Genomic DNA, 56086 nt, shown 5'->3' with positions numbered 1-56086 from the left:
CATCACGGCCTGGCGCGGATCCTCGCCGGCGTCGATGCCGCCCTGCGGCATCTGCCATTCGAGGCCGGGCAGCACGATCTCCGGACCATCGTCCTTGATCCGGTGGCCGATCAGCACGCGTCCGTCGGCGTTGAACAGCGCGATGCCCACATTGGGGCGATAGGGCTTATCTGATGACATCTCGGGGGCTACGTCGCGCGTTGACCCGGCCGGCTACTTGGCTGCCAGACCGGCGAATTCCTTCACGACGCGCTCATAGACCGGACGCTTGAACGGCACAATCAGCTCCGGCAGATTCTTCATCGGCTCCCAGCGCCAGGTGATGAACTCGGCCTTGTGGCCGCCGCCCGGATTGGCGACGTTGATCTCGTTCTCATCGCCGGTGAAGCGCAACGCGAACCACTTTTGCCGCTGTCCGCGATAGCGGCCCTTCCAGGCGCGGCCCGCGACGGTGCGCGGGATATCGTAGATCAACCAGTCCGAGACCTCGCCGAGCTTCTCCACGGACTTGATGCTGGTCTCCTCATAGAGCTCGCGCCGTGCGGCCTGAAACGTATCCTCGCCGGGATCGACGCCGCCTTGCGGCATCTGCCAGACATGCGCGTCGTCGACATGCTCGATGCCGCCCGCACGGCGTCCGATGAAGACCAGCCCTGCTGTATTCAGCAGCATGATGCCGACGCAGGTTCGATAGGGCAGGTCTTCATAACGTGCCATGCTGCCGCTACCTCGCACAGTTCCGGCGCTGCCCGACCCGGCCCCCCGGCAAGGTCTCGAGCAGCACCAACGGATTGATCTTCAGCCCGATTTTGATTTCAGCATCGCCGTTGTCAATGGCACAAGCATAATGCCCTTGGAATCCAGTGTCTTGAGCCAGGCGCCGAGCCGCTCGATCGAGACCGGCAACGCCGAGGCGACGCCCACCGCCGTGCCGCGTTCCTTGGCGATGGTTTCCAGCTTGACCAGCGCGCGGTCGATCTCCGCCGACGTCGGCACCGCGTCGATGGCGAAATCGGCCTTGGCGAACGGCAATGACTGGCCCGCGGAGAGGGTCTGCGCGACGCTGCGCGGCGTGGAACCGTCATCGAAATAGCTCAGGCCGCGCTTGGCTGCTTCGCGGACGATGGGCTGCATCACGGGATCGGCCGCGACGAACCGGCCTCCCATGAAATTGGCGATCCCGGCATAGCCTTGCAGGCGGCTCAGGTGCCAATAGAAGCGGTCGAGGTTCTGCTCGCTGCTCAGCGTGGTCAGCAGGGTTTGCGGCCCCGGATCGTTGTCGGGATAGTCGAACGGCTCCATCGGGATCTGCAGCAGGATCTCGTGGCGTTGGGTCCGGGCGCGTTCCGCAAGCTTGCCCGGATCGGAGCCATAGGGCGTGAAGGCCAGCGTCACCGCCGGCGGCAGCTTCATGATGGCGTCGGTGGTCTTGGCGGCGCCGACGCCGAGGCCGGCGACCACGATGGCGACCACGGGCATCCGGGCGGCCTTGGCGCGGTCGGCCTCGGCTGCGTAGACGGTGGACGGCTTCAGGCCGTCGGCGACAACAGGGATCATGCCATAGCGTGACTTTTCCAGCAGGCGCGGATCGATGCCGGTCATCGCGAGTGGCGGCGTATCGCCATCGGCCTTGTCGGCCGGATCGCCGGCGCCGATCACCACGTCCTGGCGCTTGCCGCTGGAGCCGTCGATGATGGTGACGGTTCTCGCGTCGCTGGCTGCCGCCGGCGCCTTGGCGGCGGATTTGGCCACCGGTTCGGCCGCCGCCTGGCTGGCCGGAGCGTGCTTGTCGTCAGCGGCGGCGGGCGGGGGATTGCGGAGCGTGACACGGGCGATCGGTTCGCCGCCGAGCGGGTTGTCATTGAACAGCGCGATGCCGACAAAGCCGACCAGTACGAGCCCGAGCAGCACGGCGAGCGCCTGCATCGCCGTGAACGGCAGGCGAAACCGGCGCGTCCTGCCCACGGTCTGCTGCCCAAGCGGCGTGCTCAGTTCGTCGGCCGCCTCTGCCATGACCCTCCCCGAATCAACAGCGCGAACGATAGCACGATGCGGTGCATTCCCGCGCGCCGGCCTCCCCGTCAAAGCACGGTTACGGGTGGACACCGAAAGCAGAAAGGGCGGCCCGCGGGCCGCCCTGTTCGCCGAATCGATCGGATGAAATCAGTTCGCGGCCTTGTTGCCCGGCTTGTCGACCGCGGCCTTGTCGCGCGCAGCCTCCGGCGCCGCTGGCGCGCTCGAGGTCGACTTGATGCCGTGCAACAGGTCGTCGGCCATCTTCAGCGCCTTGTCGTCCTTGGCGTCCGGCGGGACGTAGGACTGCGAGCCGGTCTTCTCGTCGCCATCGTTCTTCAGATGGCCGCGCAGCGAAGCTTCGCCCTTGGTGTCGGTGCGCGCCTTCAGCTCCTCCGGCACGTCCTGCAGCACCTCGATGTCGGGCACGATGCCCTTGGCCTGGATCGACTTGCCCGACGGCGTGTAGTAGCGCGCGGTGGTCAGGCGCAGCGCGCCATTGCCCGAGCCGAGCGGGATGATGGTCTGCACCGAGCCCTTGCCGAACGAACGGGTGCCGACCAGCGTCGCCCGCTTGTGGTCCTGCAGCGCGCCGGCGACGATTTCGGAGGCCGAGGCCGAGCCGCCGTTGATCAGCACGATCACCGGCTTGCCCTTGGTGAGGTCGCCCGGATGGGCGGCGCGGCGCTGGGTTTCCTCGGCATTGCGTCCGCGGGTCGAGACGATCTCGCCGCGCTCCAGGAAGGAGTCGGACACCGTGACCGCCTCTTCGAGCAGGCCGCCCGGGTTATTGCGAAGATCGATGACGTAGCCCTTCAGCTTGTCGCCGATCTGGCCCTGCAGATTGGTGATCTCCTTCTTCAGGCCTTCGGTGGTCTGCTCGTTGAAGGTGGTGATGCGGATATAGGCGATGTCATCGGCCTCGACGCGCGCACGCACCGAGCGGACGCGGATGTTGTCGCGCACCAGCGTGACGTCGATCGGATTGTCCTGGCCCTTGCGGATGATCTTCAGCTTGATCTTGGTGTTGACCGGACCACGCATCTTCTCGACGGCCTGGTTCAGGGTCAGGCCCTGCACGGCCTCGTCGTCGAGGGTCGTGATGATGTCGTTGGCCATGATGCCGGCCTTCGAGGCCGGGGTGTCGTCGATCGGCGAGACCACCTTGATCAGGCCGTCTTCCATCGTGACTTCGATGCCGAGGCCGCCGAACTCGCCGCGGGTCTGCACCTGCATGTCGCGGAAGCTCTTGGCGTCCATGTAGCTCGAGTGTGGGTCGAGGCCGGACAGCATGCCGGAGATCGCGGATTCGACCAGCTTGCTGTCATCGGGCTTCTCGACATAGTCGCTGCGCACCCGCTCGAACACGTCGCCGAACAGATTGAGCTGGCGATAGGTGTCCGACGTCGCGGCGCGCGCGCTCGATCCCATCAGCACAGCGCGGGGCTGCGTGACGAAAAGCGTCAGGGCCGCGCCGGTGGCGGCGCTAAGGAGAATTACCGAAGTCTTGCGCATCATCCGCGAACCTTTTCGCCTTCATTTGCGGCCCACCATGGACCTGGATCGATTGGAGTGCCGTCTTTCCGGAACTCGACATAGAGCACTGGCTGGCTCGCATTGGTGGCGAGAATGGATGCAACTTGGGACGTCGACCCCATGGTCGCAACCGGCTCCCCCGTAAGTACAAACTGACCGATGTTTACCGAAATACGCTCCATCCCGGCGATCAGGACATGATACCCGCCCCCGGCATTGAGGATCAAGAGTTGTCCATAGCTGCGGAAAGGACCAGCGTAAACAACCCAGCCGTCACACGGGGTTGTGACCTGCGCGCCCGGCTTGGCTGCCAAAGAAATGCCTTTTTGTACGCCCCCCGCGCCGTCGGAACCGCCAAATTCGCGAATCTTGGTGCCATTCACGGGATAGGAGAACAGGCCTTTGGCCGAGGCGAAAGCGACCGCCGGGCTCATGCGGGCCGGGTCCTTGAGCGCCCCCAGATTCGGCTTGCCGTTAACCGTCGCCGGCGCTCCCTGGAGGCTGGCGGTGGCGGCGGCCTTGGCCGCGCTCTTGAGATCCTGCTCCATCTTGGCGATCAGGCTCTGCAGATTGTCGGCCTGTTTCGACAGCGCGATGGCACGGGCGCCTTCGGCCTCCATGTCCTTTTCGGCCGCGCTCTGCTGCCGCTGCCGTTCGTCGACCAGCGCCGCCAGGCGGGTCTGGTCTTCCCTCAGCTTGTCGCGGTCGGCCGCCAGCGCGTCGCGCTCGGTCGAGATGGTCTTGCGCAGCGCCACCAGCTCGCCGAGATCGGTCGCAAGCTTCTCGGCGCGGACCCGCAACTCCGGCACCACGGCGCCGAGCAGCATCGCGGTGCGGAGCGATTGCAGCGCGTCCTCGGGCCGCACCAGCAGCGCCGGCGGCGTGCGTCGTCCGGCGCGCTGCAGCGCGGCCAGCACCTCGATCACCTCGGAGCGGCGTGAATCGAGCGAGGCGCGGATGTCGCGCTCACGGCCGTCGAGCGGCTGCAGGCGCGCCTCGGCGTCGGCGATCCGGGTCTCGACGCCGCGCACCTGGCCGGCAATATCGATCAGCTGCTGATTGAGCTTGCTGCGGTCCTGGCCGATCGCGGCGATGTCGGCCTTCAGCTTCTCCTGCAGCTCGGTCGCCTTGCGCTGCTGCTCGCGCGCGGCCTCGAGCTCCTGCTCGCGCTGCTTGATGGCGTCGGGCGATGTCTCTGCGGTTGCGGCCTGCTGCGCCGGCGGCGCAGGCTGTTGTGCGGGTGGTGTCGCTTGCCCATGCGCCGCGGCCAGCGGACAGGCGGCGAACATCGCGATCGACAGCGGCAGCGATGCCGGCAGCCAGCGGCGGCGCGCGGCGCCGGCATGCGAAGCCGAATACGAAGCTGTGTCCCGCTTGTGCTGCATTCGCGTGAGTTCAGCGCTTTCGACTGTCCGTCACCACGCCTTACGCGCGATGATAGGGGTGGCCGGCCAAAATGGTCGCGGCGCGATAAATCTGTTCCAGAAGCATGACGCGGACCATTTGATGCGGCCAGGTCGCGGAGCCGAATGCAATTCGCAACAAAGCCTTGCGCTGCAATTCGGGCGAAAGTCCGTCCGCGCCGCCGATCACGAAGACAGTATGCGCTGTTCCTTCGTCGCGCCAGCGGCCGAGCTGCCGGGCAAAGCTCGCGCTGTCGATGCTCTTGCCGCGTTCGTCGAGCGCGACCAGCGCGTGCTTCTCAGGCAGCAATGCGGAGATCGCCGCAGCCTCTTCGGCAATGCGCGCGGCGGTGTCGCGCGCGCGGCTTTCCGCGATCTCATGGATCTCGAGGCCGCGAAACCCGAGCTTGCGGCCGATGTCCTCGAAGCGCTCGCGGTAACGCTCGGCGAGCTCCCGTTCAGGGCCCTGTTTCAGACGGCCGATGCAGATCACGACAAGGCGCATACACGCGTTTTCCGGCAAACTGGAAACCGGTTTGCCGCAGAAAACGCGTCAAGTCTATGACTCGCGCGCCTTAGGGCGCGCGCACAAGCTATATGCGCCGCAGCCGATTCGCATCGGCTTGATACCCGTTAGACCGCCGCGACCGCCGGGTTCTGAGTCCACAACCGCTCGAGATTGTAGAACTCGCGCACCTCAGGCCTGAACACGTGCACGATCACCTCGCCGGAATCGATCAGCACCCAGTCGCAATTGGGCAAGCCCTCGACATGGATGTTCTTGACCCCGTTCTCCTTGAGGCTCTTCGTCACATTTTCCGCGATCGCGCCAACGTGCCGGTTAACCCGGCCCGTGGTGACGATCATGTAGTCGGAATATGCGGATTTGCCCCGAAGGTCGATGGTGACCGTCTCTTCCGCCTTCACGTCCTCGAGGCGGGAGAGGATCAGGCTCAGCGTCTTGTTGGCATCCGGTTTGTCGGCGTCCGGTTGCGCCTGCAAGGCCGCGGTTTTGGTCGATGTTTTACGCGCAGTCTTTGGAACCTTGGGTAAAACAGACTTTGACAATACAGATGTGGCCAGGGACCATTCCTTTCACTGTATCGCGGGTGCCGAATCCTCGGCCCCACGCACCATACTACGCATGTGGGGTTAATGGTTTCAATATTCCAGTAACCCTTTTGCGCTTCATGCCGTTCTCCAGCTCCCGTCCGGGTTCCGAAGTCCGGTCGAAGACAGATTGGATTTCATTCCTGTCAGGAACACCCAGGCCGGCGCCCGCTGGTCGGCCAGCCGTGTCGCCTGATTTTCGGGCATGCGATAGCGCGCGAGCGCCTGCGCCGCCGGTGCGGCAAGGGCGCGGAAGCTTTGGGGCGGACGGTCGATCACGGCAATCGGCACATCGGACGCGATGCGCCGCCAATCTTTCCAGCGATGAAATTGCGCGAGATTGTCAGCGCCCATGATCCAGACGAAGTGCACGCCGGAGACACGGCGGCGCAAGTGGATGATCGTGTCCACAGTGTAGCTGACGCCAATGACAGCTTCGAGACAGCTGATGTCGATGCGCGGATCATCGGCAACGCGGCGCGCGGCCTCGGCGCGCTCGGCAAGCGCGTGCAGGCCATCATGGTTCTTCAGCGGATTGCCCGGCGTCAGCAGCCACCACACGCGGTCGAGCTGCAGGCGCTTGAGCGCGAACAGGCTGATGGCGCGATGTGCGGCGTGCGGTGGATTGAACGAGCCGCCAAGCAGCCCGATGCGCATGCCGTTGGTATAGAACGGAAGCGCCTGGGCTGCGGATAACGACACGCTCGATGCTTGATGCAATGGCTTACCGTGCGCGTGCGACAATGATCACGGCCGCGTCTGCCCGGTGCCGTGGACGCGGTACTTGAAGCTCGTCAGCTGCTCGGCGCCGACAGGCCCGCGGGCGTGGAATTTGCCGGTGGCAATGCCGATCTCCGCGCCGAAGCCGAACTCGCCGCCGTCGGCGAACTGGGTCGAGGCGTTGTGCAGTACGATCGCCGAATCGACTTCGTTGAGAAATCTTTGCGCGGCAGCGGCATCCTCCGTCACGATCGCATCGGTGTGGTGCGAGCCGTGATTCTGAATGTGCGCAATCGCTTCATCGAGACCGTCGACGACCTTCGCCGAGATGATCGCGTCCTCATATTCGGTGTCCCAGTCCTCGTCGGATGCGGGCTTCACCCTGGCATCGGCGCTTTGCACGACGTCGTCGCCGCGCACCTCGCAACCGGCATCGATCAACAGCTCGACCAGCGGCTTCAGCTGCGTCGCGGCAGCGTTGCGATCGACCAGCAGGGTCTCGACGGCGCCGCAGACGCCGGGACGGCGCATCTTGGCGTTCAGCACGACCGCCTTGGCCATATCGAGCCTGGCGCTGGCATCGACGTAAATGTGGTTGACGCCCTCGAGATGCGCGAACACCGGCACGCGTGCCTCCGCCTCGACGCGCGCGACGAGACTCTTGCCGCCACGCGGCACGATCACATCGATGCCGCCGTTCAATCCCGTCAGCATCAGGCCGACGGCCGCGCGGTCGCGGGTCGGCACCAGGGTAATCGCGGCCTCAGGCAGGCCGGCTTCGCGCAGGCCCTGCACCAGGCAATCATGAATCGCGCGGCAGGAGCGGAAACTGTCCGAGCCGCCGCGCAGGATCACCGCGTTGCCGGACTTCAGGCACAGCACACCGGCGTCGGCGGCGACGTTGGGCCGGCTCTCGAAGATCACGCCGATCACGCCGAGCGGCACGCGGACGCGCTCGATGGTCATGCCGTTCGGCCGCTGCCAGCTTTCGGTGACGGCGCCGACCGGATCAATGATCTCGCGCACGGTGGCGACGCCATCGGCCATGCCGGCGACGCGCGCCTCTGTCAGCGTCAGGCGGTCGACGAAGGCAGAGGTCATGCCGCCCGCGCGCGCCTCGGCGACGTCCTCGGCATTGGCGGCGAGGATGGCCGGCGCATTGGCGCGGATCGCGCGTTCGATCGCGGCGAGCGCCCGGTCCTTCTGCTCCGGCGGCGCCAGCGCGAGCACGCGCGCGGCGGCGCGCGCCTTGGCGGCGAGGTCGGTCATCAGGGCGGTGAGATCGGCGTTGCCGTCGATCGCCTTCAGGGGGGCGCTCATGAAATTACCAGCTTTGGACTAAGGCCATGTTCTAGCATGGCAATTGAAGGGTGGCGAGGCGCGGAACCGGCATGGCAGGTGGGCGGCAGGCCGCCCGCTCGGCCAATGGCCTATCCAATGGCCTACTTGGGCGGGATCGCCCCGGCCGGGCCGATCACGAGGTCGTCGCGATGGATCATCTCGGACCGGCCGCTGATGCCCAGAATGGTCATCACGTCGGGCGAAGAGCGGCCCATGATCTTCTCGGCGTTTTCGGCGTCGTAGGCGACCAGGCCGCGGCCGATCTCATGGGTGTCGGGGCCGCGCACCACCACGGCATCGCCGCGGGCGAACTGGCCGTCGACCCGGATCACGCCGGCCGGCAGCAGGCTCTTGCCGGCGCGCAGCGCCGCCACCGCGCCGGCATCGATGGTCAGCGTGCCCTTCGGTTCGAGCGAGCCCGCGATCCAGCGCTTGCGCGCGGTGACGGGATTGGCCGGGGTCAGGAACCAGGTGCAGCGGCCGCCATCGGCGATCGCAGCAAGCGGATGCTCGATCTTGCCGGACGCGATCAGCATATGGGTGCCGGCCGTGGTCGCGATCTTCGCGGCCTCGATCTTGGTGGTCATGCCGCCGCGCGACAGCTCCGAGCCGGCCGAGCCGGCCATCCCCTCGATCTCCGAGGTGATGCTTTCGACCACCGGGATCAGCCTGGCGTCGGAATCGAGCGCGGGCGGCGCGGTGTAGAGGCCGTCGATATCGGACAGCAGGATCAGCAGATCCGCGCTCGCCATGGTGGCGACGCGGGCGGCGAGGCGATCATTGTCGCCATAGCGGATCTCGGTGGTCGCGACCGTGTCGTTCTCGTTGATCACGGGCACCGCACCCCATTCCAGCAGCTTGGCGATAGTCGAGCGCGCGTTGAGATAGCGGCGGCGCTCCTCGGTGTCCTGCAGCGTCACCAGGATCTGCCCGGCGCCGATGCCGTGATGGCCGAGCACCTCCGACCAGATTCGCGCCAGCGCGATCTGGCCGACGGCCGCGGCCGCCTGGCTCTCCTCGAGCTTCAGCGGGCCGCGCGGCAGCTTCAGGCGGCTGCGGCCGAGCGCGATCGAGCCCGACGACACCACCATGACCTCGCAGCCTCGCTTGTGCAGCTTTGCGATGTCCTCGACCAGCGCGGCAAGCCAGGACGCGCGCACTTCGCCGGCCTGCGAGTCGACCAGCAGCGACGAGCCGACCTTGACGACGATACGGCGAAAGTTCTTGAGCGCGGGGCGTTTCATGGATTCGGTCTGGCAGGAAGGTGGAAGCAATAGACGCCACAATGTGGCTTGGGAAGTCCAGGTGTTGCGCGGCTTGTGCCGTTCAACCCTGCGGCACCGGCGTCGCCCACGGCTCCGCCTGGCCGCCCTTGGCCTTGTTGGACACCGGCGCTTCGCCGATCACCTCGACCAGCGCGCGCAGCGCATCCTGCACGCCTTCGCCGGTCGCGCCTGACAGCAACAGCGGGGTCTTCTTCGCCGCCCGCTTGAGGCGGTCCTTCTGCTTCTTCAGTTCGTCGGGCGCGACGGCGTCGATCTTGTTGAGCGCGACGATCTCGATCTTGTCGGCGAGATGGCCCTCATAGGCTTCGAGCTCGGTGCGCACCGTCTTGTAGGCCTTGCCGGCATGCTCGCAGGTCGCGTCGACCAGATGCAGCAGCACGCGGCAGCGCTCGACGTGACCGAGGAAGCGGTCGCCGAGGCCGGCGCCTTCATGCGCGCCTTCGATCAGGCCGGGGATGTCGGCGAGCACGAATTCGCGGCCGCCGAAATTCACCACGCCAAGCTGCGGATGCAGCGTGGTGAAGGGATAGTCGGCGATCTTCGGCCGTGCCGCGCTGACCACCGACAGGAAGGTCGATTTGCCGGCGTTGGGCAGGCCGACCAGGCCGGCATCGGCGATCAGCTTCAGCCGCAGCCAGATCCAGCGCTCTTCGCCGGGCGCGCCGGGATTGGCGTTGCGCGGCGCGCGGTTGGTGGAGGATTTGAAATGCGCGTTGCCGAAGCCGCCATTGCCGCCTTCAGCCAGCACGAATTTCTCGCCGAGTTCGGTGAAGTCGTGCAGCAGGGTCTCGCGGTCCTCGTCGAACACCTGGGTGCCGACCGGCACCTTCAGCACGATCGGCTTGCCGTTGGCGCCATGGCGGTCCTTGCCCATGCCATTGGTGCCCTTCTGTGCCTTGAAGTGCTGCTGGTAGCGGTAATCGATCAGCGTGTTCAGTCCGTCGACGGACTCGATGATGACGTCACCGCCGCGACCGCCATTGCCGCCGGAGGGACCGCCGAACTCGATGAACTTCTCGCGCCGGAACGCGACGCAGCCGTTGCCGCCGTCGCCCGAGCGAATATAGACCTTGGCTTCATCGAGGAATTTCATGATCCGCTCTAGTTAGGGCAGGGTGGCCTTTGCGGCAACCCGGAAAGGCCCTGACTTCGGCGAAAAGCCTTAATTTTCGGGCCTTTTTGCGGCCCAAGCGGCTAAGCAGGCCGTCTCCGGACCAGGAATTTCTGCATCCCCTCCAGCACCAGCTCGCGGCGCTGGTTGTGCACGGTCGAGCGCAGCGTCACGACGCCGGTGGTCTTGCCCGGCGACAGCTCGATCACCTCCAGCGCGGAGTAGATGGTATCGCCGGCATAGACCGGTTTCAGGAACTTGCTCGATTGCTCGAGGAAGCCGATCAGCGACTCCTCCACGACATAGGGAAACAATCCGGCGCCGGGCGCGGTGTGCACCAGGGTCTGGAAGCCGTGGGCGAGCAGATCAGGCATGCCGCGCGCGCGGCAATATTCGACGTCGTAATGGATCGGATGGGTGTCGCCGCTGGCGGTCTGGAACGCCGCGAACACGGCCGAGGTCTGGGTCCGGCTCGGAATCACGAAGCGCTCGCCGAGCACGAAATCCTCGAACCAGCGCTGCGCGGGGACCATGCGATGCTGGGTGGGGTCGAAGTCGCTCATGCGGCGTTTCCTGCTCTTCTTGTTGCCGGGATCAGCTACCGGTATCGCAGCGACGCAGGTGCGGCAATCCGTTCAATTCGTCATGCCCGGGCTTGTCCCGGGCATCCACGTCTTTAAAACCGGACGACTCGGGAACAATAGCGCAAGTCTGCTCATGAGCCTGTTCGCAAAACTGTCTTCCTACGACGACCGGTCGGCGCGGCTCGCCGGCATCGGCTTGATGCTGCTGTCGATCTTCATGTTCTCGTTCGGCGACGCGATGGGCAAATTCATCGTCGCCACCTATTCGGTCGGGCAATTGCTGTGGCTGCGCGCCTGCGCGGCGCTGCTCGTGCTGCTGCCGATCGTGTGGCAGCGGCGCGCGGATTTCCTGCATCTGGAGCGCCCGTGGCTGCAATTGCTGCGCGTCACGCTGTCGACGGTGGAGGTTGCGGCGTTCTTCCTGGCGACCGTCTATCTGCCGCTCGCCGACGTCATCACCTACTATCTGGCCGGACCGATCTTCGTTACCGCGATGTCGGGCCTCGTGCTCGGCGAGCATATCGGCTGGCGGCGCTGGACCGCGATCCTGGTCGGCTTCTGCGGGGTGTTGATCGCGCTCCGGCCGTCGGCGCAGACGATCAGCTGGCCGGCGATGATCGCGCTTGGCGGCAGCCTGTCGTTTGCGGTGCTGATGCTGATCACGCGCTCGCTGCGCGCGACGCCCGATATCGTGCTGGCGACGTCGCAGTTCGGCGGCACCTTCATCCTCGGCCTCGTGCTCTCGCCGTTCGGCTGGGTGACGCCGTCAGCCGGCAGCCTCGTGCTGTTCTTCACGGCCGGCATCATCTCGGTCGCGGCGCTGCTCTGCGTCAATCGTTCGCTGAAGCTCGCGCCGGCGAGCGTAGTGGTGCCCTACCAGTATTCGATGATCGTCTGGGCGGTGATCTTCGGCTTCGTGGTGTTCGGCGACGTGCCGTCCTGGGCCACCATCATCGGCGCCGCCATCATCATCGCCGCCGGCCTCTACATCTTCGTCCGCGAGCAGCAGCTTGGGCGCCCGGATTCCGCAGTGAATCCGCCGGCGTGATGTTTACCCTCCCCTGGAGGGGGAGGGTCGGATCACATTGAGCGCAGCGAAATGTGAGACGGGGTGGGGTGATCTCTCAACACGGGCAGCATCCGGGTGGAGCGACTGTCACCCCACCCCGCTGCGCATTCCGCTCCGCTGCATGCCCAGCGACCCTCCCCCTCCAGGGCAGGGCAATCGCATGTGGCGTTTGAGGTAATCGGAGTTCCCACAAACTCGTCATGCCCGGGCTTGTCCCGGGCATCCACGTCTTCGTTTCCACGCGAAGAAAAGACGTGGATGGCCGGGACAAGCCCGGCCATGACGGCGCGGAAGAATCGGTTCATTCCATATGCGATTGCCCTGCCCTCCAGGGGAGGGTGAAGACCAGAAGTCTCAGCTCTCCCGCCGGGTCGAGTTGTTCCAGCTCTTCAGCGACGCCCAGACGCCGCGCGACAGGCGGAAGCAGTCGACCGGGCTCGATGAGCCCAGCGCCTCGAAGCGGTGCAGCTCGACGCCGCCCCACTGGAAGCCGCACTTCTCGAGGATGTTGCGCGACGACGGATTGACGACGCGGGCGCCCGAGATCAGCTGGTCGAGATCGAATTCCTCGAAGAAGTAATCGATCACGGCGCGCGCGGCCTCGGTGCCGAAACCCTGGCCCCAATAGTCGACGCCGAGCCAGTAGCCGAGTTCGGCCGATGTCTCCTCGCGCCAGTCGATGCCGACCATGCCGATCGGCGTGTGATTGTTCTCGATCAGGAAAACGGTTTCACGTCCGCCGGCGCCGAGCGCGCGCACGAAGTCGATGGCGTCGTCGTGGGTATAGGGATGCGGCAGGCGGCGGGTGTTCTCCGCGATGCGGCGGTCATTGGCGAGGCGTGCGATTGCTTTTACGTCCGCGAGCGTCGGCTTGCGCAATGTCAGCCGTTCGGTCTCGAGGACGCATGCTCTTGCCTCGCGCAAGGTCGGCGTCGGGATGTCCTGCAACATGTCGAGCTCCTGTGATGCGAAAAATCGATACGCAACGCTTGGAACGTCACGCGCGTTCGAACTCGAACGCGCGCAACAAAAAGGGGAGGCCGGTCATCCCGCCTCCCCTTGGAGCCCTTTGCGACTCCGCCGGTTCAACAGGACCCGGCGGACTCATGTGTGTCCACCGTCTACTCGGCCGCCTCTGCCATCGGAATAACCGATACGAACGTGCGGCCGTTGGCTTTGGCACGGAACTCGACATGACCCTCGACCTTGGCGAAGAGAGTATGATCGGTGCCCATGCCGACATTAAGGCCAGGATGCCAGGTGGTGCCGCGCTGACGCGCGATGATGTTTCCGGGGATCACGCGCTCGCCACCGAACGCCTTGATGCCAAGGCGCTTGCCCTTGGAATCACGTCCGTTGCGCGATGAACCGCCTGCTTTTTTGTGAGCCATGGCTCGTCTCCGACTTCGCTTTGATCTCTAGATCAATTCCTTGACGGAATCATTTCACGTTTTGTCACGCTTCACATCTGAAAGCGCGACGATCACTTCTTCTTAAGCCTTGGCTGCGGCCTTCTTGGCCGGAGCCTTCTTGGCGGCCGGCGCCTTTGCGGGCGCCTTCTTCTTGGCCGCCTTCGGCGCTGCGTCCTCGCCATCGGCGGGCGCTGCGACCTTTTCCTTCTTCGGCCGCGGGCCGACGGTCGGCTTGGCGTTATCGGCGAGGATCTCGGTGATGCGAAGTACCGTGAGCTCGTCGCGATAGCCGCGCTTGCGGCGTGAATTCTTGCGGCGACGCTTCTTGAACGCGATCACCTTGGCGCCGCGCTTGTGCTGCAGCACTTCGGCTGCAACGGACGCGCCTGCCACGGTGGGCGTTCCCAGCACCGGCGTGTCACCGCCGAGCACCAGAACTTCGCCAAGCTGCACGATCGTGCCGACATCGCCGGCGATCTTGCCTATCTCGAGTACATCATTCGGAACGACACGGTACTGCCGGCCGCCGGTTTTGATGACTGCGAACATCGTTTGATTCCTTCGTGTTCGATCCCGGCCTCGGACGGTTCGCCCGGGTCGGCTTTTTGTTCAGTCGCTATGGGTTGCGTGTCACGTGCGAAGGGAATGAATTCCCAAATGGTCCGCACGAAAACAATCGGCGCGAGAAATCCCCGCGCCGGATGGGGGACTTATAGCCGCAAACGACCGAGAGTCAAGGTAAAGCAGGGCAAAAACCGGCCAAAAATGAAGGGTTTGGGATGGTTTTGGCCCGAATCGGCGGCCAAGCCGACGCTTGGTCGCGGCCAGGCTGGCGGTCCGTTTGGCGCCGTATGGTCTGGAGCGGGCTGGCCCAGCGTGACCGCCGCACCCGTGGAGCCGGTCTTGCCGCCAAACCCGTCCATCAAATGGCGCCGGCGCGCGCTGCAAGCAACCAATTGGGTTCCCCGCCGTTAACGACCCGACCTCAAGACGGGCAAGGGCGAATGGCCGACGACGCAGGATTGACCACGGGCATCGCGCACCACGGTGCCGCGCGGCTGCCGTCTGTCGACATCGACAGCTTCAACATCGAGCTGAAGGACGACGAGGGCTTTCTCGGCGATCGCGCCTCCAAGGGCGCCTTCCGCAAGATCCTCGACCGCTGGCGCAAGCCGCTGCGCAAGTCGGACGAGGATCCGTTCGGCGACGAGCCGTCGGACAAGATCAGCAAGAAGAAGCTCGACGAGCTGCTGGTCGGCGACGACACCGAGGCCTCGGCGGTCGTGCATAGCGCGATCGAGGAGTTTGCCCAGGAGCTCGCCTATGTGACGCGGCGTTTCCTCAACACCAAGGCCTGGGCCAAGACGGAGCGCATCGTGGTCGGCGGCGGCTTCCGCGACTCCAGGCTCGGTGAGCTCGCCATCGCGCGCACCGAGATCATCCTGAAGTCGGAGGATTTCAAGGTCGATTTGCTGCCGATCCGCTTTCACCCCGACGATGCCGGGCTGATCGGCACGCTGCATCTCGCGCCATCGTGGATTTTCGAGGCCCATGACGGCGTCCTCGCCGTCGACATCGGCGGCACCAATATCCGCTGCGGCGTTGTCGAGACGCGCTGGAAGAAGGCGCCCGATCTCTCCAAGGCCACGGTCTGGAAATCGGAGCTGTGGCGCCACGCCGATGACGAGCCGACGCGCGAAGGCGCGGTGAAGCGGCTGGTGAAGATGCTGAAGGAGTTGATCGCCGCCGCCGAGAAGGAGAATCTCAAGCTCGCGCCGTTCATCGGCATCGCCTGTCCCGGTGTCATCAATGAGGACGGATCGATCGAAAAGGGAGCGCAGAACCTGCCCGGCAATTGGGAGAGCAGCAAATTCAACTTGCCGGCGAGTCTGGTCGAGGCGATCCCGCAGATCGGCGATCATGACACCGCGATCGTGATGCATAATGACGGCGTGGTGCAGGGGCTGGCCGAGGTCCCGTTCATGCAGGATGTCGCGCGCTGGGGCGTGCTGACGATCGGAACCGGGCTTGGCAATGCCCGCTACACCAATCGCAAGAAAGACAACGGCAAGGACGAGAAGAAGGCCGAGAAGAAAGACAAGGATGACGAGAGCGAAAAGAACGAGAAAAAGGCCAAAAAGGCCAAGAAGGCCGACGCCTGAGCCGCGCTGGCTCGGCGATCGCGCGCGCTTCATCCGTGCTACTGTCTGCCTTCTCCTTCCCCCTGAAAGGGGGAAGGTCGGGATGGGGGGGCAGCCGCAGGCGATGCTGTTTGCGGAGAGAGCAGATCCCCACCCGCTTTGCTCTGGCGAGCAAAGCGACCTCCCCTTTTCAAGGGGAGGTAAGCCTGCGTAGCCCCGGATGCAGCGAAGCGAAATCCGGGGCACCTCCATCCGCAGATCCAGCGGCCCCGGATTACGCGCGGTAAGGTTGATCGGTTAGGTTAAGATCGGGTTCGCGTTGCCGTTTCGACGTCGCTCGCTACCGTGGCCCGTGTCGCTCCCGCCGACCGGCGAAGCCGCACTTCCCGGCCAGCAATATTAAGAAGCGGCACGGGACCGCCAGTTTTTGTCGCGTCCTGGCGGTCCCACCACTTCTACTTCCAATTGATCCGCGCGAAGAAGCCGGCGATCTCGGCGGCCGCGCGGTCGGGGTCCTCGCGATGCGGGAAATGCCCGACATCGAGAAACATCCCAAGGTCCAGATCGGAGAAGGTCTCGCCCAGCCGGTCGGTCCAGGCATAGGGAAACAGCGGGTCGTGCTCGGCCCAGCGAATGCAGGTCGGCACAGTGATCGGCGGCAGCGCCGGGGCCTCGCCCTGCATCATCTTCACGCGCGCGGCATGTGACGCGCGATAATGCGCAAAGCCGCCGGCGAGATTGCCGGGCTTGCAGAAATTGTCGGCGAAATCCTCGATCACGTCGTCGAACGCAGCCTTGCGGTGCGACCAGTTGTGCAGGAAATGACGGATATAGGTGCGGCAGCTGTCTCTGCTGGCACCGACCAGCGCGGGCGCCATCTCCATCTGGTGGAACGACTGGTACCAGATGTGGTTCAGCCGGTCGGGCGCGGCCATCCGCGGCCCGATGCCGGGATAGACGAAATCGAACAAGAACAAGCCGGCGATGCGGTCGGGCGCCTTGCGGGCGAGGGGCTGCATCACGGCGCCGCCGACGTCGTGGCCGACCACGCCGGCCTTGTCGACGCCGAGCGCGTCCAGCAGCGCCAGCATGTCGTCGGTATGCTGATCGGGGCCATAGGCGCCGTGCGGCTTGTCGCTGTCGCCGAAGCCGCGCAGGTCGGGCGCGATCAGGGTGTAGCGGTCGGCGAGGCGGGCCATCACCGGCTTCCAGGTCAGCCAGAATTCCGGCCAGCCGTGCAACAGCAGCAGCGGCCTCCCAGCGCCGGTCCGCGCGACGTGGAACGCCGCACCATTGGCTCGAATCGTCACATGCTCCATGGCCCGCTCCTGCTCCGGCTGGTTCGCTCGCGCGCCGATCGAACCAGAACCGTTCTGCTAGACCTTCGGTTCTGATTGAATCAGAACCGAAGCTCTGGATTCTTGTTCTGACGCGTTTTCTTCACGCGAACCGGTGTCCACTTCGCTCGAAAACGCTCTAGTGCTTTGTTTCCGCGCGCTTTCCTGGCGTATCCCGGTGCTTCGGTGGCGCGAGGCGCCGGTGACGGAAATATTATTGCAGCGCCTTGTCTGTCCCGCCATCCTCGCCTAGAACACGCCCCGACCGCGGGTGGCGCAAATCACCCGGGCCACTGGAGAGGTGGCAGAGTGGTTGAATGCACCGCACTCGAAATGCGGCATAGGTGCAAGCCTATCGGGGGTTCGAATCCCTCCCTCTCCGCCATCTAACCAATCGATCCGACCCCGCCAAAGCATCCGGCTGCGCCGGACCAGGAGGACGCGGCCGGTCGTCGCGACCCGGTCCGCGGCGCGCGATTGTCAGCCAATGACCCAGCGCGCGGGTGCTTCGAGGGGTGCGATCAGTTTCGCCGCCCCGTCATATTAGGGACGTTTTGCAGCTTGTCCGGATTGCGGGTCACATAGATCGCAACGACCTTTTGTTCTTCGATATGCAAGGCTGTCGTTTGAACGAGGTCGTCCTCGATGGTGATGAAGCCCGGCAATCCGTTGATGGTCGCGTAGCGGATCAATCGCGAGGGCTGCACGGCGAAGAGCCGGGCAAGCGCGGCGAAGCGCTCCATGGTTGCTTCAAGCCCGAGCAGAGGTCGGATAGGTGCAGGAACCCGGCCGCCACCATCCGCATAGACCACGACATCTTCGGCGAGCATCGCGCGCAGCGTGGCGAGGTCGCCTGTCCGGGTTGCCGTGAAGAAGGCATTTGCGAGCCGCAGGCCTTCTTCATTGCTGACGACAAACCTCGGCCTGGCAGCGTGGATATGCGCGCGTGCGCGGCTGGCGAGCTTGCGGCAGGTCGCAGCCTCACGCCCGATCGTCTCCGATACGGCATCGAACCCCAAGCCGAACACGTCATGCAGCAGAAAGGCTGCCCGCTCCAATGGCGACAGGCGTTCCAGCGCAATCATCAACGGCAGGATCAGATCGTCCGCCGCTTCCTCTGCTTCGGGGTCGAAGAACGGTTCGGGAAGCCACGGTCCGACATAGGCGGCACGCCGGCGCCGCGCGGATTTCAATTCGTTGAGGGATAATCGGGTGACGATGGTGTGCAAGACTGCCTTGGGATCGCGCATCTGATCGCGATCGGCGCCGAGCCAGCGCACCCAGGCGCTGTGCACGACATCCTCTGCGTCGGCGACCGAGCCCAGCATCCGATAGGCCAGCCGGATCAGGCGCGGACGCAGCTCGGCGAAGATCTCGGCCGCCGATGCGTCTTCAGCCGCGTCGGTCATGACGCAGCCCGAACGGCCGCTGAAGCCGCGTCACGGCCGCGCACAAACTGCAGCGCCGTCTTCGCCACCCGCTGTCCCAGGTGGCGGGCGGTCGCGAGATCGGATTCGGGCGGGGCGGTGTCCACACCCTCGTCGGTGTTCGACTGCGCCCCGGCTCCGAGCCAGAACCCCAGCCTGTTCGGATCGGCTTCCGATCCCGATGCGGAGTTGTTTCCCGGAGGCAGATCGAGATTGACCCAGTGCATGCCATGCTGGGCGGCGAACAACGCAAGCTGGACCAATGTGGACAGCTTGTCGCCGGCGTGTGCCCCCGAATTGGTGAAGCCGGCCGCGAGCTTGTCCTTCCAGCGGTAGCCCTTGGCCATCACCGCCCGCGACGTTGCTTCCTGAAAGGCTTTGAAGGCCGCGGAGGCGGCGCCCATGTAGGTGGGCGTGCCGAAGATCAGCGCTTCCGCATCCATCAGCCGATCCCAGTTCTGTTCCACGTGCTCGACAGGCACCAGAAGCGCCTCCGCGCCATCGATATCCTGGACGCCGGACCTGACGGCCTCCGCTTGACGCCGGGTATGGCCGTAGGCGCTATGATAGACGATTGCGATCAGGGTACGACCGCCTCCGGTTCCGAGTGTGTGCATGGTGTCCTCTGCTGCTGCCATTGCCGAAGCCAAGACAAGGCAGCGCGTCGAAACGTGACATGCCCTGCGAACTTTCGTCCGGAGGATGTTGCTCCAATTGACCGCCGCGCGGGCCGGAGCGGCGGCCGCCGGCTCCTTTGCATGGGGTTGTTTTCGATATTTTGGTGGGAGCCGGCCTTCGGGTCGCCTCGGTAACCTTAATTTTTCGTTTCGATTGTCGATAAAGTTTTATCGATTATCCTCGTGGCCATTGAGCGGTGTGACGAACCGCACGATGAGCGGCAACAGCCGAGTGGCTGGACGACCGCTCTGAAATCGAAGGGTGGGCAGAGCGCAGTGCCAGCCACCTTTCGGGCTGTCCGGCGGCGGCCGGCGGGGCAAATCAATTTTGAAGTGCTTTTGATTGCCAGGTTGCGGCGCATATCGCTCCGCATGAAGCCTTTCAATTGGGATGTTCCAAGATGACGCTCGCGCATGTCCTGATCGCGGCCGGTGGCGGCTTTTTGTTGCTGGCTGGCTTCGTCGCATTTGCCCTTTGGAGAAACGCGCTCCATTCGACGGCGCGGATTTAGCAACAGACCAGATTCAGCTCCGACGGCCTCGCGCTTGGGGACAAGCGAGGCTGGCGGAATGGCCGCACCGTCGCGCGGCCTGACAGCCGGGCACCGCGCCTTACGACCTACCCCAAGGCGACGCGTGCTCGGCTGTTCAATTCCTGACTAATCTTCGTCGTTCGAGCATTGATTGCGTAACGGCAATTTCTCGCTCTCCGCGTCACCTCCACGACGCGAGAATCAGTCTGCGCGTGATCGCGATGGCCTCGAGGAAGGCCTCGTCGTGGCTGACGACCAGCAGCGCGCCGTCATAGGCGCGCAAGCCGGCCTCGACCGCTTCCATGGATTCGATATCCAGGTGATTGGTCGGCTCATCGAGGATCAGGAAAGGCGGAGGCCTCACGCCGCCCAGCACACAGGCGAGACCGGCGCGAAGCAACTGGCCGCCGGAGAGGCTCGCGACGGGCTGCAGCGCGGCATCGGCGCGGAACATGAATCGCGCCAGCGCCGCGCGGCAGGCGTTCTCGCCGGCATCCGGATTGATGCGCCGGAAATTCTCCAGGATCGAGGCCGACGCATCGAGCAGGCTGACTGCCTGATCGAACATCGCGAACCGGGTCATCACCTCGACGGTGCCGCGCGCCGCGGTCAATTCGCCGCTGACGAGCTTGAGCAGCGTCGTCTTGCCGGCGCCGTTGGGGCCAGTGATCGCGACGCGCTCCGGACCTGACATCGAGAAGGTGACGTCACGCAGGATCGGCGCATCCGTGCTGTAGCCGACATCGGCCGCGTCGATCCGCAGCACGATCCTGCTCGCCGGCAGATGCGTCGAGGGCAGCTGCACCGAGAACGGTTGCAGCACCTCGACGCGCTGCCGCGCCGCGCTGGCAAGTTCGAGCGCTTGCGTCCGCCGCCGTTCGGCGAGACGGGCATTCTCGCCGCCGCTGTCTTCGCTGCGGTCCTTACGCAGCCCGGCAGCGATGCGCGGCAGATCACCCTTGGCGCGCTTCCTTGCGCCTGCGCCGTCCTTGCGCGCCTTCCGCTCGTTGGCTTCTCTTGCGTTGCGGTCGATCTCGGCGACGCGCTTTTCGGCATCCGCCAGATTGTGCCGTGCTGCCGACAGCTCGATGGCCTTGCGCGCGCCGTACGCGCTCCAATTGCCGCCGTAGCGCCTGGCTTGCAGCGAGGTCAGTTCGATGATCGCGTCCATGGTCTCCAGCAATTCGCGGTCGTGGCTGACGACGATGGCGCCGTGTCGCCAGTCGGCGAGCAGGTCGATCACCGCCTTGCGTCCCGCACGGTCGAGATTGTTGGTGGGCTCATCCAGCAGCAGAAAGTCGGGCTGCGCGAAGGTCAGGGCCGCGAGGCGCGCCCGGGTGGCCTGTCCGCCGGACAGCGTCGCCAGCGGCGCGTCGAGCGCATCGCTCAGTCCGACGCGCTCGAGCGCGGTCGCGATGCGCGTGTCGAGCGTCCAGTCGAGGTCGGCGATCTCCCCCGTGCTCGCAAGGCCCTGTTCGGCACGACGCAGCGCGACCAGTGCGCGGCGCGCGCCGAACAGGTCGACGACGCGTTCATCCGGCTTCAGTTGAACCGTCTGATGCAGCATCGCGACGCGTCCCTGAACCGAGATGGTGCCGGATTGCGGCGCGCGCACCCTCGCGATCAGGCCGAGCAGCGTCGTCTTGCCGACGCCGTTCCTGCCGACAAGGCCGGTGCGTTCGGGTCCGAAATTCAGATCGATGTTGGAAAGGAGAACCCGGCCGTCAGGCGCGGACAGGGTCAGATGAGAGAGCGCGATCGATGCAGGCATGGATATCCCCGAGGGCAAGGCTGATGGGCGTTGCTGTCAGGGTGAAATCCATGGTCGTCGGCATCCTGTCGGATTGATGATTGAACTGATGTAGTCGCCTGTGAAGGCAGGATCAAGGCGCGAAGCGTATTGTCACGCGGCTTCGGCGAAGGTCCAGCGGTCGGGATCCGGCGTATGGCCGATCAAGGCGAGGCCGTAGGCGATCGATTCGAATTGATCCGCCGAGGTCAGCCGCGCCGCGCCGAAGCGCTCGGCGAACAGCCGCTGCACGGCTGGCACGAACGATGTGCCGCCGGTCAGGAACACCTTCTCGACGTCGCGCGCGGTGATGCCGGACTTCGCCAGCGCCTCATCGACCGTCGCCCCCAGCCGTTCGATGTCGTCGGCGATCCAGGATTCGAAATCGTCACGCGTCACGGTCGCGCCGATATCGATGCCTTCGCGGGCGAAGCGGAACTCGACGCGGTCGCGACTCGACAGCGCGACCTTGGTGTCGGACACGGCGCGATAAAGCGCGAAGCCGAGATCGTGGTCGACGATGGTGATGAAATCGTGCAGCGGCGCCGGATCGAGCGCGGTGCGCGCGAGCTGCTGCAACTCGCGCAAATCGCCATTGCCCCGCATCATCGCCAGCTGATGCCAGCGGGCGAGGCTCGAATAATAGTGATTGGGGATCGGCAGCACCTTGTCGAACGAGCGGTAGCTGGTGCCCTTGCCGAGCCGCGGCGAGACGATATGGTCGACGATCCGGTAGTCGAAGGTGTCGCCGGCGATGCCGATGCCGGCATGTCCCAGCGGCTCGGCGCGCAACACGCCGCCCTTGCGCGAGAACCGCATCACGGAGAAGTCGCTGGTGCCGCCGCCGAAATCGGCGACCAGCACCGTGGCGTCGTGGTCGAGTGTGCGCGCGAAGGAGAACGCCGCCCCCACCGGCTCGTAGACATAGCGCGCATGGCCGGCGCCGAGCCGCTCGAACGCGGCCCGGTAGCGCTGCATCGCGAGCTCGTCATTGGGATTGCCGCCGGCAAAGCGCACCGGCCGGCCGACCATGATGGTCGGCGCGCCGAGATCGAATCCGTCGCCAGCATGGCGCGTCAGCGTGCGCAGGAACGCCGCGAGCAGGTCCTCGAACTTGTAGCGTTGCCGAAAGATCTGGGTGGTGTTGAAGGCCGAGCTTGCCGCGAACGTCTTGAACGACTGGATGAAGCGATGGATCGTGCGTCCCTCGAGGAACTGCTCGATCGCCCACGGGCCGCCCTCGGCGCGCGGATGCAGGCCGGCGCCCGGCCGTTCCTCCCAGAAGCACAGCGCGGACACATAGACGCTATGCGTGCGGCCGCCATGGTCGAAGCGAACAGCCTCGACGCGGCCGTCGCCGTCGGACAGCGCGACCACGGTGTTGCTGGTGCCAAAATCGACGCCAATCGAGACGGCGGGCGGGGCGCTCGACATGTCATGCTCGGATTGTCTGTGAAAGGGGGCGGACCTTTAGCGGCTTTGGCCGGATTTGCCAACCCGTCTGGACGCTATCCTGCTGGGCCAGTTCCACCTCCCCTTGGAAAGGGGAGGTCGCTTTGCTCACCAGAGCAAAGTGGGTGGGGATCCGCTCCCTCCGTAGAGAGCATCGCCTGCGGCTGACCCCCATCCCGACCTTTCCCCTTTCAGGGGGAAGGAGAAGGAAAATGACGGCCCCGATGAAGCGGCTCAATCCTTCAATGCGTAGGCGATGACGTAGTCGCCGCGCTTGGTGCCGAACGAGCCGTGGCCGCCGGCCGCGGTGACGACGTATTGCTTGCCGCCAGCCTCGTAGCTCATCGGCGTCGATTGGGCGCCGGCCGGCAGGCGATCCTCCCAGAGCACCTTGCCGTTGCGCACATCGTAGGCCCGGATCGTGTACTCATAGGTCCCGGTGTAGAACGCAACGCCGGCGGCGGTGGTGATCGGACCGCCCAGCATCGGCACGCCCATCCTGAATGGAAGCGGCAGCGGCGTGGTGTCCCGGATCGTGCCGTTGGGATGTTGCCAGACGATCTTCATCGTCTTCAGGTCGATTGCGGCCATCGAGCCCCATGGCGGCCGGTAGCACGGCACGGAGAAGGGCGAGAGGAAGCTCGAGATACCCACCCCGAACGGCGTGCCATACATCGGCTGCACCCCGACCTCGCTGCCGACCGGCTTCTCGGCGGTCGGCGCCGGAGGATTCTGCGGGCCGCGCGGAATGAGTCTTGAGGCGAACGGCAGCGACATCGGATTGGCGATCGCGATCTGCCTGACCGGATCGACCGCGATGCCGCCCCATTCGAACATGCCGAGATTGCCCGGAAAGACCAGCGTGCCCTGCAACGACGGCGGCGTGAAGGTGCCTTCGTAGCGCAAGCGGTGGAACATGATCCGGCACAGTAGCTGGTCGAAGATCGTGCCGCCCCACATGTCGGCGCCGGTCAGCTTCGCCTCCGGGCGGAAGGTCAGTTCGGAGAACGGCTGGGTCGGTGCCGAGCGGTCGCCGGGCGCCGGCCCTTGCGGCACCGCGCGCTCCGGCGCCGGCACGATCAGCTCGCCGGTCCTGCGGTCGAGCACGAAGATGTTGCCCACCTTGGTCGGCTGGATCAGCGCGGGAACGACGCCCTTGGCCGTCGTCACATCGACCAGGCTCGGTTGCGAGGGAACGTCCATGTCCCAGAGATCGTGATGCACGGTCTGGTACGACCAGGCGCGCTTGCCGGTGTTGACATCAAGCGCGACGATGGCGCTGGAATAGCGCTCGACCAGCGCATCGCGATTGCCGCCCCAGATGTCCGGTCCGTTGTTGCCGGTCGGGATGTAGACCAGATTCAATTTCGGATCGAACGAGGCCGTGATCCAGGAATTCGGCGACCCGTTGGTGTAGTGCCGCGTCGGCGACGGCAATGCGTTCTCGTCCGCCGCGCCGGAATCCCAGGCCCAGACCAGTTTGCCGGTGTAGACATCGAAGCCGCGGATCACGCCCGACGGCACCTCGACCGCATAATTGTCGATCACCGCGGCGGCCACGACCAGGATCTTGTCGCTGACGACCGGCGGCGACGTCGGCTCGAAGAAGCCGGCGGTCTTGATTCCCATCCCCTCCTGCAGGTCGAGGATGCCGTGATCGGCGAAACCCTCGCAGAGCTTGCCGCTGTCGGCATCGAGCGCGATCATGCGGCCGTCATTGACGGGCAGGAAGATCCGCCGCGGGCATTCGGCCGGCGCTGGATTGCCGCTGCTGTCGACGGCGCCCTGCGCGGTTTCATGATAGGAGACCCCGCGGCAGGTCATGTGCTGGAACGTCTTGTTGTGCACGAGCTTGGGGTCGTAGCGCCAGCGCTCCGTGCCGGTCTTGGCGTCGAGCGCGAACAGCACCTGGTGCTGCGAGCAGAGATAGAGCGTATCGCGCACCTTGATCGGGGTGACCTCGAAGGTCGTCTCGCCGGAATCCTCCGGCGTCGCCACGTCGCCGGTGCGGAAGGTCCAGGCGACCTTGAGGTTGCCGACATTGTCAGGCGTGATCTGCTTCAGCGGCGAATAGCGCTGTCCGAATTGCGTGCGTCCATAGGCGCGCCAGTCGCCGTCCGGCTGCGGGTCGGCTTCGCTTTGCGGCGCGGCAGAGCCGGACTCGGCAATCGTGCCGTTGATGTCGTGATAGCTGGACAGCAGCCCGGCGATGAGCACCGCCGCAGCAGCGATGACGCCGATCCAGAGCGGCGCCGTCGCGCGCATGTAAGGCACCGGGCCGCTTCGTGTCAGGGCGCGAACGATCACCGGCGTGAGCAACCAAAGCGCCATGGGGAAGACGACGTCGCCACGCGCCGCGAGCGGCCACCAGTCGAACCGCACCTCATAGACGGCCCACGCCAGCGTGCCGAGCAGCACGATCGCAAACAGCCATAACGCCTGATGGCGTTGCGCCAGCAGCAGCATAGCCGTGGCGAGAACGCCGACGCCGAGGACAATGTAGAAGATGGATCCACCCAATGCGGCGAGCCAAATGCCGCCGCCGGCGAGGACGAGGCCGATCAAGGCGTAGACGGTCGCCGTGATGAAGACTGCCCTGGATCGCTGCATGGTCGCTCCGGTGCGGGGCGGGATCGGGCTTGTCCCGCACAAGCGCGACAGACCGCGTCCGCCATCGCGAACTGTCGTTCAGCCAACCGCAACTTGCAACCTGGAACTGCGCCGTTGACGCAACACAAGCGCGTAAAGGTTGCCATGCGAAACCCGCCGAAGCCAATCATTCAAAATGCGTGCACCTTCAACAGGGGGTAGCGGAGCTGCGCGCTGACGCAAAGGTGAGAGGTCTTCAGCGGATTTTGAATCGACGCGCTCTTCCAGTCCTGTGCAGGCGCTGCTCTATACCGTTCCGCGGATCGCACCGCGGACGGTTGGCACGCAGGAGAAGCAACAATGACACTGAACCCCACTGCCGAGAACTATCGTGTCGCGGTCGCCGCCTACGAGGCGGGCCGACCGAGCTACCCTGCGGAGATCGTCGCCGCGCTGCCGCTTGCGGCCGCGCGCTGTGTCGTCGACCTCGGTGCCGGAACCGGCAAGTTCACCCGCCTGCTGCTGCAGCATTTGCCCGCGACAGCGCACCTCGTCGCGGTCGAGCCCGTCGCCGAGATGTCGGCCAGGCTGGCCAGGGAAGCCGGGGTGGAGGTCATCAACGCGCGCGCCGATGCGATCAACCTCGAAACCGGCAGCGTCGACCTCGTCACCTGCGCCCAGGCGTTTCACTGGTTCGACAACGAGGCGTCGGTCGCCGAGATCGCGCGGCTGCTGCATCCCGGCGGGACGCTTGCGCTGGTCTGGAACAACCGGGATGACCGCACGCCGTGGGTCGAGGCGTTGTCCGTCATGATCGAGGGCTATGCGGGCGACACGCCCCGGCAACGGACCGGACGCTGGCGCTGGATCCTGAAGGACCCGCGCTTCGTGCTCGAGAGGGAAATCGTGCAGGATCATCCGCACCGGATGAGGCGACAGGATGTCTTCGAGCGCATCGCATCGACGAGCTATGTCGCCAATCTCCCCGATGCGGAGAAGGCGATCCTGCGCGACAAGACCGGCAGCATCCTGCGTGAGGCCGGTCTCGGCGACGCCGACGAAGTGGTGTTCCCCTATGTCACGCAGCTCTTCCTGCTGAAGCGGGCCTAGGCGCGCTACTGCGGGGCGCGTCCTTGCTCGACCGCGTGCTTCAGGCGCGGCAGCGTCATGCGCCAGTAGAAGGCAACGTGTTTGGCGCCTGAGTCGGGCCCGATTTCCCAGCCGCTTCCGCGGCGGATCGGCGAAGGCGGCACCTGCTGGGTGACGGTCAGCACCGTTTCGCCGCCGTCAGGCACGAGCGTCATCGTGATCGTCGCATAGGATTGCGGAACATCCGGCAGGCCGGAGACCTGCGACCAATAGGAGTATGCGAGCCGCATCGGCGGCTCGACATGGAGGACGCGGCCCTTGTCGCGATAGCGCCTTGCGCCGATCTCCGCCTCGATCTCGATCGGCGCGCCGATCCGCCAATCGGTCCTGAAATGCGCATTGCGCCATCTCACGCCCGCATTGGGGTCCATGATCGCGTCCCACACATGCTTTGGCTCGGTAGCGATGCGGATCGTTTCGGTGACGGACTGGAAGGCCGGGGGCTCGTGCGTCATCGCATGCTCACTTGTCGCCCACGACTTTCCATCTTCCATCAGCGCCGCGCCGCAGCGAGGGATCGCCGATGCGGATGTGCTGTGCGAGAAAATCGATGAAAGCGCGGACCCGCGCCGGCAGCGGGCCGGCATGGCCGACATAGACCGCATGGATGTCCTCGCGGTCGCCGGGATTGAGGTTTTGCAGCACCGGCACCAGACGCCCGGCCTCGATGTCGGGGCCGATGTGGAACAGCGCCAGCCGGCCCAGTCCGATCCCGCCGAGCGTGAGCTGACGCGCGGCTTCGCCGTCGCTGACGCGGGCGACCGGCGGCGGCAGCGCTTCCTCGATCCGTTCAGCGCGGCGGAACGGCCAGCCGCGAATGCTGCGCGGAAAGGTCCAGCCGATGCCGCGATGGGCGGCGAGGTCGGCCGGCGTCTTCGGTGTGCCGAAGCGGGAGAGGTAGGACGGCGCGGCGACCACCGCCATGCGGCTGGTGCCGAGCTTGCGCGCGATCAGCCGTGAGGCGCCGAGCGGCCCGGCGCGGATCGCGACGTCGGCGCGCTCCTGCATCAGATCGACCAGCGTGTCGGTCAGCACGATGTCGAGCGTGATGTCGGGATGTTCGCGCATGAAGCGCGGCAGCAGCGGCATCACATGCAGCATGCCGAACGGGATGTTGCTGTTCACGGTGAGATGGCCGCGCGGCACGCATGAGGCGGCCTCGCGTTCGGCCTCGTCGATATCGGCGAGGATGCGCTGGGCGCGCTGGTAGAAGGCCTGGCCTTCCTCGGTGAGCTGCAGCTTGCGCGTGGTGCGGTTGACCAGCCGCGTGCCGAGCCGCGTCTCGAGCCGCGAGACCAGCTTGCTGACGCCGGACGGCGTCTGGCGCAGGCTGTTCGCGGCAGCCGTGAAGCCGCCGAGATCGACGACGCGGACGAATACGTCCATCTCGCCGGAGCGGTTGGTGTCTGTGCGGGCCATCTTGAATTCAAGTCACAAATGATTGGATTGCGGCCATTCTAATCCTTCCCGGCCCGGACCGCTATCTCGCTTTGCGGAATCCTTTTGTCCGGAGCGACACATGCCTGCTGCAGTCCTTGCCTTGACCGCCGGTGCCTTTGGCATCGGCACCACCGAATTCCTCATCATGGGACTGCTGCTGCAGGTCGCCGCCGACATGCAGGTATCGGTATCCGCGGCTGGCCTGCTGATCTCCGGCTATGCGCTCGGCGTGTTCGTCGGCGCGCCGATCCTGACGCTGGCAACGCGGCGGATGCCGCGCAAGGCGGTCTTGCTGGCGCTGATGGCGATCTTCACGCTCGGCAATGCGGCGTGTGCGCTGGCGCCGAGCTACGGGCTCTTGATGGCGGCGCGCATTCTCACCTCGCTGGCGCACGGCACCTTCTTCGGCGTCGGATCGGTGGTGGCGACAAGCCTCGTCCCGGAAGACAAGCGCGCCTCGGCAATCGCCACGATGTTTATCGGGCTCACCCTCGCGACCCTGCTCGGCGTGCCCTTCGGCGCCTGGTTCGGCCTGATGCTCGGCTGGCGCGCGGCGTTCTGGGCGGTGGCGGCGATCGGCGTGATCGCGTTCATCGTGCTGGCGGTGCTGGTCCCCGGCCATGTCGGCGCCAACGACAAGCCCGCGCCGCTGCGCGAGGAGCTCGCCGTGCTCGGCCGCCCGCAGGTCCTGCTCGGACTTGCCATGACGGTGTTCGGCTTCGGCGGGCTGTTCGCGGTCTTCACCTATGTGCAGCCGATCCTGACGCGGCTCACCGGCTTCTCCGACGCCGCGGTGTCGCCGATCCTGCTGGTGTTCGGTGCCGGCCTTGCGATCGGCAACGTCGCGGGCGGACGGCTCGCCGACAAGGGACTTGCCCGCGCGCTGCTGGTGTCGCTCGGTGGCCTCGCCGCCGTGCTCGTCACGCTGACGGCGGTCGTCTCGATCAAGGCATTGGCGGTCGTGCTGCTGTTCGTTCTCGGCATCGCCGCGTTCGCGACCGTCGCGCCGCTGCAGCTCCGCGTGCTCGAAGCCGCCGGCGTCGAAGGACGGACGCTGGCCTCCAGCCTGAACATCGCGGCCTTCAATCTCGGCAACGCGCTCGGCGCCTGGGCCGGCGGCGTCACCATCGATCGCGGCCTTGGCCTCGGCGCGCTGCCGCTGGTGGCCGCCGTCATCACTGCAATCGGCCTGGTGCTTGCGCTGTGGAGCCTGCGGCTCGATCGGCCGATCGCGCTCGCCGCGCAGTGCCCGGCGGAATGAATCGGATCAAGGGAGCATGACCATGGAATACCGCAATCTCGGTGCATCCGGCCTGAAAGTCCCCGTGCTCAGTTTCGGCACCGGCACGTTCGGTGGACAGGGACCGCTGTTTTCGGCCTGGGGCCGCAGCGGCGCCAGCGAGGCGCGACGGCTGATCGACATCTGCCTCGAGGCCGGCGTCAATTTGTTCGACACCGCCGACGTCTATTCGAACGGCGCGTCGGAGGAGATCCTCGGCGCCGCGATCAAGGGCCGCCGCGACCAGGTGTTGATCTCGACCAAGACCGGCCTGCCGATGGGCGACAGTCCGCTCGATGCCGGCACGTCGCGATACCGTCTCGTCGCCGCGGTCGACGCTGCGCTGCAGCGGCTCGGCACCGACTATATCGATCTCCTGCAGCTTCATGCCTTCGATGCCTTCACGCCGGTCGACGAGGTGCTGTCGGCGCTCGACGCGCTCGTGCGTGCCGGCAAGCTGCGCTATGTCGGCGCCTCGAATTTTTCCGGCTGGCATCTGATGAAATCGCTCGGTGTCGCAGAGCGGCACGGCTGGCCGCGCTATGTGGCGCACCAGGTCTATTATTCGCTGGTCGGCCGCGACTATGAATCCGAGCTGATGCCGCTCGCGCTCGACCAGGGCGTCGGCGCGCTGGTCTGGAGCCCTCTCGGCTGGGGCCGCCTCACCGGCAAGATCAGGCGCGGCCAGCCGTTGCCGACCAACAGCCGCCTGCACGAGACCGCGCAGTTCGGGCCGCCGGTCGACGACGAGAAGCTCTATGCCATCGTCGATGCGCTGGACGCTGTGGCTGCCGAGACCGGCCGCAGCGTGCCGCAGGTTGCGATTGCCTGGCTGCTGACGCGGCCGAGCGTATCGTCGGTGATCATGGGCGCGCGCGATGAGGCACAGCTTCGCGACAATCTCGGCGCAGTCGGATGGTCGCTCTCGGCGCACCAGATCGCGCGTCTCGACCGCGCGAGCGCGGTGATGCCGGCCTATCCGTACTACCCCTACCGAATCCAGGAAGGTTTTGCGCGCCTCAATCCGCCGCCGGTGTGAGGCCGTCGCTGGCCCAGTCTCACGCCTGGACGGTGTGCTCGCAGACCTGCCGGCGATATTCCGCCGGCGTGACGTTCATGTGCTGCCGGAAGACGCGATTGAGGTGGCTTTGATCGGCGAAACCGGCGAGCAACGCGATCTCCTTCAGCGCGACGCGGTCCTTGCGCAGATGCTGGCACGCATGCTCGACCTTGCGCCGCAGGACATAGGCGTGCGGCCGCATGCCGTAATGCACGCGGAATTTGCGGGCGAACTGGACCGGCGTGCAATTGCAGATGTTCGCGAGCTCCTCCAGCGTGATGTTCCGGAAGATGTTCTGCTCGATATAGTCTTCGATCAGCCGGGCATGCGCCGGGCGAAAGCGTCCTTGCGCGCAGGGCATCTTGAACTCGATCGCCGCATATTTCCGCAGGATGTGCACGCTCGCCTGCAGCGCCAGCGCATCATAGCAGAGCCGGCCACCGGGACCGCCCGCGGCAACTTCCTGGACCATTTGATCGTTGATCCAGGTCAGCATCGGGTCTTCGACCTTGAGCAGGTCGTGAATCTCGATCGTTTCGGCGTCGCGGTCGAAGGCATCGCTCGCGGTCTTCGTCATGAGGGCAGGGGAGATGTAGAAATGGCTGACCTCGATGTCATTCTTCCAGTGCCAGCTTGACGGCTCTGCGCGCGTCATGAGCGACGTGACGCCGCGACCGACGTGATCCTGCTTCCATGCGCCGGTGACACGGCGGTTCATCGACGTCGTGCCGTCGCGATAGAGCACGAGGAGGAAGTTCTCCGATGGCGGGACCCAGATGTCGGACGGCGCATAGCGGAAGATGCGCAGCCGGAAATCGTTCCTCCCGACCGAGGCGCTATCCAGCTTCAGCTCGCCGGGAGCGTAGCGCGGCAGCTCCTCGACCGTGATCAACTGGCCCATCGCGCGAGCCTCCTCCCTAGGATTGGTGGCGCGGTTGACCGCTTGTTCTTGGCCGGATGGCGGAGCGCAGAATAGGCCGCTTTCGCCGTTTGCCAAGGAGACCAATGGCCAGTCGGGCAATTGAACGGCAGCGTTCCAGAGATTGTTGGTTTCATCCAAGCCGTTCGGTCGAGCGGCCCGTAGCCTGCTCTGCGTTTCGGCGACAGCGGCCGAGACCAAATTGACGCAATGCACCATCACCCGGCGACGCCGGCGATTGGAGCGTGTGTGAAGCAGGATACAGGAGGAAACCATGACGGAGACCGTCACGAGATCGAATGGAAGCAATGGTGCGCATGCAACGACCAAGCTCGACGCCGTGGTCGTCGGCGCCGGCGTCGCCGGTCTCTATCAATTGTTCCGCCTGCGCGAGCAGGGGCTGAGTGTGAAGGCGATCGATGCCGGGTCCAGCGTCGGCGGCACCTGGTACTGGAACCGCTATCCCGGGGCACGCTTCGATTCCGAAGGCCACACCTATCAGTACCTGTTCTCCGAGGAGCTCTACAAAGGCTGGAGCTGGAGCGAACGATTCCCGGGTCAGCCGGAAATCGAGCGCTGGCTGAACTACGTCGCCGACCGCCTCGACCTCAGGAAGGACATCAAGTTCGGCACCACGGTGAAGAGCGCGCATTTCAATGAGGCGACGCAACGCTGGCTGGTCGCGACCGATCAGGGCGACGTGATCGATACCCAGTTCCTCGTCACCTGCTGCGGCATGCTCTCGGCCCCGCACGTGTCCTTCCCGGGACAGGAGACGTTCAACGGCAAGCTGTTCCACACCGCGCGCTGGCCCAAGGGGCCGATCGAGCTCGCCGGCAAACGCGTCGGCGTGGTCGGCAACGGCGCGACCGGAATCCAGGTGATCCAGTCGATCGCCGGTGAGGTCGGCCACCTCAAGGTGTTCATCCGCACCCCGCAATACATCATCCCGATGAAGAACCCGAAATGGGATGCGTCGGATGCCGAGGCCTACAAGTCGAAGTTCAAGTTCCTCACCGAGCGGCTGCCCAAGACGTTCACCGGCTTCGAATTCGACTTCGAGCATGCCTGGGCCGACCTGACGCCACAGCAGCGCCGCCAGGTGATCGAGGATTGCTGGAACGACGGATCCCTGAAGCTGTGGGTCTCGTCCTTCGCCGAACTGTTCTTCGACGAAGCCGTCAACGCTGAGATCACCGAATTCGTGCGCGAGAAGATGCGCGAGCGGATCAAGGACCCCAAGCTGTGCGAACTGCTGATTCCCGCCGATTATGGTTTTGGCACGCACCGGGTGCCGCTGGAGAGCAATTTCCTCGAGGCCTTCCACCGGCCCAATGTCGAGATCGTCAGCGTCAAGAACAATCCGATCGCCCGCATCACGCCCGAGGGCATCCAGACCGCCGACGGCACGGTGCATGAGTTCGACGTCATCATCCTGGCGACCGGCTTCGACGCCGGAACGGGGGCGTTGACGCGCATCGACATCCGCGGCCGCGACGGGCGATCGCTGAAGGACGATTGGGGCAGGGATATCCGCACCACGATGGGCCTGCAGGTCCATGGCTACCCGAACCTGTTCACCACTGCGGTGCCGCTCGCGCCCTCGGCCGCACTCTGCAACATGACCACATGCCTGCAGCAGCAAGTGGAGTGGATTGCCGATTGCATCGGATATTTGCGTGGCAAGAACCTGAACGTCATCGAGCCGACCAGGGATACCGAGGATCAGTGGGTGGCGCATCACGACGAGACCGCCAACGCAACACTGATCGCCAAGACCAACTCCTGGTACCTGGGCTCGAATGTCGAGGGCAAGCCGCGCCGGGTGCTGTCCTATTGCGGCGGTGTCGGCACCTACCGCCAGAAATGCGACGAGGTCGCCGCCAGCGGCTATCGCGGCTTCGCCACGCAGTAGGGCTGATTTCGTAGCCCGGATGGAGCGAAGCGCAATCCGGGAACGCCCGAAATCACGATCCCGGATTTCGCTTCGCTTCATCCGGGCTACGCAGGTCAACATTACAAAATGTGGAGGAAGACAATGAGCACGAATTTCAGTGCAGCCGCCGATGCAATCCTTGACGGCGTCGTGACTTCAAGCCCGCGCGTTCCCGGCGTCGTGGCGATGGTGACTGACCGCCATCGCAACATCTATGAAGGTGCTGCCGGCAAGCGCCGCCTCGACCAGCCCGCCGACATGACGGCCGATAGCGTGTTCGCAATCTTCTCGACCACCAAGGCGATCACCGGGACGGCCGTCCTTCAGCTCGTCGAGGAAGGCAAGCTCGATCTCGACGCGCCCGCCAGGACCTACGCGCCCGACATCGGCAAGCTCCAGGTGATCGAAGGCTTTGACGACAAGGGCGAGCCACGGCTGCGTCCACCGAAACGCGACATCACCACCCGCATGCTGATGGTCCACAGCGCGGGTCTGAGCTACGACTTCATCAATCACACCTATAACCGGCTGGCGCAGGAGAAGGGGCAGCCCAGCGTCATCACGGCGTCCAAGGCTTCGCTGATGACGCCGCTGCTGTTCGATCCGGGCGAGCGCTGGGAATACGGCACCAACATGGATTGGTGCGGCCAGATCGTCGAGGCCATCACCGGCAGGCGGCTCGGGGAACTCTTCAAGACACGGATCTTCGAGCCGCTCGGGATCATGGACACGACGTTCGAGCTCACCGATGCGATGCGCCGCAAGCTTGCCGGCATCCACGCCCGCAACGCCGACGGTTCGCTCACGCCGATGGATTTCGAATTGCCGGCCAAGCCCGAAATCCACATGGGCGGCCACGGGCTTTACGGGACCATCGGCGACTACATGCGCTTCATCCGGATGTGGCTGAACGACGGCGCCGGCGAGCACGGGCGTGTCCTCAAGGCGGAGACCGTGCGGATGGCGGAGAAGAACCATCTCGGCAACAACAGGGTCACCGCGATCACCGGCGTGATCACGTCACTTGCCAACGACGCCGAGTTCTTCCCCGGTCAGTCGAAGTCCTGGGCGTTGAGCTTCATGATCAATGACGAGCAGGCTCCGACCGGCCGCCCCGCCGGCGCGCTCGGCTGGGCCGGGCTCGCCAATTTGTTCTACTGGATCGATCGGCAGAACGGTTTTGGCGGATACTGGGCGACGCAGATCCTGCCGTTTGGCGATCCGACGTCCTTTATCGGCTACATCAATTTCGAGACCGCGTTCTACGAATCCCTGAGGCTGCGCAAGGCGGGCTAGGCTTCCGAACGACCTGGACAAGGAAAACGCGCCAAAACAACCAACGAGAGTGCCGTTCCGATACCATCGGTGCGGACTCTCGTTTCGCGGCGCTCGCCGTGGCCGCATCCGCGCGATCAGCAGGACGGCTGAACCGTCGCAAACACCATTCGCATGCAGGCGCCGCCGGACGGCGCCCGATCGACCTCGATCCGGCCGCCGTGCAGCCGCATGATGGTCTGTACCAGATCGAGGCCGAGGCCGGCGCCGCGCCCGCCCGGATGCAGCCGGCGGAACGGCTCGAAGATTTGCTCGCGCTCGTCGGGCGGAATGCCGTTGCCGTCGTCGTGGACCTCGATCCGGCCGGCTGTCGTCACCCGAACCAGGATCGTGCCGCGCCGCTGTCCGTGGTCGATGGCGTTCTGCACGAGGTTGGTGAGGGCACGTTCCAGCGAGGTGTGGTCGCCGGAAACGACGACAGCCTCGTCCTCCTGTTCAAAGGACATTTCATATCCCGCCGCGAAGGCGAGCGGCGCCAGATCGAGCACGACCTGCCGGGCGATGCCGACGAGATCGACTTCGACGAACGTATCGGTTTGCTGATCGAGCCGTTGCAGGTCGAGCAACTGCCCGGCCAGCACGCTGAGGCGGGTGGCGTCTTCGAGCAGACGGGTTTTCTCCAGTCCGGCCTGCAGCGAGGCGACCCGTGCCGAAAGAATTGCGATCGGGGTCCGCAGCTCGTGTGCGGCCGCGGCGAGGAAGCGCCGGTGGCGTTCGTAGCCCTTGTCGAGGCGACCGAGCGCGGCATTGATGGCCTTGACCAGCGGAACGATCTCGACCGGCACCGTATCGAGCGGCAACTGCACGCCGCGCTGGTCGATGTCGATGCGTTCGGCTTGCGCTGCGACCTGGGCAAGGCCCGTCATGGCCCGGCGCACCACGAACGGGGTCGCGACCAGCGTCGCCAGCGTCATCAGCACGACGATCGGCAGGATCATGTTGAGGAATAGCAGGGGCGTGCTCTCCAGTGCTCGCCACATCGAGAGCTCGCCGTATGTGCCGGTCAGGATCTGGAGCCGTCCAGCCGGCGTATCGACCCATTTGACGAGCCCGGCAGGCCGCGCGGTTTCCGCAGCGTTCCATTTGAGCCGCGCTTCGCTCACATGATCGAGGGCCGAGGTGATCGGCGCCAATTGCGTTGGCACCATGCCCTCGGACAGCTGTTGTCCCTCGGCGTCGCGAACGATGAACCACAGATCGGCATGCTCGGCACGCAGGGCGGCCAGTTCCGGCGTTTCGCGCAACATCAGGCGGCCCGCTTCATTGCGCGTGAGAGCGTCTCGCAGCGTATCGAGCGTGCTGCCTTCGTACTCGCCGATCAGCAGCCCCGCCCGCAGCAGCCCGATCGCGACGGCGCCGATCACGAGAATCAGAAGGGTCAACGTGACGGCTTGCAGGCCTGCGAGGCGGCCGACCAGGCGCCAGGTGAGGGATCGCGGTCGCAATACGCTCACGGTGTTTCCCGCAGCACATAGCCGAGGCCACGCACGCCATTGATGGTGACGCCGGCGTCGGCCTCGGCGAGCCTGCGGCGCAGACGCGACACATGGCTGTCCAGCGCATTGGGCTGCACGTCGTCGTCAAGGCCGTAGACCGCCTCCATCAGCGCAGAACGCTGCACCATGCGTCCCATTCGATGCAGCAGGCTCTCGAGCACCAGCCGTTCGCGACGCGGCAGTTCCAGGGGACGTCCGTCCACGCTGGCCTCGCGATGGGTGAAGTCGAACGACAAGCGCCCGATCCGCGCGGCGTGTTGCTGCACGCCCGCCGGCCGGCGCAACAGCGCCCGCAATCGAGCCAGCAGCTCCTCGAACGCAAACGGCTTGCCGAGATAATCGTCCGCGCCGCTGTCGAGACCCGCGACCCGGTCCGCGAGCTCACCGCGGGCGGTCAGCACCAGCACCGGTACGGCATTGCCGCTCGCGCGCAATTTCGCAATCAGCGACAGTCCGTCGCCGTCCGGCAATTGCCGGTCGAGCACGATCGCGTCGTAGCTTCCCGCTGCGGCGATCGCCTCGGCTTCCAACAGATCCGGCGCATGATCGACCAGCATGTCGTGGCGTGCGAGCGCCGCGCGCAACGCCGCGACCATGTCCGGCTGGTCCTCCACCAACAGCACTCGCATTCGTCGTCGTTATCCCTGCACCGTTTCGTCTCTCGATTTGCCGGTTTATGTCCCATTCATTGCGGCAACCTTGCGATTTGCTCCGCGCCAATGCGTCGCGGATCGAAATCTCGCACACGGGCGGATTCGCGACAGGCTGACGCAAGCTTCGCATGAGACGAAAGCGCCTGCCGGAGCGGGTCGAATCGTTTCCCATTGCCGGCCGACACGGCTCAACCGGCGGGAATCTCCACGCGCGATCGTGGGGTACCCGCAATGCGAAAGACATTTGAATGGCTTTGCTCATTGATCTTCAGCGCCAGACCGGCAATGCGCACATCGTGCGGGAGCTTCAGCATGTCGGCCGCTGATATCCTGCCGTTCTTCCGGGCCTGGGTGCGCAATCCGCTGGCTGTCGCTGCAGTCGCGCCGTCCGGGCCGACGGTCTCGTCCCTCATGGTGCAGGAGATCACGGCAGACACCGGCCCCGTGATCGAGCTCGGTCCCGGCACCGGCGTCTTCACCCGCGCGCTGCTGGAGCGCGGCGTCAGGCAGCGGGATCTGACGCTGGTGGAGTACGGTTCCGAGTTCATCCCGCTGCTGCAGCGGCGCTTCCCGGGCGCGCGAGTGCTCTGGATGGATGCGGCCTGGCTGCAGAGGGAGAGGCTGTTCGACGGGGCGCCGGTCGGTGCGGTCGTGAGCGGCCTCGGGCTTCTCATGATGCCGCCGGAGAAGGTCACGGCGATCCTTGCCGGCGCCTTCGGCTATCTCCGGCCCGATGGCGCGTTCTACCAGATCACCTATGGCCCGCGCTGTCCCGTCGCAGACGCGATCCTGGATCGCCTCGATCTGCAGGCGAGCTGCATCGGACAGACGTTTCGCAACCTGCCTCCGGCTTCCGTGTATCGGATCAGCCGCCGCCACCCCCACATGTGATCGAGGCCGTCATGGACACGTCGAGCACGATCGCGGTCTTTTTGCATTTCGGCCTGGTGGGCATTGGCTGCCTCGCCCTCACCGAGAAGTTCATTCCGCTGCTGCCGTCCTATGTGTTGCTGATGCTGCTCGGCCTGACGGTCTCCGACGGCACGACGCTCGCGATGACGATCCTGGCGACCAGCGCCGGGTCGGTCGTCGGTGCGATCGGCTGGTACGGGCTCGGCCGCGCGCTCGGCTCGCGCCGCATCGAGCGGCTGGTGACGCGCTTCGGCAAGTTCGTGTTGCTGCGGCCTTCGCTCTACCGGCAGCTCACCGACGCCTATCGCGGCAATCATTTCTGGGTGACGCTGATCGGCCAGACCCTGCCCACCGTGCGGATCTATCTGGCCCTGCCCGCCGGCGTGCTGCGGCTGGAGCCGCGTGCGTTCGTGACGGCGACGGCGATCGGCACCGTGATCTGGAACATGCCGTTCCTCAGCCTGGGCTATGCGCTGCGCGGCAGCGGTCACGATCCGGTCAGCCTCGGCTTCTGGGTCGTGGTCATCCTGATCGCGGTGGAGGTCGCGCTCGTGCTGGGATTTCGCCTCTACAAGCGTTCGCTCGCGCCGCGGAGCGTCGCGCCGCCGCTTGCGCTTCCCCCGCACCTGCCGCTCGAGGAGGGCGCATGAGAGCGCTGCCGTTTAGCGTGCGGCGAGGCTCGCACACGCTTGAGTATGTCGCCGCGGCATCGGAGGCGGTCGGCTGATGCGTGTGCTGGTGGCGACCGACGCCTGGCGTCCGCAGATCAACGGCGTGGTTCGTTCGCTCGAATACCTCGCCAAAGAGGCGCCCTCGTTCGGCGCAACGATCAGCTTCCTGACGCCGGCCGATTTCCGCACCGTGCCGCTGCCCGGTTATCCGGAGATCCGGCTCGCGCTGCCGTCGGTCCGGCGCATCGCGCGCGCGATCGCGGCCGCGCGCCCGGACTCGGTGCACATCGCAACCGAAGGCCCGATCGGCTGGATCGCCCGGCATGTCTGCCGGACGCGCGGCTATCCATTCACGACCAGCTATCACACCCGCTTTCCCGAATATCTCGCCGCGCGACTGCCGGTCCCGCTACGGTGGAGCTATGCGGCGCTGCGCCGCTTCCACAATGGCGGCGACGGCATCATGGTCGGCTCGCCATCGCTCGAGCAGGCGCTGAAGGCGCATGGTTTCCGCAAGCTGATGCCGTGGTCGCGCGGCGTCGATGCCGAGCTGTTCTGTCCCCGCGCGGAGCGGCCGCTCGCCTTCCCGGCGCCGGTGTTTCTCTATGTCGGCCGCGTCGCGATCGAGAAGAACCTCGAAGCCTTTCTCGCTCTCGACCTGCCGGGGTCGAAAGTCGTGGTCGGGGATGGGCCGCTGCGCCGCAGCTTGCAAGCCCGATTTCCGCAGGCGCATTTTCTCGGGACACGGACCGGCCAGGCGCTGGCCGATGCCTATGCGTCGGCCGATGTCATGGTGTTTCCGAGCCTGACCGATACGTTCGGGATGGTGATGCTCGAGGCGCTGGCCTGTGGCCTGCCGGTCGCAGCCTATCCGGTGATGGGGCCGCTCGACGTGATCGGCCGATCGGGATGCGGATGTCTCGATCACGACCTGCGTCGTGCGGCGCTCGGCGCGCTGCTGGTGCCGCGCGAAAAATGCCGTGCCCACGCCCTGACGTTTACCTGGCAGGAAAGCGTGCGCCAGTTCCTCGACAATATCGGGCGGGCTCACGCCCCGCTGGCGGGTGCGGTGGTCGCGGCAGGATGATGCCGGCGATCGCCGTCAGCCGCCGAGCAGCTCCGTGATCAGCCCCGCCGCCTTGATCCCGGTGCCGCTGATGATGACGACGGTGCGCTCCGCCGGCCGGATCGCGCCGCGCGCCTTGAGGACGTCGAGCGCGGCGGCGGCCGAGGCCGAGGTCGGCTCGACGAACAGGCCGCTGCGCGCCAGCCGCTTCAACGCGGCGACGATGCCGTCTTCGGGAATTGCCACCGTGCCGCCCCCGCTCTCCTTCAGCGCCGCGATCATCTGCTTCAGCCGCAGCGGGTGCTTGATCGCGGTGCCCTCGGCGATGGTCTTGCGGACCGCGCGATCGATGGGCGTGTCGACGCCGGCGGCGAAGCTGGCGTCGACCGGCGAGCAGTTGAGCGGCTGCGCCGCGAACAGGCGCGGCAGCCGCGTGATCTGTCCGGCCGCGAGGAGCTCCTTGAAGCCGATATAGCAGCCGAGCAGGCTGCTGCCGGCGCCGACCGGCATGATGACATTGTCGGGCGCGGTGAAGCCGAAATCTTCCCAGATCTCGTAGGCCAGCGACTTGGTGCCCTGCAGGAAGAACGGCTGCCAGTTGTGGCTGGAGTAGAAGATCTGCTTCGACTGGCGGATCGCCTCCGCCTCGGATCCCTCGCGCGGACCTTCGACCAGCTGCACCTCGGCGCCGAAGGCGTGCATCTGCGCCACCTTCATCGGCGACGTCGTCGCCGGCGCAAGGATTTTGACCCGCATGCCGCCGGCCGCGCCATAGGCTGAAACCGACGCGCCGCCATTGCCGGAGCTGTCTTCCAGCACCGCATCGACGCCGAGCTGGCGCAGCAACGACAGCATCACCGTGGTGCCGCGATCCTTGAAGCTTGCGGTCGGATTGAACCATTCGAGCTTGAAATGCGGCCGCAGCTCATCCCACGCCTTCTCGACGGCAGGCGTGCAGCCTTCGCCCATCGTGATCGGCTGCCTGATCTCGACCGGCAGCGCCGCGCGATAGCGCCACAGCGACCGCGTCCCACGATCGATGTCGTCGCGGGAGATGCCCGGCAGCGGCGTGATCAGGAGCGGCTTGCCCTCGTCGGAGCACCAGCGCGGGATATCCAGCGGATAGAGCTTTCCGTTGAGCGGGTCGATGTAGCTGGGTGCAGACATGTCGTGAGATCCCAAACGCGAGGGGCATTCGGCGGCCGTTACGCCGCGCCGGCCTGCTTGCTCAGATAGCTCTTCGCAAAATCGAGATACCAGTCGAGGCATCCCGGATTGGCCATCGCGTCGCGGTTGATGATCTTCTCGACGGGATGGCCGAGCAACAGCTTCTTGACCGGAAGCTCCTGCTTCTTGCCGGACAGCGTGCGCGGAATCTCCGCCACGACGAAGATGTCGTTGGGCAGGAAGCGGCGCGACAGCCCGGCCTCGACCGCCTTGTTGATCTTCTCCTTCATCGCGGCGTCGAGCGCAATGCCCTCGCGCAGCACCACGAACAGCGGCATGTAGCTGTCGCGGCCGAGATATTCGAGGTCGACGACCATCGAATCCAGCACCTCCGGCAGCGCCTCGATCGCGGAATAGAGCTCGCTGGTGCCCATCCGCAAGCCATGGCGGTTGATGGTGGCGTCGCTGCGGCCATAGATCACGCAGGAGCCGTCGGGGTTGATCTTGAGCCAGTCGCCATGCCGCCACACCGGGCCGCGCCCGGACCCGTCGAAATTGTCGGGATAGGTCTCGAAATAGCTGGAAAGGTAGCGCGCATTGCCGGGATCGTTCCAGAAGCGCAGCGGCATCGAGGGCAGCGGCTCGGTGCAGACGAGCTCGCCGACCTCGTCGATCACCGCGCGGCCCTGCTCGTCGAACGCTTCGACCGCGCAGCCGAGCAGGCGGCATTGCATGATGCCCGGCGTCTGCGGCAATTCGCGATTGCCGCCGATGAAGGCGCCGGCGAAGTCGGTGCCGCCGGAAATATTGGCCCACCACATATCGGCCTGCGCGGCGTTGCCGTTCTGCTGCGCCAGCGCGGCGAAGCGCTCGTTGAACCAGGCCTGGGTGTCGGCGCTGAGCGGCGAGCCGGTCGAGCCGAGCGTGCGCAGGCCCGAGAGGTCGCCGACGGCTGCGAGATCGATCTCCGCCTTGGTGCAATTGGCAAAGAACGCCGCCCCTGCGCCGAAGAAGGTGGCCTTGGCGTCGGCGACGAAGCGCCACAGCGTGGTCCAGTCCGGCTTGTCCTTGGTGCCGCCGGGACTGCCGTCGAAAATGCAGCAGGTCGTGCCGTTGAGCAGGCCGTTGGCCTGGCAATTCCACATGATCCAGCCGGTCGAAGAGTACCAGTGGAAGCGTTCGCCGAACGAGTTTGGCTGATAGCTGCAGCCGATGTCGTTGTGCAGCGTCGAGAGCGGCAGCGCCACGACGATGATGCCGCCATGGCTGTGCAGGATCGGCTTCGGCAATCCGGTGGTGCCCGAAGAATAGACGATCCAGAGCGGATGATCGAACGGCAGCCATTCCGGCTCGAAGGCGTCGATCTCCGCGCTCCGGCCCGCGAGGATCGATGACAGTCGCGTCTCGGACGGCGCGGCGTCGCTGTGCAGGATGACATGCTGCACGGTCGGCAGCGCGCGCCGCAATTCCTCGATCACACCTTGCCGGTCGTGGCGGCGGCCGGCATAGGTCACGGCGTCGCAGGCGATCAGCACCTTCGGCTCGATCTGCTTGAAGCGATCGATCACCGCGGGCGCCGCCATGTCGGGCGCGCAGACGCTCCAGACCGCGCCCAGACTCGCGGTCGCGAGGAACGCGATGATCGTCTCGGGAATGTTCGGCAAGTAAGCGGCGACCCGGTCGCCGGCGCGCACGCCATTAGCTTTCAGATGCAGCGCCAGCGCCGCCGATTTGCGCTGCAGCTCGGGCCAGCTCGTCTCGGAGAGCTTGCCGTCCTCGCCGCTGGAGATCAGGGCCGGCAGTCCTGCGGCATGTGCCGGCGCGACATGGCGAAAGACCTGGCGCGCGTAGTTCACCGAAGCGCCGGGAAACCACGCCGCGCCCGGCATCTTGCGCTCGGCCAGCACCGCCGAATGCGGCGTCGGCGAGCGCAGGTCGAAATAATCCCACACGCTCTGCCAGAAGCCGTCGATATCGGTGACCGACCAGCGCCGCATCGCCTCGAAATCCGCAAATTCAAGGCCGCGCGTCTGCTTCAGCCATTGGCGGTAAAGGGCCATTTGCGGGACGTAAGCTGCTGTCATGGGCGTTTCCGAAAGTCCTTGTGTCGTGGCAGGCGATCGAGGCCCGCCGGCGTGTCTTAACATAGTGATGCGAGCACGGGGAACGCAGTCGAGCAGCAAGCTGCGTCATATTCTTACCGCCGCCGCAGCGTGCTATTCCATCGGGCGCGGCTGATTCCATGCGGCAACCGAATCGAGCGGCCATGTCCGTCGGCGAACTTTTCATTCTCGGCTTCTACGGCAAGGTCATTCCGCCCTGGCTGAAGGAATTTGCCGCGCAATTCGGGCTCGGCGGGGTGATCCTGTTCGACTACTCCTGCCAGACCCGGCAGTACGACAACAATATCGCCTCGCCGGCGCAGGTGCAGTCGCTCTGCGCCGAGATCGCGGCGCTGCCGTCGCGGCCGCTGGTCTTCATCGACCAGGAGGGCGGCCTGGTGCGGCGGCTCAAGGACAGCTGCGGTTTTCAGCCGCTGCCGAGCGCGAAGGAGTTCAATCTGCTCGCGCGCGCGGAAAAGCAGGCAGTCCTCGCCGCAAGCTATGGCGAGCTGCGCCGGCTCGGCATCCGCTACAATTTCGCGCCTGTCATCGACGTCGACTACAATCCCGACAATCCCAACATCGGCAGGATCAAGCGGTCCTATTCGCCCGATACCGGTGAGGTCGAGGCCAATGCCCGGCTGGTCGACGCTGCGGCGCGGCAGGCGGGCGTAGGCCTTTGCCTGAAGCATTTTCCGGGCATCGGCGGTGCAAACGTCGATTCGCACCTGGAGTTCATGGACATTTCCGATGCGCTGCGTCCCGAGCAGGAGGAGCTGTTCTACACGTTGGCGCCGCGCACCTATGGCGATGCGGTGCTGGTCAGCCACGCCATCGTCCGGCAGTGGGACGCGCAGCATCCGATGACATTGTCATCGGCCGGGCTCGGCCGGCTTCGCCGCCGCCTGCCCGAGACGCTGCTGATCACCGACGACATGCAGATGCAGGGGCTGCAGAAGGCGCTCGGCACAAGCGCGGCCAGCCTGCAGTCGATCGCCGCCGGCATGGACATGATCTGCATCGGCAACAATTTGTTCGACCAGGAGCAGGAGATGGCCGGCATCGCCGCGGCGGTCGCGGGTGCGGTGCAAGACGGGGCGCTGGATCGCACCGCGGTTCAGCGCTCCATTGCGCGGGTGCGAAAGCGCAAGGCGCTGCTCGCCTGACGGCATTGAACGAAATTCCGCGCCGAGCGACCACAAGAGGTGGAACCAAATTTCATTGCCGCGATTTAACAATGACGCTCATCGGGGCTGACAACCATGAAGATGCTCAAGCGTCTCTTCCGATTGACCTGGCTACGCCGGGCCGCAAGCAAACCAGCCGAGTTTCCGCCTGCCTCCATCGATCCTGACGAATTCAGCCGCCTGCTTTGCAGCGGGCGCCCCGAGGATTTGCGGATCCTGGCAAAGAGATTGAGCCAGCGTTCGCGGGCCCACGCATAGGCGGTGGATCGGATTCAATCGCTAGCCCGGTCTTCGGTCAAAACCGGCAAGTCCGGCGCGCGGCCGTGACTCCCGGCATCGGTCTCGACGCGACCAGCTACTGCTTTGCTTTTTCATGATTGCCGATCCCGACCGCCTTGTAGTCGTAGGTCGGGTAGAACTCGGTGTGGTAGGCGCCCCAGGCACTGTTCTCGATGACGCGGTTGACCTCGCGCAGCCGCGATGCCGGCAGCCGCAGCGTCACTACCTGGCCGATCCCCATCATCACGTACCAGCTGACGACCTCGACCCCTTCGGGCGGAAACGCCTTGTAGAAGCCCTGCCGCTCAAGCTGGGCATTGAGCTCACCGAGCGGGCGTGACTGATCATGCTTGAAGAAGATGGTGAGCATGACCGCGTTGTCGGGCGTCGGCGTTGCATCGCTGGTCGGCGGGGTCTGGGCCCGCGCGCCTGCGCCAAGCAGCAGTGCCGCGGCGAGCGCCGCAATCGTCATCCAGGATATCCAGGATTCGTTCCGCCCTCGCTTCATGGCCGCGCCCTTATTGCTGATCGAGAGGCGGCGATCATCGCGACGCCTGTCGGGGCTGTAAATTGACGTTCGCCTGATCCGATGCCGGCCCAATGCGCACCCGATGCTCGGTTGATGTGAACCGTCTCATAGGTGCGCGCGCCCGCATGCGGTATGCCGACACTATCCCGATGTCGAGAGGGATGATCGATGACGACCCGACGAATGGCGTATTGGTGGTTCAGGTTCGTTCTTTCGGGGCGGTTCCTGCAGAAATTCCTTCGGCTCCGGCGCCCCTGAGGCGATGCCGGGCCGCGAAATTCGGGCCCTTTCAATCCGGAACCAGGGGGCCGGAAACTGCTGGCTCGCCGATGGCACCCAAGCCCACCCGTCCCGTAAGAATACTGTAATTCGACTCAAATATGCGAGATTCGTTGCCAAATCAGCGGTAATCTGCGCCTGCTTGGCAGGTCGGGGCCCGAGGTCACAGTTGCGTCACCCGTAGTTTTACGGAGTCCCGTGTTAACGCGGCCACAAGTTCACCTTTGGTAAACCATACTTATGACGCAACATGACAATCGAGCCGAGGCGCGCCTTCCGGCATGGATGGGTGGAACCGCGACGCTCGAGCCGCAGCCGCCTGAGCCGCAGCCGCTCGAGACTCAGGGAGTCGCAGCGCCGCGGCCGCAGGCCGACGCCGGTGCCGCGATCGTCCGGCAGTTCAATGGGCCGGTGACGGCGCTGCTGCTCTATATGAACGAGCTCAAACAGCACAGTCAGCAGTTCGCGCACGCGCCCGGCAATGGCGTCTATCTGCGGCAGGTGATCGAGAACGCGCTCGAGCAGACCGAGCGCGTGTCCGCGATGCTGAAGCAGATTTCCGACCTCTATCCCAATGCCGTCCCGGCCGCCGATCTCAAGCCGCCGAGCGACGACAAGCCGGCAGCCTCTCGGTCGCCGGATGTCATGTTCGCGCCGGAAGCCGGCCGCAAACCGTTGACCAAGCGCGAACGTGAAGTGCTCAGCCTGATCAGCGACGGCTATTCCAACAAGCAGGGCGCGCTGCGGATGAATATCAGCCCGCGCACGTTCGAGAGCCATCGCGCCGAGGCCATGCGCAAGCTCGGCGCGCGCAACACCGCCGATCTCGTTCGCAAGGCCTTGCTGCATTCCGCATAGAGCGTTTTCAAGCGAAGTGGTTCGCGTCAAGAAGACGCGTCAAAACTGCAGTCCAGAACCCCGTTCGGTTCGTTAGAACCCGGTTCTCAGAAATCGTCTTCCGCGGCGAAGCACAGGCGCGGCGCGGGCCGCGCGGCCGGCGCGGCCGCCTTCGGCTCATCCGGAACGATCGTGACCACCCATGCCGCCGTCGCGCCAGACTTGCTTTCGACGATCGCGCGCACGCGTCCGGTGACGGTCGCGCCGGCCGACCGTATGGTCGCGGTTCGGCCGTTGAACTGGGCCATGCGGAAGCGCCGGGCTTCCTTCCGGTCGGTCGTCTGGTACGTGAACATCGGCTCCCCCGTGCGTCCACACAACTGTGCGGAGGCAGCGTTATCCGACGGTGAAAATCGCACGCCGTAGAAGTACGGCTTGCACGGCGGTCAGAGCGCTTTCGAGCGAAGCGGTGCCGGCTCGCGCAAAAGAAAACGCGGCAAAACAACGAACTCTAGCGACCGACTTCCTGACAACTCAGCAGCCCCGCATATTGCGCCTTGACCGCGGCGTAGCATTCGCACGCGGTTTTGATCAGCCCCTCGGCGTTGGTGATCTCGATGTGCCCGCGGCTGTAGTGGATGAAATTGGCCTGTTGCAAGGTATGCGCGACCAGCGACACGCTGTTGCGGCGCGCGCCGATCATCTGCGCCATCGCCTCCTGCGTCAGGACGATCTTGTTGCTGCCGGAGAGATCGCGTGTGTGCAGCAGGCATCGCGCCAGCCGTGACTCCACGGTGTGCGCGGCGTTGCAGCCGGCGGTCTGCTGGATCTGGGCGTAGACGGCGAGCCCATGCCGGATCAATCTCGCGCGAAGCGTCGGGCTCTGGCCGGCAGCTGCGCGCAATGGCTCGAGCTCCACGGTCGAGGCGATGCCGGGCACCAGCACCGCTGCGTTGTTGAGAACAGGCCCTTCGACGAGCGGGGCGAATGCGTCATAGATGCTGTCGCGGCCGACCATCGCGACCTGCACGCGCTCGCCTCTTGCCAGCTTGACCACCAGCGAGATCACGCCCTTGTGCGGCATGTATGTCCGCTTGAGCACCTCGTCGGTCTCGACCAGGACTGAATCGGCCGCGAGGTCGACCGTCCGCAGATGCGGCCGAATCAATTCGAAATCGCTTGCCGAAAGCGACGCCAGGAATCCGTTGGGTGGTCGCGAAACCTTATCCAAAGCAACCTCCTGCCTGCCGGCAAAGTTTGTCTCTGGTCAGTGGAGTTGACGCGTGCAGCTGGGCGTCCCTGCAACCTATTCTGGCATGTCCTGGTTCCAATGGAAACATGTCCGGGTTCCATTGAGAAGCACGTATTGTCGCGGGGGCGGGCTCGACATTATCCTATGTTAAAGAATTCGCGGCGCGATCAATCTTCCGGCCCGATCAATTGTTCGGCGTGCGCCTTGACCGTCGTGTAGCATTCACACGCCGCCTTCCGCAGCCCATCGATATCGGTGATCTCGATATGACCGCGGCTGTAACGCAGGATGCCGGCCTGCTGAAACCCATGTGCGACAATCGAAACCGCATTGCGCCGGACGCCGATCATCTGCGCCAGCATCTCTTGGGTCAGCGGCAATGCCTCGCTGCCGCACAAATCGCGAGCGCGCAGCAGCCATCGTGACAGCCGCGCCTCCACCGGATGGGAAACATTGCAGGCGACGGATTGTTGCGTCTGCGCCATCAGCGCCTGCTCATAGAGCGCAACCAGGGTCCGGAAATCCGCGCTGCGATCTGCTGCCTCGCGGAAATCCTCCGCACGCACCATCGAGGCCGAGCCTGGCACCACAACAATTGCGTCGGCAAGCAGCGGCCGCTCGTGCAGGGCGGCAGACGCGCCCACGACGCCGTCACGACCAATGGTGGCAATTTCGACAGATTGCCCGTCGGACAGATTGATCATCATCGAGACCACGCCGCTATGCGGAAAATACACCCGCTGCACCGGCGCGCCGGCATCGGCGAGAGCCGTTTCCCTGGTCAGATCGATGGTTTCCAGAAGGGGATGAAGCTGCGCGTACTCCGTGGAGGGAAGTGCTTGCAACAGACGATTGGGCGGACGCGATACCGCGGACATTGGTGCTCCTGCCGAGGGCGGGAGCACTTACGGTCTCGCATCACCTACTCTTGGCGTGTGGAATGATTGCGAACATAGCTTGCCTGTCCAATTGCACAAGGGTTGTAGTGTTGAAACTATACCCTCTAGAGGGCAGACGACGTGGCCGTCGCCGGCACCGGTGATCGACGTCGATTCGCGCGGCGTTCGACACGGGCGCGAATTTGTCTCTCATTTATTGATTTCCATTAACTCTGTTCCTCACCGGACTTTGCATCGTGATGACTGGCAACGCCGGCTATCGACGCGCCGCGCCGGCCGCGCCGGGATGTCGCAAGTCCTGCACATGCGCAGGAAATTCGCGGCCATGACGTCGGTCCGGCGCCGAACGTGCGCTGCCGCGGTCAACCATCGCGCCGGCCGCCGGTCGAATCACCGGCAAGGCCATTCTGGGTATTTGTACGGACCAGCCCTTTAACGAACGGGTAGCGCGGACGGACCAGTGTGGCGTGGGTCGCCGTGCGAAATTTACGGCGTCGCGTCAATCGTGTTCATCCAGAAGGGTATCCAGTATGTCCGGCATCGTTCTTTCGGCATCGGTCCGTCAAAACCTGCTTTCGCTGCAGTCGACCGCTGACCTGCTCGCCACCACGCAGAACCGCTTGTCCACCGGCAAGAAGGTCAACACTGCTCTCGACAATCCGACCAACTTCTTCACGGCGCAGTCGCTCGACAACCGCGCCAGCGACATCAACAACCTGCTGGACGGCATCGGCAACGGCGTGCAGGTGCTGCAGGCCGCCAACACCGGCATCACCTCGCTGCAGAAGCTCGTCGACAGCGCCAAGTCGGTCGCCAACCAGGCCCTGCAGGCTGCGGTCGGCTATTCCGCGAAGTCGTCGGTGACGACCGCCGCGATCCCCGGCGCGACCGCTGACAACCTGCTCGGCACGGCCGCTCCTGCGAGCAACGCCGTTCTCACCGGCACGTCTGCGCTCGCCACGCTCGACCTGACGGCGGCGGCAACCGACCTGACCTTCAAGGTCAACAGCCAGACCGTCACGCTGACCAAGGGCGCATCCTACACCGCGGCCCAGATTACGAGCGCGATCAATACCCAGGTCGGCACCAGCGCCAAGGTCAACGCCACGCTCAACGGCAGCGGAGATCTGGTTCTGACCAGCACCAACACCGCTGGCGCTTCGGATGCTGTCACGGTCGACACCTTCAGCTCCGGCGATGCGTCGCAGCTCGGCTTCCCGGCCGGTGCATCGGCGACCGCCAGCGGCTCCGCCGGCGGCAGCCCGCTGAGCGGCCTCACGCTGACCATCGGCGCAACCGGCAACGGCACCGCCACCAGCATCACCTTCGGCACCGGCGCAGGCCAGGTGAAGTCGCTCAACGACCTGAACAACGCGCTTTCGGCCAACAACTTGCAGGCCTCGCTCAGCGCGGCCGGTGCGCTCACCATCAGCACCACCAACGATGCCGCTTCGGCGACCATCGGCACGATCGGCGGCACGGCTGCCGGCGCCGGCAAGCTGTTCAACGGCCTCACGGGCAGCGCTCCGGTGCAGGACCCGACCGCGCTGGCGAACCGCGCCAACCTGGTCAACCAGTACAACAACATCCTGGACCAGATCACCACGACCGCCCAGGACGCCTCGTACAACGGCATCAACCTGCTCAATGGCGATCAGCTCAAGCTGACCTTCAACGAGACGGGCTCCTCGACGCTGAAGATCCAGGGCGTGACCTTCGACGCCACCGGCCTCAACCTCACCAAGCTGGTGGCCGGCACGGACTTCGTGGACAACGCTTCGGCCAACGCCACGCTGAAGACGCTGAACAACGCGAGCGGCCTGCTGCGCACCCAGGCTTCGACCCTCGGTTCGAACCTGTCGATCGTGCAGATCCGCCAGGACTTCTCGAAGAACCTGATCAACGTGCTGCAGACCGGCTCGTCCAACCTGACGCTGGCCGACACCAACGAGGAAGCGGCCAACAGCCAGGCGCTGTCGACCCGCCAGTCGATCGCGGTGTCCGCGCTGGCGCTGGCCAACCAGTCTCAGCAGAGCGTTCTGCAGCTGCTCCGCTAAGCGTAGCCGCGACAGACATCGACTATCGAGGCGGCGGAGGAAACTCCGCCGCCTTTCGCTTTGGCTGCGCTTGACCATCCCGCCGGGTTCAACCAATGAGCGATCGCGTTCTGATGCAGGCGGTCGTCATGGCGCGAACGTTTCGCGTGACTTAGCAGTCCTCAATTCCAATTAGTTCAAATTGCGATGACCGATGGAACGGCCTCTTTCCCGTCCGGGTGGTAAGGCCTGTCCTTGTGAGGCTGGCCGTGATGTCGTGATGCGTCGTCGAACTGCTGAAGGGCTTCATCGTCCGTATTTGCACGGACGGCAAAATTAACGTCGCCGTGAAGTCGGCCAAGTTATCGATTCACGGCGAGCGTTCCGTAGCACCTTGAGGGGACCTATCCATGGACGATCTGTTGCGCGAGTTCCTGACGGAGAGCAGCGAGAGCCTGGATACGGTCGACAACCAGCTGGTGCAGTTCGAGCAGGATCCGAACAACGCGAAGATCCTGGATAACATTTTCCGCCTGGTGCACACCATCAAGGGGACCTGCGGCTTCCTCGGGCTGCCGCGGCTCGAGGCGCTGGCGCATGCCGGCGAGACGTTGATGGGCAAATTCCGCGACGGCATGCCGGTGAAGGCGGAAGCCGTAACGCTGATCCTGTCCTCGATCGACCGCATCAAGGAGATCCTTGGCGGCCTTGAGGCGACCGAGGCCGAGCCTGAAGGCAACGACCGCGATCTGATCGATCAGCTCGAGGCGATGGTCGAGCACGGCATGGCGGCGATGTCCGATTCGCCGCAGTCGATATCGTCAGGCTCGACGCAGTCGGTGCCGGCTGCTGGCGAAGCCGCCGCTGAAGAAGACGTGCCGGTCGTCGAGGCTCCGCCGGTGCAGGCGGCGATGACCCAGGCAGCGACCGAAGGCACCCTCGTGGTGCAGACGCTGGAGCGTCCGCTGCGTCCGGGCGAGGTCTCGCTCGACGAGCTCGAGCGCGCCTTCCGCGAGACCGAGACCGAAGTCGCCGCGCCGGCACCGGCCGCCAAGCCCGCGGCCGAGCCCGCCGAAGCTGTGAAGAAGCCCGCCCGCAAGGCCGCGGGTGAAGATGTCCAGGAAGGCGACAAGATCGCCAACCAGTCGATCCGGGTCAATGTCGACACCCTCGAACACCTCATGACCATGGTCTCCGAGCTGGTGCTGACCCGCAACCAGCTGCTGGAGATCTCCCGCCGCAACGAGGACACCGAGTTCAAGGTGCCCTTGCAGCGGCTCTCCAACGTCACCGCCGAGCTGCAGGAAGGCGTCATGAAGACGCGCATGCAGCCGATCGGCAATGCCTGGCAGAAGCTGCCGCGCATCGTTCGCGATCTCTCCGGCGAACTCGGCAAGCAGATCGAGCTCGAGATGCACGGCGCCGACACCGAGCTCGACCGCCAGGTGCTCGACCTGATCAAGGACCCGTTGACGCACATGGTGCGCAACTCCGCCGATCATGGGCTCGAGACCACCGCCGAGCGGGTCGCCGCCGGCAAGCCGGAACAGGGCACCATTCGCCTCTCGGCCTATCACGAAGGCGGCCACATCATCATCTGCATCGCCGACAATGGCCGCGGGCTCAACACCGAGCGGATCAAGACCAAGGCGCTCCAGAACGGTCTCGTCACCGAGGCCGAGCTCGAGAAGATGACCGAGGCCCAGATCCACAAGTTCATCTTCGCGCCGGGCTTCTCGACCGCCGCGCAGGTCACCTCGGTGTCGGGCCGCGGCGTCGGCATGGACGTGGTGCGCACCAATATCGACCAGATCGGCGGCACCATCGACATCAAGAGCGTGGCCGGCGAGGGCGCTTCCGTCACCATCAAGATCCCGCTGACCCTGGCGATCGTCTCCGCGCTGATCGTGGAAGCCGGCGGCGACCGTTTTGCGATTCCCCAATTGTCTGTCGTCGAGCTGGTGCGGGCCCGCGCCAACTCCGAGCACCGCATCGAGCGGATCAAGGACACCGCGGTCTTGCGGCTGCGCAACAAGCTGCTGCCGCTGATCCATCTCAAGAAGCTCTTGAAGATCGACGACGGCGCGACCTCCACCGACGCCGAGAACGGCTTCATCGTGGTCACGCAGGTGGGCAGCCAGACCTTTGGCATCGTGGTCGACGGCGTGTTCCACACCGAGGAGATCGTGGTCAAGCCGATGTCGACCAAGCTGCGGCACATCGACATGTTCTCCGGCAACACCATTCTGGGCGATGGCGCCGTCATCATGATCATCGACCCCAACGGCATTGCGAAAGCGCTCGGCGCGTCCGGCTCCTCGGCCCATGACCTCGCCGACGACAGCGCGAGCGCGCACGCCAATAGCGGCGAGCAGCTGACCTCGCTGCTGGTGTTCCGCGCCGGCTCCTCGCAGCCCAAGGCGGTGCCGCTCGGCCTCGTCACCCGGCTGGAAGAGATCGCAACCGACAAGATCGAGCTCTCGAACGGCCGCTACATGGTGCAGTACCGCGAGCAGCTGATGCCGCTGGTGCAGATGGCCGGGGTCGAGGTGCAGAACCAGGGCTCGCAGCCGATCCTGGTGTTCGCCGACGACGGCCGCTCGATGGGGCTCGTGGTCGACGAGATCATCGACATCGTCGAGGAGCGGCTCAACATCGAGGTCGCGGGCAGCCAGGACGGCATCCTCGGCTCGGCGGTGATCAAGGGCCAGGCCACCGAGGTGATCGACGTCGGCCACTTCCTGCCGATGGCGTTCGCCGACTGGTTCTCGCGCAAGGAGATGCGCCCGTCGGCCTCGGCGCAGTCGGTGCTGCTGGTCGATGACTCGGCGTTCTTCCGCAACATGCTGGCGCCGGTCTTGAAGGCCGCCGGCTACAAGGTGCGGACCGCGGGCGGCGCGCAGGAAGGGCTCGCCGCGCTGCGTTCGGGGCAGAGCTTCGACGTCGTGCTGACCGACATCGAGATGCCCGAGATGAACGGCTTCGAGTTCGCCGAGAACATCCGCAGCGACCACAACTTCAACCAGCTGCCGATCATCGCGCTGTCGGCGATGGTGTCGCCGGCGGCGATCGAGCGCGGCCGGCAGGCCGGCTTCCACGACTATGTCGCCAAGTTCGATCGTCCCGGGCTGATCGCGGCGCTGAAAGAGCAGACCGCCGAACTGCGCCGCGCGGCCTGACCGGATGCAAGGAACAGAATTGATGACCAGCAAGACCGAAACCAGTGAAGGCGCGATGGCCGAATACGTCACCGCCGTGATCGGCGGCCAGCTGTTCGGGCTGCCGATCTCGCGGGTGCAGGACGTGTTCATGCCGGAGCGGCTGACGCGGGTGCCGCTGGCCTCCAGCGAGATCGCCGGCGTGCTCAATCTGCGCGGCCGCATCGTCACCGTGGTCGACATGCGCGCCCGGCTCGGGCTGCCGAAGGCCGACGACGGCCAGTTGCCGATGGCGGTCGGCGTCGACCAGCGCGGCGAATCCTATGGCCTGCTGATCGACCAGATCGGCGAGGTGCTGCGGCTGCCCGACGACAGCCGCGAGGACAACCCGGTCAACCTCGATCCCCGCATGGCCAAGCTCGCCGGCGGCGTCCACCGCCTCGACGGCCAGCTCATGGTCGTCCTCGACGTCGATCGCGTGCTCGAACTGGTGCCCAAGACCGATCCAAGGACAGCTGCTGCAGCGTAACACTCCACCGCGGAGACGGTGGATTCCACAAGGAGGCCGACACATGAAGACATGTCTCGTCGTCGACGATTCCGGCGTGGTGCGAAAGATCGCGCGCCGCATCCTCGAAGGAATGGAGTTCACCGTCATCGAGGCCGAGGACGGCGCGGTCGCGCTCGAAGCCTGCAAGCGCGCGCTGCCGGATGCCGTGCTGCTCGACTGGAACATGCCGGTCATGGACGGCTTCGAATTCCTCGTGCAGCTCCGCCGCATGCCCGGCGGCGATCAGCCCAAGGTCGTGTTCTGCACCACCGAGAACGGCATAGACCACATCTCGCGGGCGCTGCATGCCGGCGCCAACGAATACATCATGAAGCCGTTCGACAAGGACATCGTGATCGCGAAATTCCAGGAAGTGGGCCTGCTGGCGCTCGACGCGTCGGCCGAAGCCTGACACCCAGTTTCATCATTCAGTCCCTTGTGAGGCTCCCGTGACGCCCCCCGACTACGAGTATCTGCGTAAGCTCCTGAAGGACCAGTCCGGTCTCGATCTGTCCGCGGACAAGCAATATCTGATCGAGAGCCGCCTGCTGCCGCTGGCGCGCAAGAGCGGCCTGTCCGGCATCCCCGACCTGGTCGCCAAGATCAAGGCGGGCTCGTCCGCGCACACCGTCCAGGTGGTCGAGGCCATGACCACCAACGAGACGTTCTTCTTCCGCGACAAAGTGCCGTTCGAGCACTTCCGCGACACCATCATGCCGGAGGTGCTGAAGGCACGCGCCGCGCGCCGCAGCGTCCGGATCTGGTGCGCCGCCGGCTCGACCGGCCAGGAGCCCTATTCGCTGGCGATGTGCCTGAAGGAAATGGGCGCGGCGCTTGCCGGATGGCGCATCGAGATCATCGCGACCGATCTGTCGCAGGAGGTGTTGGAGAAGTCGAAGGCCGGCATCTACAGCCAGTTCGAGGTGCAGCGCGGGCTGCCGATCCAGATGCTGGTCAAGTACTTCAAGCAGTCGGGTGAGTTCTGGCAGGTCAATCCCGAGTTGCGCGCGATGGTCCAGCACCGCCAGCTCAATCTGCTGCACGATTTCTCACAGCTCGGCACGTTCGACGTGATCTTCTGCCGCAACGTGCTGATCTATTTCGATCAGGACACCAAGATCAACATCTTCAACCGCCTCGCCCGGTTGATGGAGGCCGACGGCTTCCTGGTGCTGGGCGCCGCCGAAACCGTGGTCGGCCTGACCGACACGTTCAAGCCGCTTCCCGAGCGGCGTGGCCTGTACCGGCCGAGCGGAGTGCGGGGCGGGCTCGCCATGCCGAAGCCTGCCATGGCGGTCGGATATTGAGCGATGACCGAGGACGGCAAATCCATTGAGCGGGTCACCTTCAGCCGGGGCGTCGATGTCTGCATCATGGCCATCGACGGCACCTGGCGGCGCGACTGCCAGCTCAATGCCATCTCCGACACCGATGCGTCTCTGACGGTCGAAGGTTCCATTCAGGGGCTCAACCTGAAGGAGTTTTTCCTCCTGCTGTCCTCGACCGGACTTGCCTATCGCCGCTGCGAACTGGTCCGCGTCAACGGCACCGAAATGGACATCAGCTTCCTCAAGGGCAAGCCGAGCAAGCGGCGATCGTCCGCCGACGAAGAGCGGGTCAGGGCCTGACGTCAAGAAGGCCTGATCCGACCCGGCGGGCAAGGCCCGCGGCTAATTCGGACGATGCGTGGAACAGATCGCCGCCTGATGGGTTGGGCGTCGACAATCGAGGTGATTGGGCCGAACTGTCGGTTGCGGTGGGTCAGTTCAGCAGGCGCGCCGGTGCCCCGGAATCGTGCAGCCGATCGAGCGCCGCGCCGAGGCCGGCATCGCAGGCCTTCAGGGCGGTGGACGCTGTGAGGCCGCGCGGGGTAACGTTGTCGCGAACGACGATGTCAGTGTCGGCCTGACGCTCGGCCAGCACGGCCTCGCGCGCAATCACCGCTTCGATCAGCCGCAGGCTCGCCTGAACATGGCCAATCAGCGCGACCAGGTCCGTCACGATCAGACCGGTGGGATCATTGCCCTCGTCCAAGCGCACTGCAACGCGGTCCGCCGCTGCATTTTCCATGCATCTTTCTCCACTGCCCCCACTTTTAGGGAACGCGGTGCTACTTGTGCGTTAAGCGGACGTCCCGTACAAATACGGGTCCATTGATCGAGATGGTCTAGTTAGTTCTTGTGCGGTCAGGGCAGCACGCTTCACCACTGATGGACGATGCATATGGTTGAGAATGGCGCTCCGCGCGGGGAAATCTTTGTAGTCGACGACGATCCTGCCGTTCGCGAGACGCTTTCAGTGGTCCTCTCGACCGCTGGTTACAAGGTGATCTGCTTTGCGGACGGCGCGGCGTTGCTCGCGGTGG

Annotated in this window: 53 protein-coding genes and 1 tRNA gene (2 of these 54 running past the window's edge); 20 read left to right on the top strand and 34 right to left on the bottom strand. The window is 65.3% G+C overall.

The features are described from left to right. The 12 genes from JEY66_RS41940 to JEY66_RS41885 form a co-directional block, all read right to left on the bottom strand. Positions 1-180: the beginning of an RNA pyrophosphohydrolase gene (locus JEY66_RS41940; protein ID WP_026192103.1), read on the bottom strand. It extends 321 nt beyond the left edge of the window; the window shows 180 of its 501 coding nt (coding positions 1-180); its start codon is at positions 178-180; its stop codon lies beyond the left edge, outside the window. Positions 181-213: 33 nt separating this feature from the next. Continuing rightward, positions 214-717, bottom strand: a complete 504-nt coding sequence (locus tag JEY66_RS41935; protein WP_016843816.1) for an RNA pyrophosphohydrolase — start codon at positions 715-717, stop codon at positions 214-216. An 81-nt stretch (positions 718-798) separates the two neighbouring features. Beyond that, positions 799-2013: a divergent polysaccharide deacetylase family protein gene (locus JEY66_RS41930; RefSeq protein WP_018269400.1), complete on the bottom strand. Its 1215-nt coding sequence runs from the start codon at positions 2011-2013 to the stop codon at positions 799-801. 150 nt (positions 2014-2163) lie between these two features. Continuing rightward, positions 2164-3531, bottom strand: coding sequence for a S41 family peptidase (locus JEY66_RS41925; RefSeq protein WP_018269401.1), 1368 nt, complete (start codon positions 3529-3531; stop codon positions 2164-2166). Next, complete coding sequence (locus tag JEY66_RS41920) at positions 3528-4934, bottom strand: murein hydrolase activator EnvC family protein (RefSeq protein WP_018269402.1); 1407 nt, start codon at positions 4932-4934, stop codon at positions 3528-3530. Before JEY66_RS41920 ends, JEY66_RS41925 begins: the two co-directional genes overlap by 4 nt. Positions 4935-4974: 40 nt before the next feature. Further along, positions 4975-5457, bottom strand: coding sequence for a 23S rRNA (pseudouridine(1915)-N(3))-methyltransferase RlmH (gene rlmH, locus JEY66_RS41915; RefSeq protein WP_016847839.1), 483 nt, complete (start codon positions 5455-5457; stop codon positions 4975-4977). 128 nt (positions 5458-5585) lie between these two features. Next, positions 5586-5954 (bottom strand): ribosome silencing factor, encoded by a 369-nt coding sequence (gene rsfS, locus JEY66_RS41910; RefSeq protein WP_018269403.1) that lies wholly within the window; start codon positions 5952-5954, stop codon positions 5586-5588. Between the two features lie 186 nt (positions 5955-6140). Then, complete coding sequence (locus JEY66_RS41905) at positions 6141-6764, bottom strand: nicotinate-nucleotide adenylyltransferase (RefSeq protein ID WP_018269404.1); 624 nt, start codon at positions 6762-6764, stop codon at positions 6141-6143. A gap of 45 nt (positions 6765-6809) precedes the next feature. Then, on the bottom strand, positions 6810-8102 hold the full coding sequence (locus JEY66_RS41900) for a glutamate-5-semialdehyde dehydrogenase (protein ID WP_018269405.1): 1293 nt from the start codon (positions 8100-8102) through the stop codon (positions 6810-6812). A gap of 122 nt (positions 8103-8224) precedes the next feature. Next, positions 8225-9367 (bottom strand): glutamate 5-kinase, encoded by a 1143-nt coding sequence (gene proB, locus JEY66_RS41895; protein WP_016847843.1) that lies wholly within the window; start codon positions 9365-9367, stop codon positions 8225-8227. An 82-nt stretch (positions 9368-9449) separates the two neighbouring features. Further along, positions 9450-10502, bottom strand: coding sequence for a GTPase ObgE (gene obgE / locus JEY66_RS41890; RefSeq protein ID WP_016847844.1), 1053 nt, complete (start codon positions 10500-10502; stop codon positions 9450-9452). A gap of 101 nt (positions 10503-10603) precedes the next feature. Further along, positions 10604-11083 carry a MaoC family dehydratase gene (locus JEY66_RS41885; RefSeq protein ID WP_016847845.1) on the bottom strand — a complete coding sequence of 160 codons (480 nt, stop codon included), beginning with the start codon at positions 11081-11083 and terminating at the stop codon, positions 10604-10606. A gap of 154 nt (positions 11084-11237) precedes the next feature. Here JEY66_RS41885 and JEY66_RS41880 point away from each other — a divergent pair, with 154 nt between their 5' ends. After that, positions 11238-12152, top strand: a complete 915-nt coding sequence (locus tag JEY66_RS41880; RefSeq protein WP_016847846.1) for a DMT family transporter — start codon at positions 11238-11240, stop codon at positions 12150-12152. Positions 12153-12527: 375 nt separating this feature from the next. On the opposite strand, the gene JEY66_RS41875 is transcribed toward JEY66_RS41880, so the two are convergent. From JEY66_RS41875 to rplU, 3 genes are all read right to left on the bottom strand, one after another. Continuing rightward, positions 12528-13124: a GNAT family N-acetyltransferase gene (locus JEY66_RS41875; RefSeq protein ID WP_016847847.1), complete on the bottom strand. Its 597-nt coding sequence runs from the start codon at positions 13122-13124 to the stop codon at positions 12528-12530. 170 nt (positions 13125-13294) lie between these two features. After that, a complete protein-coding gene (rpmA, locus tag JEY66_RS41870; RefSeq protein WP_016847848.1) occupies positions 13295-13564 on the bottom strand; it encodes a 50S ribosomal protein L27 in 270 nt (89 codons plus the stop codon). A gap of 102 nt (positions 13565-13666) precedes the next feature. Continuing rightward, complete coding sequence (gene rplU, locus JEY66_RS41865) at positions 13667-14134, bottom strand: 50S ribosomal protein L21 (protein ID WP_016847849.1); 468 nt, start codon at positions 14132-14134, stop codon at positions 13667-13669. Between the two features lie 455 nt (positions 14135-14589). Here rplU and JEY66_RS41860 point away from each other — a divergent pair, with 455 nt between their 5' ends. Next, on the top strand, positions 14590-15747 hold the full coding sequence (locus JEY66_RS41860) for an ROK family protein (RefSeq protein WP_016847850.1): 1158 nt from the start codon (positions 14590-14592) through the stop codon (positions 15745-15747). Positions 15748-16181: 434 nt separating this feature from the next. Here JEY66_RS41860 and JEY66_RS41855 read toward each other — a convergent pair whose 3' ends face one another. Next, positions 16182-17045 (bottom strand): alpha/beta fold hydrolase, encoded by an 864-nt coding sequence (locus JEY66_RS41855; RefSeq protein ID WP_016847851.1) that lies wholly within the window; start codon positions 17043-17045, stop codon positions 16182-16184. A 313-nt stretch (positions 17046-17358) separates the two neighbouring features. On the opposite strand from JEY66_RS41855, the gene JEY66_RS41850 reads away from it, so the two are divergent. Beyond that, positions 17359-17448, top strand: a tRNA-Ser gene (locus JEY66_RS41850). Between the two features lie 136 nt (positions 17449-17584). Here the strand turns inward: JEY66_RS41850 and JEY66_RS41845 are convergent. The 5 genes from JEY66_RS41845 to JEY66_RS41825 all read right to left on the bottom strand — a co-directional run bounded on the left by JEY66_RS41845 (position 17585) and on the right by JEY66_RS41825 (position 25551). After that, positions 17585-18472 carry a sigma-70 family RNA polymerase sigma factor gene (locus tag JEY66_RS41845; RefSeq protein ID WP_016848295.1) on the bottom strand — a complete coding sequence of 296 codons (888 nt, stop codon included), beginning with the start codon at positions 18470-18472 and terminating at the stop codon, positions 17585-17587. Beyond that, entirely contained in the window at positions 18469-19128 is a 660-nt protein-coding gene (locus tag JEY66_RS41840; RefSeq protein WP_016848296.1) for a flavodoxin family protein, read from the bottom strand. The genes JEY66_RS41845 and JEY66_RS41840 overlap by 4 nt, the downstream gene beginning before the upstream one ends. 753 nt (positions 19129-19881) lie before the next feature. Next, the gene (locus tag JEY66_RS41835) at positions 19882-21471 is read right to left on the bottom strand and encodes an ABC-F family ATP-binding cassette domain-containing protein (protein ID WP_018269407.1); all 1590 of its coding nucleotides are present in this window, start codon (positions 21469-21471) and stop codon (positions 19882-19884) included. A gap of 132 nt (positions 21472-21603) precedes the next feature. Further along, positions 21604-22923, bottom strand: coding sequence for an Hsp70 family protein (locus JEY66_RS41830; protein WP_018269408.1), 1320 nt, complete (start codon positions 22921-22923; stop codon positions 21604-21606). 252 nt (positions 22924-23175) lie between these two features. Next, positions 23176-25551 carry a glucose/quinate/shikimate family membrane-bound PQQ-dependent dehydrogenase gene (locus JEY66_RS41825; RefSeq protein WP_018269409.1) on the bottom strand — a complete coding sequence of 792 codons (2376 nt, stop codon included), beginning with the start codon at positions 25549-25551 and terminating at the stop codon, positions 23176-23178. Between the two features lie 339 nt (positions 25552-25890). Here JEY66_RS41825 and JEY66_RS41820 point away from each other — a divergent pair, with 339 nt between their 5' ends. Then, positions 25891-26640, top strand: a complete 750-nt coding sequence (locus JEY66_RS41820) for a class I SAM-dependent methyltransferase (protein WP_016848301.1) — start codon at positions 25891-25893, stop codon at positions 26638-26640. Between the two features lie 5 nt (positions 26641-26645). On the opposite strand, the gene JEY66_RS41815 is transcribed toward JEY66_RS41820, so the two are convergent. Continuing rightward, positions 26646-27134: an SRPBCC domain-containing protein gene (locus JEY66_RS41815; RefSeq protein ID WP_016848302.1), complete on the bottom strand. Its 489-nt coding sequence runs from the start codon at positions 27132-27134 to the stop codon at positions 26646-26648. Between the two features lie 7 nt (positions 27135-27141). Beyond that, positions 27142-28098, bottom strand: a complete 957-nt coding sequence (locus tag JEY66_RS41810; RefSeq protein WP_018269410.1) for a LysR family transcriptional regulator — start codon at positions 28096-28098, stop codon at positions 27142-27144. Between the two features lie 100 nt (positions 28099-28198). On the opposite strand from JEY66_RS41810, the gene JEY66_RS41805 reads away from it, so the two are divergent. Together JEY66_RS41805 and JEY66_RS41800 are read left to right on the top strand one after the other, a co-directional pair. Further along, positions 28199-29380, top strand: coding sequence for an MFS transporter (locus JEY66_RS41805; RefSeq protein WP_018269411.1), 1182 nt, complete (start codon positions 28199-28201; stop codon positions 29378-29380). A gap of 22 nt (positions 29381-29402) precedes the next feature. Then, positions 29403-30437, top strand: a complete 1035-nt coding sequence (locus JEY66_RS41800) for an aldo/keto reductase (RefSeq protein ID WP_026192105.1) — start codon at positions 29403-29405, stop codon at positions 30435-30437. Positions 30438-30456: 19 nt separating this feature from the next. Here the strand turns inward: JEY66_RS41800 and JEY66_RS41795 are convergent, their stop codons facing one another. Next, positions 30457-31359 (bottom strand): helix-turn-helix transcriptional regulator, encoded by a 903-nt coding sequence (locus tag JEY66_RS41795; protein ID WP_016848315.1) that lies wholly within the window; start codon positions 31357-31359, stop codon positions 30457-30459. Between the two features lie 292 nt (positions 31360-31651). Between JEY66_RS41795 and JEY66_RS41790 the strand changes: the two genes are divergently transcribed. After that, entirely contained in the window at positions 31652-33292 is a 1641-nt protein-coding gene (locus JEY66_RS41790) for a flavin-containing monooxygenase (protein ID WP_016848316.1), read from the top strand. Positions 33293-33415: 123 nt separating this feature from the next. After that, positions 33416-34609 (top strand): methyl acetate hydrolase AcmB, encoded by a 1194-nt coding sequence (gene acmB, locus JEY66_RS41785; protein ID WP_016848317.1) that lies wholly within the window; start codon positions 33416-33418, stop codon positions 34607-34609. 116 nt (positions 34610-34725) lie between these two features. Here the strand turns inward: acmB and JEY66_RS41780 are convergent, their stop codons facing one another. From JEY66_RS41780 to JEY66_RS45240, 3 genes are all read right to left on the bottom strand, one after another. Continuing rightward, a complete protein-coding gene (locus tag JEY66_RS41780) occupies positions 34726-36093 on the bottom strand; it encodes a sensor histidine kinase (RefSeq protein WP_016848318.1) in 1368 nt (455 codons plus the stop codon). 5 nt (positions 36094-36098) lie between these two features. Further along, positions 36099-36773, bottom strand: coding sequence for a response regulator transcription factor (locus JEY66_RS41775; RefSeq protein WP_016848320.1), 675 nt, complete (start codon positions 36771-36773; stop codon positions 36099-36101). 212 nt (positions 36774-36985) lie between these two features. After that, positions 36986-37111 (bottom strand): hypothetical protein, encoded by a 126-nt coding sequence (locus JEY66_RS45240; RefSeq protein ID WP_016848321.1) that lies wholly within the window; start codon positions 37109-37111, stop codon positions 36986-36988. Between JEY66_RS45240 and JEY66_RS41770 the strand changes: the two genes are divergently transcribed. From JEY66_RS41770 to JEY66_RS41760, 3 genes are all read left to right on the top strand, one after another. After that, on the top strand, positions 37110-37688 hold the full coding sequence (locus JEY66_RS41770; protein WP_016848322.1) for a class I SAM-dependent methyltransferase: 579 nt from the start codon (positions 37110-37112) through the stop codon (positions 37686-37688). The genes JEY66_RS45240 and JEY66_RS41770 overlap by 2 nt on opposite strands. Before the next feature lie 11 nt (positions 37689-37699). After that, a complete protein-coding gene (locus tag JEY66_RS41765; protein ID WP_038376871.1) occupies positions 37700-38359 on the top strand; it encodes a DedA family protein in 660 nt (219 codons plus the stop codon). A 76-nt stretch (positions 38360-38435) separates the two neighbouring features. Further along, a complete protein-coding gene (locus tag JEY66_RS41760; protein ID WP_016848324.1) occupies positions 38436-39467 on the top strand; it encodes a glycosyltransferase family 4 protein in 1032 nt (343 codons plus the stop codon). A gap of 15 nt (positions 39468-39482) precedes the next feature. On the opposite strand, the gene JEY66_RS41755 is transcribed toward JEY66_RS41760, so the two are convergent. Both JEY66_RS41755 and JEY66_RS41750 read right to left on the bottom strand, forming a co-directional pair. Then, positions 39483-40613, bottom strand: coding sequence for a threonine synthase (locus tag JEY66_RS41755; protein WP_018269412.1), 1131 nt, complete (start codon positions 40611-40613; stop codon positions 39483-39485). A gap of 38 nt (positions 40614-40651) precedes the next feature. Further along, positions 40652-42697 (bottom strand): acetoacetate--CoA ligase, encoded by a 2046-nt coding sequence (locus JEY66_RS41750; RefSeq protein ID WP_038378399.1) that lies wholly within the window; start codon positions 42695-42697, stop codon positions 40652-40654. 182 nt (positions 42698-42879) lie between these two features. Here JEY66_RS41750 and JEY66_RS41745 point away from each other — a divergent pair, with 182 nt between their 5' ends. Further along, positions 42880-43881 (top strand): glycoside hydrolase family 3 N-terminal domain-containing protein, encoded by a 1002-nt coding sequence (locus JEY66_RS41745; protein WP_016845172.1) that lies wholly within the window; start codon positions 42880-42882, stop codon positions 43879-43881. Positions 43882-44257: 376 nt separating this feature from the next. Here the strand turns inward: JEY66_RS41745 and JEY66_RS41740 are convergent, their stop codons facing one another. Beyond that, on the bottom strand, positions 44258-44653 hold the full coding sequence (locus JEY66_RS41740; RefSeq protein ID WP_240536760.1) for a hypothetical protein: 396 nt from the start codon (positions 44651-44653) through the stop codon (positions 44258-44260). A gap of 621 nt (positions 44654-45274) precedes the next feature. On the opposite strand from JEY66_RS41740, the gene JEY66_RS41735 reads away from it, so the two are divergent. Then, positions 45275-45847, top strand: a complete 573-nt coding sequence (locus JEY66_RS41735) for a helix-turn-helix domain-containing protein (RefSeq protein ID WP_016845174.1) — start codon at positions 45275-45277, stop codon at positions 45845-45847. Positions 45848-45933: 86 nt separating this feature from the next. Here the strand turns inward: JEY66_RS41735 and JEY66_RS41730 are convergent, their stop codons facing one another. The 3 genes from JEY66_RS41730 to JEY66_RS41720 all read right to left on the bottom strand — a co-directional run bounded on the left by JEY66_RS41730 (position 45934) and on the right by JEY66_RS41720 (position 47956). Continuing rightward, entirely contained in the window at positions 45934-46182 is a 249-nt protein-coding gene (locus JEY66_RS41730) for a hypothetical protein (protein WP_016845175.1), read from the bottom strand. 155 nt (positions 46183-46337) lie between these two features. Beyond that, positions 46338-47057 (bottom strand): Crp/Fnr family transcriptional regulator, encoded by a 720-nt coding sequence (locus JEY66_RS41725; protein ID WP_018269415.1) that lies wholly within the window; start codon positions 47055-47057, stop codon positions 46338-46340. Positions 47058-47245: 188 nt separating this feature from the next. Then, the gene (locus JEY66_RS41720; RefSeq protein WP_038375934.1) at positions 47246-47956 is read right to left on the bottom strand and encodes a Crp/Fnr family transcriptional regulator; all 711 of its coding nucleotides are present in this window, start codon (positions 47954-47956) and stop codon (positions 47246-47248) included. 551 nt (positions 47957-48507) lie between these two features. On the opposite strand from JEY66_RS41720, the gene JEY66_RS41715 reads away from it, so the two are divergent. From JEY66_RS41715 to JEY66_RS41690, 6 genes are all read left to right on the top strand, one after another. Further along, on the top strand, positions 48508-50034 hold the full coding sequence (locus JEY66_RS41715; RefSeq protein ID WP_018269416.1) for a flagellin N-terminal helical domain-containing protein: 1527 nt from the start codon (positions 48508-48510) through the stop codon (positions 50032-50034). A gap of 389 nt (positions 50035-50423) precedes the next feature. Beyond that, positions 50424-53192 carry a hybrid sensor histidine kinase/response regulator gene (locus JEY66_RS41710; protein WP_018269417.1) on the top strand — a complete coding sequence of 923 codons (2769 nt, stop codon included), beginning with the start codon at positions 50424-50426 and terminating at the stop codon, positions 53190-53192. Between the two features lie 22 nt (positions 53193-53214). Next, a complete protein-coding gene (locus JEY66_RS41705) occupies positions 53215-53700 on the top strand; it encodes a chemotaxis protein CheW (protein WP_018269418.1) in 486 nt (161 codons plus the stop codon). 43 nt (positions 53701-53743) lie between these two features. Continuing rightward, positions 53744-54133, top strand: coding sequence for a response regulator (locus JEY66_RS41700; RefSeq protein ID WP_018269419.1), 390 nt, complete (start codon positions 53744-53746; stop codon positions 54131-54133). A 37-nt stretch (positions 54134-54170) separates the two neighbouring features. Continuing rightward, positions 54171-55028, top strand: coding sequence for a CheR family methyltransferase (locus tag JEY66_RS41695; protein ID WP_018269420.1), 858 nt, complete (start codon positions 54171-54173; stop codon positions 55026-55028). Positions 55029-55031: 3 nt separating this feature from the next. Further along, positions 55032-55349: a hypothetical protein gene (locus JEY66_RS41690; RefSeq protein ID WP_018269421.1), complete on the top strand. Its 318-nt coding sequence runs from the start codon at positions 55032-55034 to the stop codon at positions 55347-55349. 133 nt (positions 55350-55482) lie between these two features. Here the strand turns inward: JEY66_RS41690 and JEY66_RS41685 are convergent, their stop codons facing one another. Beyond that, entirely contained in the window at positions 55483-55791 is a 309-nt protein-coding gene (locus tag JEY66_RS41685) for a hypothetical protein (protein ID WP_016845499.1), read from the bottom strand. A 153-nt stretch (positions 55792-55944) separates the two neighbouring features. On the opposite strand from JEY66_RS41685, the gene JEY66_RS41680 reads away from it, so the two are divergent. Then, positions 55945-56086, top strand: the beginning of a protein-coding gene (locus JEY66_RS41680; protein WP_018269422.1) for a response regulator transcription factor. Its footprint extends 491 nt past the window's final position; only the first 142 of its 633 coding nucleotides appear in the window; its start codon is at positions 55945-55947; its stop codon lies off the right edge, out of view.

Source organism: Bradyrhizobium elkanii USDA 76 (assembly GCF_023278185.1).
Classification (GTDB): domain Bacteria; phylum Pseudomonadota; class Alphaproteobacteria; order Rhizobiales; family Xanthobacteraceae; genus Bradyrhizobium; species Bradyrhizobium elkanii.
This window is presented reverse-complemented; position numbering and strand designations above follow the sequence as displayed.

Bases quoted from the DNA above. Each gene is read 5' to 3' on its own strand.
- JEY66_RS41935 (WP_016843816.1), bottom strand. From the start codon at position 717: ATGGCACGTTATGAAGACCTGCCCTATCGAACCTGCGTCGGCATCATG.
- JEY66_RS41930 (WP_018269400.1), bottom strand. From the start codon at position 2,013: ATGGCAGAGGCGGCCGACGAACTGAGCACGCCGCTTGGGCAGCAGACC.
- JEY66_RS41925 (WP_018269401.1), bottom strand. From the start codon at position 3,531: ATGATGCGCAAGACTTCGGTAATTCTCCTTAGCGCCGCCACCGGCGCG.
- JEY66_RS41920 (WP_018269402.1), bottom strand. From the start codon at position 4,934: ATGCAGCACAAGCGGGACACAGCTTCGTATTCGGCTTCGCATGCCGGC.
- rlmH (WP_016847839.1), bottom strand. From the start codon at position 5,457: ATGCGCCTTGTCGTGATCTGCATCGGCCGTCTGAAACAGGGCCCTGAA.
- JEY66_RS41900 (WP_018269405.1), bottom strand. From the start codon at position 8,102: ATGAGCGCCCCCCTGAAGGCGATCGACGGCAACGCCGATCTCACCGCC.
- proB (WP_016847843.1), bottom strand. From the start codon at position 9,367: ATGAAACGCCCCGCGCTCAAGAACTTTCGCCGTATCGTCGTCAAGGTC.
- obgE (WP_016847844.1), bottom strand. From the start codon at position 10,502: ATGAAATTCCTCGATGAAGCCAAGGTCTATATTCGCTCGGGCGACGGC.
- JEY66_RS41885 (WP_016847845.1), bottom strand. From the start codon at position 11,083: ATGAGCGACTTCGACCCCACCCAGCATCGCATGGTCCCCGCGCAGCGC.
- JEY66_RS41880 (WP_016847846.1), top strand. From the start codon at position 11,238: ATGAGCCTGTTCGCAAAACTGTCTTCCTACGACGACCGGTCGGCGCGG.
- JEY66_RS41875 (WP_016847847.1), bottom strand. From the start codon at position 13,124: ATGTTGCAGGACATCCCGACGCCGACCTTGCGCGAGGCAAGAGCATGC.
- rpmA (WP_016847848.1), bottom strand. From the start codon at position 13,564: ATGGCTCACAAAAAAGCAGGCGGTTCATCGCGCAACGGACGTGATTCC.
- rplU (WP_016847849.1), bottom strand. From the start codon at position 14,134: ATGTTCGCAGTCATCAAAACCGGCGGCCGGCAGTACCGTGTCGTTCCG.
- JEY66_RS41860 (WP_016847850.1), top strand. From the start codon at position 14,590: ATGGCCGACGACGCAGGATTGACCACGGGCATCGCGCACCACGGTGCC.
- JEY66_RS41855 (WP_016847851.1), bottom strand. From the start codon at position 17,045: ATGGAGCATGTGACGATTCGAGCCAATGGTGCGGCGTTCCACGTCGCG.
- JEY66_RS41845 (WP_016848295.1), bottom strand. From the start codon at position 18,472: ATGACCGACGCGGCTGAAGACGCATCGGCGGCCGAGATCTTCGCCGAG.
- JEY66_RS41840 (WP_016848296.1), bottom strand. From the start codon at position 19,128: ATGGCAGCAGCAGAGGACACCATGCACACACTCGGAACCGGAGGCGGT.
- JEY66_RS41835 (WP_018269407.1), bottom strand. From the start codon at position 21,471: ATGCCTGCATCGATCGCGCTCTCTCATCTGACCCTGTCCGCGCCTGAC.
- JEY66_RS41830 (WP_018269408.1), bottom strand. From the start codon at position 22,923: ATGTCGAGCGCCCCGCCCGCCGTCTCGATTGGCGTCGATTTTGGCACC.
- JEY66_RS41825 (WP_018269409.1), bottom strand. From the start codon at position 25,551: ATGCAGCGATCCAGGGCAGTCTTCATCACGGCGACCGTCTACGCCTTG.
- JEY66_RS41820 (WP_016848301.1), top strand. From the start codon at position 25,891: ATGACACTGAACCCCACTGCCGAGAACTATCGTGTCGCGGTCGCCGCC.
- JEY66_RS41815 (WP_016848302.1), bottom strand. From the start codon at position 27,134: ATGACGCACGAGCCCCCGGCCTTCCAGTCCGTCACCGAAACGATCCGC.
- JEY66_RS41810 (WP_018269410.1), bottom strand. From the start codon at position 28,098: ATGGCCCGCACAGACACCAACCGCTCCGGCGAGATGGACGTATTCGTC.
- JEY66_RS41805 (WP_018269411.1), top strand. From the start codon at position 28,199: ATGCCTGCTGCAGTCCTTGCCTTGACCGCCGGTGCCTTTGGCATCGGC.
- JEY66_RS41800 (WP_026192105.1), top strand. From the start codon at position 29,403: ATGGAATACCGCAATCTCGGTGCATCCGGCCTGAAAGTCCCCGTGCTC.
- JEY66_RS41795 (WP_016848315.1), bottom strand. From the start codon at position 31,359: ATGGGCCAGTTGATCACGGTCGAGGAGCTGCCGCGCTACGCTCCCGGC.
- JEY66_RS41790 (WP_016848316.1), top strand. From the start codon at position 31,652: ATGACGGAGACCGTCACGAGATCGAATGGAAGCAATGGTGCGCATGCA.
- acmB (WP_016848317.1), top strand. From the start codon at position 33,416: ATGAGCACGAATTTCAGTGCAGCCGCCGATGCAATCCTTGACGGCGTC.
- JEY66_RS41775 (WP_016848320.1), bottom strand. From the start codon at position 36,773: ATGCGAGTGCTGTTGGTGGAGGACCAGCCGGACATGGTCGCGGCGTTG.
- JEY66_RS41770 (WP_016848322.1), top strand. From the start codon at position 37,110: ATGTCGGCCGCTGATATCCTGCCGTTCTTCCGGGCCTGGGTGCGCAAT.
- JEY66_RS45240 (WP_016848321.1), bottom strand. From the start codon at position 37,111: ATGCTGAAGCTCCCGCACGATGTGCGCATTGCCGGTCTGGCGCTGAAG.
- JEY66_RS41765 (WP_038376871.1), top strand. From the start codon at position 37,700: ATGGACACGTCGAGCACGATCGCGGTCTTTTTGCATTTCGGCCTGGTG.
- JEY66_RS41760 (WP_016848324.1), top strand. From the start codon at position 38,436: ATGCGTGTGCTGGTGGCGACCGACGCCTGGCGTCCGCAGATCAACGGC.
- JEY66_RS41755 (WP_018269412.1), bottom strand. From the start codon at position 40,613: ATGTCTGCACCCAGCTACATCGACCCGCTCAACGGAAAGCTCTATCCG.
- JEY66_RS41750 (WP_038378399.1), bottom strand. From the start codon at position 42,697: ATGACAGCAGCTTACGTCCCGCAAATGGCCCTTTACCGCCAATGGCTG.
- JEY66_RS41745 (WP_016845172.1), top strand. From the start codon at position 42,880: ATGTCCGTCGGCGAACTTTTCATTCTCGGCTTCTACGGCAAGGTCATT.
- JEY66_RS41740 (WP_240536760.1), bottom strand. From the start codon at position 44,653: ATGACGATTGCGGCGCTCGCCGCGGCACTGCTGCTTGGCGCAGGCGCG.
- JEY66_RS41735 (WP_016845174.1), top strand. From the start codon at position 45,275: ATGGGTGGAACCGCGACGCTCGAGCCGCAGCCGCCTGAGCCGCAGCCG.
- JEY66_RS41730 (WP_016845175.1), bottom strand. From the start codon at position 46,182: ATGTTCACGTACCAGACGACCGACCGGAAGGAAGCCCGGCGCTTCCGC.
- JEY66_RS41720 (WP_038375934.1), bottom strand. From the start codon at position 47,956: ATGTCCGCGGTATCGCGTCCGCCCAATCGTCTGTTGCAAGCACTTCCC.
- JEY66_RS41715 (WP_018269416.1), top strand. From the start codon at position 48,508: ATGTCCGGCATCGTTCTTTCGGCATCGGTCCGTCAAAACCTGCTTTCG.
- JEY66_RS41710 (WP_018269417.1), top strand. From the start codon at position 50,424: ATGGACGATCTGTTGCGCGAGTTCCTGACGGAGAGCAGCGAGAGCCTG.
- JEY66_RS41705 (WP_018269418.1), top strand. From the start codon at position 53,215: ATGACCAGCAAGACCGAAACCAGTGAAGGCGCGATGGCCGAATACGTC.
- JEY66_RS41700 (WP_018269419.1), top strand. From the start codon at position 53,744: ATGAAGACATGTCTCGTCGTCGACGATTCCGGCGTGGTGCGAAAGATC.
- JEY66_RS41690 (WP_018269421.1), top strand. From the start codon at position 55,032: ATGACCGAGGACGGCAAATCCATTGAGCGGGTCACCTTCAGCCGGGGC.
- JEY66_RS41685 (WP_016845499.1), bottom strand. From the start codon at position 55,791: ATGGAAAATGCAGCGGCGGACCGCGTTGCAGTGCGCTTGGACGAGGGC.